At 66.0% G+C, this 57,671-nt stretch carries 41 protein-coding genes, 6 tRNA genes and 2 pseudogenes (2 of these 49 cut by a window edge); 21 read left to right on the top strand and 28 right to left on the bottom strand.

Features of this window, described 5'->3' with window-relative positions; genetic code table 11:
* The 9 genes from purF to BMY53_RS12020 form a co-directional block, all read left to right on the top strand.
* Positions 1–325, top strand: partial view of an amidophosphoribosyltransferase gene (gene purF, locus BMY53_RS12060; protein WP_092946719.1) — the end only. Its footprint begins 1,187 nt before the window's first position; the window shows 325 of its 1,512 coding nt (coding positions 1,188–1,512); its start codon lies beyond the left edge, outside the window; it ends in the stop codon at positions 323–325.
* Positions 322–1,575, top strand: coding sequence for an O-succinylhomoserine sulfhydrylase (locus BMY53_RS12055; RefSeq protein ID WP_404947872.1), 1,254 nt, complete (start codon positions 322–324; stop codon positions 1,573–1,575). The genes purF and BMY53_RS12055 overlap by 4 nt, the downstream gene beginning before the upstream one ends.
* The gene (gltX, locus tag BMY53_RS12050) at positions 1,572–2,999 is read left to right on the top strand and encodes a glutamate--tRNA ligase (protein WP_092946718.1); all 1,428 of its coding nucleotides are present in this window, start codon (positions 1,572–1,574) and stop codon (positions 2,997–2,999) included. Before BMY53_RS12055 ends, gltX begins: the two co-directional genes overlap by 4 nt.
* A gap of 145 nt (positions 3,000–3,144) precedes the next feature.
* A tRNA-Ala gene (locus BMY53_RS12045) sits at positions 3,145–3,220 on the top strand.
* 38 nt (positions 3,221–3,258) lie between these two features.
* A tRNA-Glu gene (locus BMY53_RS12040) sits at positions 3,259–3,334 on the top strand.
* Positions 3,335–3,501: 167 nt separating this feature from the next.
* A tRNA-Asp gene (locus tag BMY53_RS12035) sits at positions 3,502–3,578 on the top strand.
* A gap of 77 nt (positions 3,579–3,655) precedes the next feature.
* A tRNA-Ala gene (locus tag BMY53_RS12030) sits at positions 3,656–3,731 on the top strand.
* Between the two features lie 47 nt (positions 3,732–3,778).
* Positions 3,779–3,854 (top strand) — tRNA-Glu (locus BMY53_RS12025).
* A gap of 113 nt (positions 3,855–3,967) precedes the next feature.
* Positions 3,968–4,044 (top strand) — tRNA-Asp (locus tag BMY53_RS12020).
* 596 nt (positions 4,045–4,640) lie between these two features.
* On the opposite strand, the gene lexA is transcribed toward BMY53_RS12020, so the two are convergent.
* Positions 4,641–5,318, bottom strand: a complete 678-nt coding sequence (gene lexA / locus BMY53_RS12015) for a transcriptional repressor LexA (protein WP_092946717.1) — start codon at positions 5,316–5,318, stop codon at positions 4,641–4,643.
* A 54-nt stretch (positions 5,319–5,372) separates the two neighbouring features.
* Here lexA and BMY53_RS12010 point away from each other — a divergent pair, with 54 nt between their 5' ends.
* Positions 5,373–6,311: an asparaginase gene (locus BMY53_RS12010; protein WP_092946716.1), complete on the top strand. Its 939-nt coding sequence runs from the start codon at positions 5,373–5,375 to the stop codon at positions 6,309–6,311.
* Between the two features lie 201 nt (positions 6,312–6,512).
* Here BMY53_RS12010 and BMY53_RS12005 read toward each other — a convergent pair whose 3' ends face one another.
* The 3 genes and pseudogenes from BMY53_RS12005 to BMY53_RS11995 all read right to left on the bottom strand — a co-directional run.
* Positions 6,513–6,947 (bottom strand): organic hydroperoxide resistance protein, encoded by a 435-nt coding sequence (locus BMY53_RS12005; RefSeq protein WP_092946715.1) that lies wholly within the window; start codon positions 6,945–6,947, stop codon positions 6,513–6,515.
* 55 nt (positions 6,948–7,002) lie between these two features.
* Positions 7,003–7,518: a MarR family winged helix-turn-helix transcriptional regulator gene (locus BMY53_RS12000; RefSeq protein ID WP_092946714.1), complete on the bottom strand. Its 516-nt coding sequence runs from the start codon at positions 7,516–7,518 to the stop codon at positions 7,003–7,005.
* 631 nt (positions 7,519–8,149) lie between these two features.
* Positions 8,150–8,284: pseudogene (locus BMY53_RS11995) on the bottom strand (transposase domain-containing protein); the annotation flags it as partial.
* Between the two features lie 215 nt (positions 8,285–8,499).
* On the opposite strand from BMY53_RS11995, the pseudogene BMY53_RS11990 reads away from it, so the two are divergent.
* A pseudogene (locus tag BMY53_RS11990) lies at positions 8,500–9,078 on the top strand (transposase); the annotation flags it as partial.
* Between the two features lie 85 nt (positions 9,079–9,163).
* Complete coding sequence (locus BMY53_RS11985; RefSeq protein WP_092946712.1) at positions 9,164–9,712, top strand: hypothetical protein; 549 nt, start codon at positions 9,164–9,166, stop codon at positions 9,710–9,712.
* 118 nt (positions 9,713–9,830) lie between these two features.
* On the opposite strand, the gene BMY53_RS11980 is transcribed toward BMY53_RS11985, so the two are convergent.
* The 6 genes from BMY53_RS11980 to dapC form a co-directional block, all read right to left on the bottom strand.
* On the bottom strand, positions 9,831–11,846 hold the full coding sequence (locus BMY53_RS11980) for an ABC-F family ATP-binding cassette domain-containing protein (RefSeq protein WP_092946711.1): 2,016 nt from the start codon (positions 11,844–11,846) through the stop codon (positions 9,831–9,833).
* Positions 11,843–12,721: a 50S ribosomal protein L3 N(5)-glutamine methyltransferase gene (gene prmB / locus BMY53_RS11975; RefSeq protein ID WP_092946710.1), complete on the bottom strand. Its 879-nt coding sequence runs from the start codon at positions 12,719–12,721 to the stop codon at positions 11,843–11,845. The genes BMY53_RS11980 and prmB overlap by 4 nt, the downstream gene beginning before the upstream one ends.
* Complete coding sequence (gene dapE / locus BMY53_RS11970) at positions 12,718–13,926, bottom strand: succinyl-diaminopimelate desuccinylase (protein ID WP_092946709.1); 1,209 nt, start codon at positions 13,924–13,926, stop codon at positions 12,718–12,720. Before dapE ends, prmB begins: the two co-directional genes overlap by 4 nt.
* Before the next feature lie 26 nt (positions 13,927–13,952).
* Entirely contained in the window at positions 13,953–15,113 is a 1,161-nt protein-coding gene (locus BMY53_RS11965) for a PilT/PilU family type 4a pilus ATPase (protein ID WP_092946708.1), read from the bottom strand.
* A 90-nt stretch (positions 15,114–15,203) separates the two neighbouring features.
* On the bottom strand, positions 15,204–16,025 hold the full coding sequence (gene dapD / locus BMY53_RS11960) for a 2,3,4,5-tetrahydropyridine-2,6-dicarboxylate N-succinyltransferase (RefSeq protein WP_092946707.1): 822 nt from the start codon (positions 16,023–16,025) through the stop codon (positions 15,204–15,206).
* 129 nt (positions 16,026–16,154) lie between these two features.
* A complete protein-coding gene (gene dapC, locus BMY53_RS11955; protein ID WP_092946706.1) occupies positions 16,155–17,420 on the bottom strand; it encodes a succinyldiaminopimelate transaminase in 1,266 nt (421 codons plus the stop codon).
* 272 nt (positions 17,421–17,692) lie between these two features.
* On the opposite strand from dapC, the gene BMY53_RS11950 reads away from it, so the two are divergent.
* Positions 17,693–20,419 carry an ImpA family metalloprotease gene (locus BMY53_RS11950; protein WP_092946705.1) on the top strand — a complete coding sequence of 909 codons (2,727 nt, stop codon included), beginning with the start codon at positions 17,693–17,695 and terminating at the stop codon, positions 20,417–20,419.
* 79 nt (positions 20,420–20,498) lie between these two features.
* Here the strand turns inward: BMY53_RS11950 and BMY53_RS11945 are convergent, their stop codons facing one another.
* Positions 20,499–20,924: an SET domain-containing protein gene (locus BMY53_RS11945; protein ID WP_092946704.1), complete on the bottom strand. Its 426-nt coding sequence runs from the start codon at positions 20,922–20,924 to the stop codon at positions 20,499–20,501.
* A gap of 22 nt (positions 20,925–20,946) precedes the next feature.
* Positions 20,947–21,378: a preQ(1) synthase gene (gene queF / locus BMY53_RS11940; RefSeq protein WP_092946900.1), complete on the bottom strand. Its 432-nt coding sequence runs from the start codon at positions 21,376–21,378 to the stop codon at positions 20,947–20,949.
* Between the two features lie 337 nt (positions 21,379–21,715).
* Here queF and smc point away from each other — a divergent pair, with 337 nt between their 5' ends.
* Together smc and BMY53_RS11930 are read left to right on the top strand one after the other, a co-directional pair.
* Positions 21,716–25,228, top strand: coding sequence for a chromosome segregation protein SMC (gene smc / locus BMY53_RS11935; RefSeq protein ID WP_092946703.1), 3,513 nt, complete (start codon positions 21,716–21,718; stop codon positions 25,226–25,228).
* A 48-nt stretch (positions 25,229–25,276) separates the two neighbouring features.
* Positions 25,277–26,362, top strand: a complete 1,086-nt coding sequence (locus BMY53_RS11930; RefSeq protein ID WP_092946702.1) for a cell division protein FtsZ — start codon at positions 25,277–25,279, stop codon at positions 26,360–26,362.
* Positions 26,363–26,456: 94 nt separating this feature from the next.
* Here BMY53_RS11930 and BMY53_RS11925 read toward each other — a convergent pair whose 3' ends face one another.
* Together BMY53_RS11925 and BMY53_RS11920 are read right to left on the bottom strand one after the other, a co-directional pair.
* Entirely contained in the window at positions 26,457–27,533 is a 1,077-nt protein-coding gene (locus tag BMY53_RS11925; RefSeq protein ID WP_092946701.1) for a hypothetical protein, read from the bottom strand.
* A gap of 116 nt (positions 27,534–27,649) precedes the next feature.
* Positions 27,650–28,525, bottom strand: coding sequence for a pectate lyase (locus BMY53_RS11920; RefSeq protein WP_092946700.1), 876 nt, complete (start codon positions 28,523–28,525; stop codon positions 27,650–27,652).
* A 402-nt stretch (positions 28,526–28,927) separates the two neighbouring features.
* On the opposite strand from BMY53_RS11920, the gene BMY53_RS11915 reads away from it, so the two are divergent.
* The gene (locus tag BMY53_RS11915; protein ID WP_092946699.1) at positions 28,928–29,860 is read left to right on the top strand and encodes a non-homologous end joining protein Ku; all 933 of its coding nucleotides are present in this window, start codon (positions 28,928–28,930) and stop codon (positions 29,858–29,860) included.
* Positions 29,861–29,881: 21 nt separating this feature from the next.
* Positions 29,882–32,866: a DNA ligase D gene (gene ligD / locus BMY53_RS11910; RefSeq protein WP_092946698.1), complete on the top strand. Its 2,985-nt coding sequence runs from the start codon at positions 29,882–29,884 to the stop codon at positions 32,864–32,866.
* Here the strand turns inward: ligD and BMY53_RS11905 are convergent.
* Positions 32,847–36,842: an ATP-binding protein gene (locus BMY53_RS11905; protein WP_255370159.1), complete on the bottom strand. Its 3,996-nt coding sequence runs from the start codon at positions 36,840–36,842 to the stop codon at positions 32,847–32,849. The two genes, ligD and BMY53_RS11905, sit on opposite strands and share 20 nt — an antisense overlap.
* 145 nt (positions 36,843–36,987) lie before the next feature.
* Between BMY53_RS11905 and BMY53_RS11900 the strand changes: the two genes are divergently transcribed.
* Positions 36,988–38,304, top strand: a complete 1,317-nt coding sequence (locus BMY53_RS11900; RefSeq protein ID WP_310732112.1) for a polyamine export protein PaeA — start codon at positions 36,988–36,990, stop codon at positions 38,302–38,304.
* Here the strand turns inward: BMY53_RS11900 and BMY53_RS11895 are convergent.
* The 9 genes from BMY53_RS11895 to BMY53_RS11855 form a co-directional block, all read right to left on the bottom strand.
* Positions 38,287–40,239 (bottom strand): helicase HerA domain-containing protein, encoded by a 1,953-nt coding sequence (locus tag BMY53_RS11895; protein WP_092946696.1) that lies wholly within the window; start codon positions 40,237–40,239, stop codon positions 38,287–38,289. The genes BMY53_RS11900 and BMY53_RS11895 overlap by 18 nt on opposite strands.
* A gap of 16 nt (positions 40,240–40,255) precedes the next feature.
* The gene (locus BMY53_RS11890; RefSeq protein WP_092946898.1) at positions 40,256–40,948 is read right to left on the bottom strand and encodes a lytic transglycosylase domain-containing protein; all 693 of its coding nucleotides are present in this window, start codon (positions 40,946–40,948) and stop codon (positions 40,256–40,258) included.
* Between the two features lie 146 nt (positions 40,949–41,094).
* On the bottom strand, positions 41,095–42,189 hold the full coding sequence (locus BMY53_RS11885; RefSeq protein ID WP_092946695.1) for a type II secretion system F family protein: 1,095 nt from the start codon (positions 42,187–42,189) through the stop codon (positions 41,095–41,097).
* An 8-nt stretch (positions 42,190–42,197) separates the two neighbouring features.
* Entirely contained in the window at positions 42,198–43,928 is a 1,731-nt protein-coding gene (locus BMY53_RS11880; RefSeq protein ID WP_218151225.1) for a GspE/PulE family protein, read from the bottom strand.
* Positions 43,929–43,980: 52 nt separating this feature from the next.
* Complete coding sequence (locus tag BMY53_RS11875; RefSeq protein WP_143074040.1) at positions 43,981–44,661, bottom strand: hypothetical protein; 681 nt, start codon at positions 44,659–44,661, stop codon at positions 43,981–43,983.
* A complete protein-coding gene (locus BMY53_RS11870) occupies positions 44,639–46,060 on the bottom strand; it encodes a type 4b pilus protein PilO2 (protein ID WP_092946692.1) in 1,422 nt (473 codons plus the stop codon). Before BMY53_RS11870 ends, BMY53_RS11875 begins: the two co-directional genes overlap by 23 nt.
* Before the next feature lie 10 nt (positions 46,061–46,070).
* Positions 46,071–47,795, bottom strand: a complete 1,725-nt coding sequence (locus BMY53_RS11865) for a secretin N-terminal domain-containing protein (RefSeq protein ID WP_177200841.1) — start codon at positions 47,793–47,795, stop codon at positions 46,071–46,073.
* Positions 47,796–47,821: 26 nt separating this feature from the next.
* On the bottom strand, positions 47,822–48,331 hold the full coding sequence (locus BMY53_RS11860; protein ID WP_092946690.1) for a toxin co-regulated pilus biosynthesis Q family protein: 510 nt from the start codon (positions 48,329–48,331) through the stop codon (positions 47,822–47,824).
* A 51-nt stretch (positions 48,332–48,382) separates the two neighbouring features.
* On the bottom strand, positions 48,383–49,042 hold the full coding sequence (locus BMY53_RS11855; RefSeq protein WP_092946689.1) for a prepilin-type N-terminal cleavage/methylation domain-containing protein: 660 nt from the start codon (positions 49,040–49,042) through the stop codon (positions 48,383–48,385).
* A gap of 291 nt (positions 49,043–49,333) precedes the next feature.
* Between BMY53_RS11855 and ligA the strand changes: the two genes are divergently transcribed.
* On the top strand, positions 49,334–51,529 hold the full coding sequence (gene ligA, locus BMY53_RS11850; protein WP_092946897.1) for an NAD-dependent DNA ligase LigA: 2,196 nt from the start codon (positions 49,334–49,336) through the stop codon (positions 51,527–51,529).
* On the opposite strand, the gene BMY53_RS11845 is transcribed toward ligA, so the two are convergent.
* The gene (locus tag BMY53_RS11845; RefSeq protein WP_092946688.1) at positions 51,526–52,998 is read right to left on the bottom strand and encodes an MFS transporter; all 1,473 of its coding nucleotides are present in this window, start codon (positions 52,996–52,998) and stop codon (positions 51,526–51,528) included. The genes ligA and BMY53_RS11845 overlap by 4 nt on opposite strands.
* A 193-nt stretch (positions 52,999–53,191) precedes the next feature.
* Between BMY53_RS11845 and BMY53_RS11840 the strand changes: the two genes are divergently transcribed.
* Entirely contained in the window at positions 53,192–53,815 is a 624-nt protein-coding gene (locus BMY53_RS11840; protein ID WP_092946687.1) for a TetR/AcrR family transcriptional regulator, read from the top strand.
* Between the two features lie 10 nt (positions 53,816–53,825).
* Here the strand turns inward: BMY53_RS11840 and BMY53_RS11835 are convergent, their stop codons facing one another.
* Genes BMY53_RS11835 through BMY53_RS11825 form a run of 3 tightly spaced genes read right to left on the bottom strand, consistent with a single transcriptional unit; the run spans position 53,826 to position 56,939 of the window.
* Entirely contained in the window at positions 53,826–54,719 is an 894-nt protein-coding gene (locus BMY53_RS11835) for a DMT family transporter (protein WP_092946686.1), read from the bottom strand.
* The gene (locus tag BMY53_RS11830; protein WP_092946685.1) at positions 54,716–55,381 is read right to left on the bottom strand and encodes a methylated-DNA--[protein]-cysteine S-methyltransferase; all 666 of its coding nucleotides are present in this window, start codon (positions 55,379–55,381) and stop codon (positions 54,716–54,718) included. The genes BMY53_RS11835 and BMY53_RS11830 overlap by 4 nt, the downstream gene beginning before the upstream one ends.
* Positions 55,368–56,939 carry an Ada metal-binding domain-containing protein gene (locus BMY53_RS11825; RefSeq protein ID WP_092946684.1) on the bottom strand — a complete coding sequence of 524 codons (1,572 nt, stop codon included), beginning with the start codon at positions 56,937–56,939 and terminating at the stop codon, positions 55,368–55,370. The genes BMY53_RS11830 and BMY53_RS11825 overlap by 14 nt, the downstream gene beginning before the upstream one ends.
* 250 nt (positions 56,940–57,189) lie before the next feature.
* On the opposite strand from BMY53_RS11825, the gene BMY53_RS11820 reads away from it, so the two are divergent.
* Positions 57,190–57,671, top strand: the 5' portion of a protein-coding gene (locus BMY53_RS11820; protein ID WP_092946683.1) for a phosphomannomutase/phosphoglucomutase. It continues 907 nt past the right edge of the window; 482 of the gene's 1,389 nt are visible here — the first part of the coding sequence; its start codon is at positions 57,190–57,192; the stop codon falls past the right edge of the window.

Genomic DNA, 57,671 nt, shown 5'->3' with positions numbered 1-57,671 from the left:
CGTGCGTTTCCCCAACGTCTACGGCATCGACATGCCGACCAGCGAGGAACTCATTGCCCACGGCCGCACCATCGAGGAAATCCGCCAGTTCATCGGCGCGGACGCGCTGATCTACCAGGACGTGGACGCGATGAAGCGCGTGGTGGCCCAGCTGCGCCCGGGCCTCAACGGTTTCGAGGCGTCGTGCTTTGACGGCACCTACATCACCGGTGATGTGTCGGCACAAGACTTCGAAACCATGAAGGCCCAGCGAAAGTCCCAGCCGGAGGAAGAGGATCTGCCGGCCCGCAGCCGGCTGGCCTTGCAGAGCGGAGACGATCAGTGAGCACGGATTCCAAGGACCTGAGGAAGGGTGGCATCCCCCGTGTGGCGTTGCCGGCCGATGCGCGCCTGGACACGCTGGCGGTGCGCGAAGGCCTGCCCCCCACGGCCTGGGGTGAGAACTCCGAGGCCCTGTTCCTGACCAGCTCGTTTGTGCACCCGGATGCCGCCACTGCGGCCCGCCGCTTTGCCAACGAGGAAGAGGCTTTTGTCTACAGCCGATTCTCCAACCCGACCGTCATGATGATGGAGCGCCGCCTGGCGGCGCTGGAGGGGACACAGGCCTGCATCGGCACCTCGTCCGGCATGTCGGCCATCATGCTGCTGGTCATGGGGCTGCTGAAGGCAGGCGACCATGTGGTGTGCTCCCGCTCGGTCTTTGGTTCCACCATCAAGCTGCTGCAAGGTGAGTTTGGCAAGTTCGGGGTGCAGACCACCTTTGTGTCGCAGACCGACCTGGCCGAGTGGCAGGCGGCGCTGCAGCCCAACACCAAGCTGCTGTTTGCCGAGACCCCGACCAACCCGCTGACCGAGGTCTGCGACGTGGCGGCGTTGGCTCAACTGGCCCATGACCATGGCGCCTTGCTGGCGGTGGACAACTGCTTTGCCTCGCCGGCCCTGCAGCAGCCGGCGCGCATGGGGGCAGATTTCATCATCCACTCCGGCACCAAGTACCTGGACGGGCAGGGGCGCGTCATTGCTGGCGCCATCTGCGCCAGCGCGCACTACGTGGACAACGTGTTCACGCCGGTGATGCGCAGCGTGGGGATGTCGCTGTCGCCGTTCAACGCCTGGGTGGTGCTCAAGGGCATGGAGACACTCTCCGTGCGCATGAAGGCGCAGACCGCCAGCGCGTCTGTGTTGGCCGCCTGGCTGGAGGCTCACCCGGCCATCGAGCGGGTGTATTACCCGGGCCTGAAGTCGCATCCGCAACACGAGCTGGCCATGCGCCAGCAAGGCGGGCAGGGCGGGGCTGTGGTGGCATTTGTGGTCAAGAGCCGTGCCGGTGCGGATGACGGCGGCCGTGCTGCCGCCTTTCACGTCATCGACCACACCCGCATCTGCTCCATCACCGCCAACCTGGGTGACACCAAGACCACCATCACCCATCCCGCCAGCACCTCGCACGGGCGCCTCACCGAGGCGCAGCGCCAGGCTGCCGGCATCACCCAGGGCCTGATCCGCGTGGCGGTCGGCCTGGAAGACATTGAAGACCTGAAGGCCGACCTGGCCCGAGGCCTGAACTCCCTATGACATCCACTGTAATCCGCACCCGCATCGCGCCCTCGCCGACGGGTTTCCTGCATCTGGGCACCGCCCGTACTGCGCTGTTCTCCTGGGCCTATGCGCGCCATTACGGTGGGCAGTTCGTGCTGCGTATTGAAGACACCGATGTGGCCCGTTCCACCCAGGACTCGGTCGAGCAGATCCTGGCTTCCATGCAGTGGCTGGGCCTGGGCTACGACGAAGGCCCCATCTATCAGATGCAGCGCCTGGAGCGCTACCACGCGGTGGCGCAGCAGATGATCGAGGCGGGCTCCGCCTACTACTGCTACTGCACGCCCGAGGAACTGGACGTCATGCGCGAAGGCCAGAAGGCCCGCGGCGAGAAGACCCGCTATGACGGCCGCTGGCGTCCCGAGCCGGGCAAGACGCTGCCGGCGGTGCCTGCGGGGGTGAAGCCGGTGGTGCGTTTCAAGAACCCGCTGGAAGGTGATGTGACCTGGAGCGACCTGGTGAAGGGCGCCATCACCATCAACAACCGCGAGATTGATGACCTCATCATCATGCGGCCCGCCGATGCGCAAGCGGGGGAGGGCGCCCTGGGCGTGCCGACCTACAACTTCGCCGTGGTGGTGGACGACTGGGACATGGCCATCACGCATGTCTTCCGTGGTGATGAGCACATCAACAACACGCCGTGGCAGATCAATATTTTCCGCGCCCTGGGTGCGGACCTGCCGCAGTTCGGCCATATCCCGGTGATCCTGGGTGACGATGGCCTGAAGCTCTCCAAGCGTCGTGGCGCCGTGAGCGTCACCGCCTACGAAGAGAACGGCTACTTGCCGGAGGCCATGCTGAACTACCTGGCGCGCCTGGGCTGGAGCCATGGCGACGACGAACTCTTCACACGCGACCAACTCGTGGAATGGTTTGACGGTGCCCACATTTCCAGGAGCCCGGCCCAATGGGACCCGGCCAAGCTGGAATGGGTCAATGCCCATTACATCAAGCAAGCGGACGATGAACGCCTGGCCGGCCTGGTGACGGCCCAACTGGCCAAACGCGGCCTGCCGGCGCCCGCTCGCCTGACCGCGATGTGCGCGCTGTTCAAGGACCGCTGCAGCACCACCGTGGCGCTGGCCGATTGGCTCGCGATGTATGTCGCCCCGGTCAGCCCGTCTGCCGACGATCAGGCTGCCCATCTGACCGATGCGGTCAAACCTGTGATCCACGCGCTCGCGGACAAGCTGGCTGCGCTTGGCGAGGGTGATTGGACCAAGGTGGCGATCAATGCTGCCATCAAGGAAACCATCACTGCGCACGGGCTCAAGATGCCGCAACTGGCCATTCCGGTGCGAGTGCTGGTGTGTGGTCGTGCACAGACTCCGTCGGTCGATGCGGTGTTGGAACTCTTCGACAAAGAAATTTTGATCAACCGCTTGCGCTCCGTTTAAAACCCGGTCTATACTCTCGTTCTCGCTTGAACAGCGCGAAACGAAATCAAAGCGAATTGATCTAAATCAGGGTCAGATCGCAACGATGGAGTTAGCCGAGTTTGGGGTTTGATTGAATGGCAGTGCCGTTCAGTTGAATTCAAAAGGGGGTATAGCTCAGCTGGGAGAGCGCTTGCATGGCATGCAAGAGGTCAGCGGTTCGATCCCGCTTACCTCCACCAAAATCAAGGTGGCGCGCAGTTCAAGAGAAGAAGGTTTAGTCCCCTTCGTCTAGAGGCCTAGGACACGACCCTTTCACGGTTGTAACAGGGGTTCGAATCCCCTAGGGGACGCCAAGTTTACGTACTTGGTTACTGACCGAAGATTTTGTTGATAAGTTCGATAAGTCGAAAGAATCACTAAAATTCTCTGGTATAGTAACGAAAACGTCGCAAGACATCGCGAAAGTGATGAAAGCGATTGATGCAGTGATGATCAGTGAAAACAAGTCATCAGCGTATCTGGAGTGGTAGTTCAGTTGGTTAGAATACCGGCCTGTCACGCCGGGGGTCGCGGGTTCGAGTCCCGTCCACTCCGCCAACAATTCATCTTTGCTACTGGACTCGAGTTGGTCCACTGATGCAAAAGCAGTGTGAAAACGCTGTGATCAAGCATTCGGGGGTATAGCTCAGCTGGGAGAGCGCTTGCATGGCATGCAAGAGGTCAGCGGTTCGATCCCGCTTACCTCCACCAAGTTTTCTTGGTGGCTGACGCGAGAGCGGTGGCACGGAAAGAGTTAAGTCCCCTTCGTCTAGAGGCCTAGGACACGACCCTTTCACGGTTGTAACAGGGGTTCGAATCCCCTAGGGGACGCCAAGTTTGACAAGGCTTGGCTCGTGAAACGAAGACAGTCAAATGTCATCGAAATTCGCGGCAAACTTGTCCGAAAGATTGAGGCAATATAACAGTTCATAACTGGCCTTGAATCTGGAGTGGTAGTTCAGTTGGTTAGAATACCGGCCTGTCACGCCGGGGGTCGCGGGTTCGAGTCCCGTCCACTCCGCCAAATTTCAAACCCCGCTAGCGCAAGTTAGCGGGGTTTTGTTTTTTCCGATTCGAATTTTGAATTTTTCCACAGATTCTCTTACTGGCACACGCGATCGATAAAGTTTCGTGGGAACGTCTACCAATATGGCTGTGGCGACTCAGTTGGTTTGACCTTGCACTACTTAATTTCGGTCTCGCTGCCCGCAGCATCTTGAGTGTGTCACGGTCGGCGAATCATCGGTAAGTCAACGGCCGCAACGCTGAGTATGTGCCGCGCCGTCAATCCATCCCGACGGCGGCGCCTGCAACAGAAACGATGAAGAGCGGAAACTCGCTCCCGACGGGGAATATCGCGCACTGATATCGTGGACCGATATCCCGAACCGATCAGTTGGGACCGGCGCAGCAATCAAAAACGCCCACAGGAATGCTGTGGGCGATATTCGCTCGAATGAGTTTTGCCTGAGGCCTGGCCGCGGGTTCGTGATTGCATGAAAGCGCCAGAAAGTGCTTGGCGTCGCTGCCCGCTGTGGTGGTGGGTTCGGTGGGGTGTGGTGGCGGCGCAGTGGTGGGTGCGTGATGGTCACGCCCCCACCGCGCGTGCCTCCCAGCTACTCAGCTGAACTGCGCGCGGATCAAGCCTACCGCCAGTCCTTCCAGGGCGAAGGATTCGTCTCCCGCCTCCACCTCGATGGGCTGGAAGTCGGTGTTTTCCGGCAGCAGCCGGACGCCGCCTGCATGGCGCTGGAAACGCTTCACTGTGACCTCGTCGCCCAGCCGGGCCACCACGATCTGACCATTGCGTGCTTCGCTGGCTTTCTGGACCGCGAGCAGGTCGCCGTCCATGATGCCGATGTCCTTCATGCTCATGCCACGCACGCGCAGCAGGTAGTCGGGCACGCGGGCGAAGGTGGAAGGGTCGACGCTATAGTGCTGCTCGACATGTTCCTCGGCGAGGATGGGCGCCCCTGCAGCGACCCGCCCCACCAGGGGCAAGGTGAGCTGCGACAGGTTGGGCAGCGGCAGCGCAAACTGGCTGTGCTCACGCGCCTGATTCACCTGCTTCAGCGCCGGCGAGGGCAGGCGGATGCCGCGGGCCGTGCCTCCCACCAATTCGATCACACCCTTGCGGGCCAAGGCCTGCAGATGCTCTTCGGCCGCGTTGGCGGAGCGGAAGCCCAGCTGCTGCGCGATCTCTGCGCGGGTGGGCGGCGAGCCGGTGCGTTCAATGCTGCGCCGGACCAGGTCAAAGATCTGCTGCTGGCGAGCGGTGAGTTTTGGTGGTGTGTTCACATTCGGCCTGAGTATCCATCCAGTAATCTGTATTTTTATCCAGGAGAAGCCAAATTGCAAAGCCGCGTTGAGCAAATCGTCATCATCGGCACCGGCGGCACCATTGCCGGGGCCGCTGGCAGTGCCACGGACAACGTGGGCTACAAGGCCGGCCAGCTCTCGGTAGCCTCCCTGGTGGCGGCCATTCCGGCACTGCAGGCGGAGCCGCTGGAGGCCGAGCAACTGGCGCAGCTGGACAGCAAGGACATGGACCACCCCACCTGGGCCCGCCTGGCGCGGCGGGTGCAAGAGCACCTGGATCGCCCTGAGGTGCGCGGCATTGTGATCACCCACGGCACGGACACACTGGAGGAAACGGCTTACCTGCTGCAGCGCGTGCTGGCCCCGCGCAAGCCGGTGGTGCTTACCGCCGCCATGCGCCCGGCCACCGCCATCCAGGCGGACGGCCCGCAGAACCTGCTGGATGCAGTGGCGGTGGTCAAGGCCGATGGTGCCCAAGGGGTGGTTGCCGTGGTGGCGGGCCAGGTCTTGCACGGGCTGGAACTGCGCAAGACACACAGCTACCGGCTCGATGCCTTTGATGCCGGGCCCGATGGTGGCCTGCTGGGGGTGGTGGAGGAGGGCGTCCTGCGACGTTTTCGCGAATGGCCGCGAGGTGAGGCGCTGGGCGCTTCACTCTTGCCGGAGGATGCGGCGCGGTGGCCATGGGTGGAGGTGCTGGCCAGCCATGCGGGTGCGCAGGCGCGCGCACTGCAAGCCTGGCACACGGCGGGCGTGCAGGGCGTGGTGCTGGCTTGCACCGGCAACGGCACCGTGCATGAGGCGCTGTCCGCACCGATTCAGGCGCTGCGGGACGCAGGCGTGCCGGTCTGGCGCACCACCCGCTGTGCACAAGGTCGCATCGTTGGGGCACCAGAAGAAAAAGCGGCTGCCCTGTCACCTTGGGCGGCTCGCATTGAACTGACGCTGGAACTGCTCAAGCGCACACACTGATGCGTGCTGGTCTGGCGCCAGGGATCATCCATCCCCGCTGAAACGATCAGCGGCGGAGCCTGCTCCCGCAGGTCCGCCGCCGAGTCTGGCGCATGGTCAGAACTCCTCACCGAGCTCGTGACCGAGCTTGTGGCCGAGTTGGTGACCGAGCGCTTCGTCTGAGCTTGTTGCGGGGCTCGCCGCTTCGCGAACCCCTGCCTCTCAGACCACCGTCAGCGTGACGTCGATGTTGCCGCGCGTGGCATTGGAGTAGGGGCAGACCTCGTGAGCGGTCGCCACCAGGGTCTCCAGTTCGGCGCGGTCCAGGCCCGGCACCGAGATCTTCATCGCCACGGCGATGCCGAAGGCACCCGGCTTGTTGGCGTGCGGGCCGATGGAGACATCGCTCGTGATCGAGACTTCCGCCGGCAGGGTCAGCTTCTGGCGGGCCGCCACGGCCTTCATCGCGCCGATGAAGCAGGCCGAATAGCCCGCAGCAAACAGCTGTTCCGGGTTGGTGCCGTTGCCGCCCGCGCCGCCGAGTTCCTTGGGCGTGGACAGGTCGACCTTCAGGGCGCCGTCAGACGACTGGGCCGTGCCGGCGCGGCCTCCGGTGGCGGTGGCGGTAGCGGTGTAGAGGGCTTTCTCGATGGCCATGAAGTGCTCCTTGAATGAAGTGGTTGGGTGTGAAATCGGTGGATCGGGTCCGGGCTCAGCCCGGGGCGGAAGTGCGGTCGGTCGGGTCCAGATGATTCAGGACACTGGACCGCAAGTTTTGCAGCTGGCGGGTCAGCGTCTGTAGCTCATCCAGGCTGCACGCGCTGGCACAGGCCAGTTGTTCGGGAATGCTGAGCGCCCGGGCTCGCAGGCCGCGCCCCTCATCCGTCAGGAAGATGTCCACACGGCGTTCGTCCTTGGTGCTGCGGCGGCGCTCGATCAGTGCCAGCGCCTCCAGCCGCTTGAGCAGGGGCGTCAGCGTGCCGGAGTCCAGGCCCAGCCGCTGGCCTAGCGCCGATACGGCCAAGCCCTCAGCCTCCCACAACACCAGCATCACCAGGTACTGCGGATAGGTCAGGCCCAGCGGTGCCAGAAGTGGCTTGTACAGCTTGGTCATGGCCAGCGAGCTGGCATAGAGCGCAAAACACAGTTGATGGTCGAGATGCAACCAGTCCACGGGCGCGGCCTCGGGGGCAGCTGCCTGTGTCTGGTGGGGGTTTGCGTTCGACATGGGTGTTAATGTAGCGAGCAATTCAATTGCGCACAATCAATGTGGTCTTTCCGCTGGCCTGCCGAGTGGTGGCAGCGCGTGCACTGACATGCACGTCTATGGAACGTAAGCGGCTGGCCATATCCTTGACACGGGAGGTACTGGCTCATCTCGTTTGAGCCAAGAACGGTACGACGGCGGAGCCTACCGGCGCAAGGCGTGACACCTGTCGTAGGTCATGCAGAAGTTGACCAGCGGTAGCGCACGAAGAAGCTCGGCCCACAGACGACCAAGTGAACCGCGTCCCAGGAGTCATCCCGGATCACATGTGTCGCCCAATCGCAATGCGATGGCACATCGATGTTGGCGTATCGCTTTAGGTAATCGCTCACCGTGCCATTCCCCGATATCCGATAGAACGGCTGTGGCGCCGCAATTGAGGCTGCGGCATCAGCACCAACAGTTGAACCAACGAACGAACGGACATCTGGATGCGGAAATGTGGACTGTCGCGACCAGTCAATCTCTAGAGCCTCCTCACTTCCGGAATCCGAGAACTCGAACTGATCAACACGAAGAGAACGCATGGGTAAAAGGTTGCTTGAACCGACTCTGAAGACTGATGGAGGCAGGCGGTCGAGTCAGTATGCCGTCATCGGGGCGGGCGCGGGACCCAGCGGTGTGGCAGCAACTCCTCGATTCGTTTGGCTGGTTGAGTGGGCAGCCGCTCCAGCACGTCACGCATGTATGCGTATGGGTCGTGGCCGCTGAGCTTCGCCGTCTGGACGCACTCGTGCTGGGCCTGCCCTGGCAACGTATCGGCGAAGCCGGCGTCATCCGGGTCCTGTAGCAGCGCAATCCGAGAATGCGCCGATGGGCAGTGGCCTGTCGGCCCGGCACGATCACGTTCCGTGATCGCCTCGCAATCCCTGGACGGCCTCGATCCGCAGCAGATGCGCGAAGCACTGCTGACGTTGATGGCGCAGGTCGCCGCCAAGGACGAGCAGCTTCGAGCGCGGCGTGACCGGCGTTGGATGCGTCGCGCACGCCAGGCGGAAGTTCCACGAGTTGTGGGCCAATCACGGCAGCCCGGTCGGCGAGCAGGCTCTGCGCTACTTCCAGCTGCTCTTCCGAATCGAAGACGAGGTCGCCGCGTGCACCGCCGATGAGCGACGACGAATACGCCAACGCAAGTCGCGCCGGGTTGCCGCCGCCTTGCACCGATGGCTGCTCGCTCAGCGGCGCCAGGTGCCGGAGGGCTCGGCCACCGCGAAGGCCATCGCCTACAGCCTTGCTCGCTGGGATGCGCTCACGCGCTTCGGCGATCTGCCGATCTCGAACAACTGCGTCGAGAATCAAATCCGCCCGATTGCCCTTGGAAGAGCGAACTGGCTCTTCGCCGGCTGCCTGCGCGCCGGCAAGCGGGCCTCAGCGGTCATGAGCCTCGTGCACTCTGCCCGCATCAACGGTCACGATCCCTACCTTTATCTTCGCGACGTTCTGATGCGGCTGCCGACGCAGCCCGCCAGCCGGATCGGAGAACTGCTGCCGCATCTATGGGAGCGGAGCGGCACAGCATGAAGTAGCATCGCTCCCTGCGCGGAGCATTTTGCCCGCAGTCAGGCGCAACGTCGGCGACCGATGAAGCTCAAATCTGGCTGCACTGATGACTTACCAACCGATCTTCCCCGCTTCGCTGCAACCCGCTGCACTGGCGTTGCTACGTGTGCTTCCCGTCGCAGAGCTTGTACCGGCGCGGCAGGGCTTCCAAGTCTCTGTGCAGGGAGAGTCGCTCTCTGCGCCCGGTCGGGTCTACTATTCCCCCAAGAGTCTTCATTCGGTGATCGCAACGTCGACGGGTGACCCTCGGACACTCGCGCTCTGCCTCGGGACGAGGCACTGCGATGGCCACATTCGCGAGGAATGCCTGAGACAGATCGTGGCCGTTGACCGAGCATGGGTTGTTCCGTTCATCGTGCAGCTCGTCGGCGAATACGTCCTTGAGATAGTGGAACTGATTGCCGCGGCCGTCCCGCGCATGAACCCCGAACACCTCTCAGAGTTCGCAGCGGCGAACCCTCAGTTCATGGCAACAACAAGGCGACGGGCTACGAGTTACTGGGACTGCTACCACCGCAGCCGCTTTAAACGGCTGCAAACGTATCCCGGAATCGTCGCGCTCGATTCCATCGAGCAACCGGCCCGGTCCTCCTAGTCACGACCGCAAGGTGGGTTCACCGTACGCATACGGCGCAACACCCGAAGGAAGGGCCGCAGGAACAGCGCGGCGGGCGTATCGCCCAAGAAAGAGGTCCGGGTTGAGGGCCAGGCCCTCAGCTCGCTGTCTGCAGCGCGTCCACCTGCTCGCTCAGTTCCAGCCAGCGCAGTTCCTTCTCTTCCGCCTCGTCGCTGATCGCCTTCAGGCGCTTGCCCGCGTCGACGATCTGCGCTGGCGGGAGCGTCCCGGTGGCGAGTTCGGCCTCCAGCTTGTCGCGCTCCGCATGCAAGGCCTTGAGGCGGGCATCGATCTGCTCCATCTCCTTGCGCAGCGGTCGGGTCTGTTCCGCCACACGCTGACGCGCCTGGCCGGAAGCCTTGCGGTCTTCGCGCTTCACGGGCGCCGAAGCCGGCGCGGGTGCCACCGGAGCCGCCACGGGCGTCGGGGCGGCCGCCACTGACTTGCCACCGGCCGCAGCGGCAGCGTCACGCTTGGCCTGTTCCCGGGCCAGCTTGGCCGCTTCCTTGGATTGTTCCAACAGCCAGCGCTGGTAGTCGTCCAGGTCCCCGTCGAACGGCGCGACCTTGCCCTCGGCCACCAGCCAGAATTCGTCGCAGACCTCGCGCAGCAGGGCCCGGTCGTGGCTCACCAGCATCACGGTGCCTTCGAACTCGTTCAACGCCATGGAGAGCGCTTCGCGGGTCTGCAGGTCCAGATGGTTGGTCGGTTCATCCAGCAGCAGCAGGTTGGGGCGCTGCCACACCAGCATGGCCAGCACCAGCCGGGCCTTTTCGCCGCCGGAGAGGCTGCCCACCGCCTGGTTGACCATCTCGCCCACAAAGCGGAACTGGCCGAGGAAATCCCGCAGCTCCTGCTCACGCGCGGAGGGGCTGACTTCCTTGGCCAGCCGCACCATGTGCTCCAGCGGGCCTTCATCGGGCCGCAGCACGTCCATTTCCTGCTGCGCGAAGTAGCCGATGGAGAGGCCCTTGCCTTCGGTGATGGTGCCGCCCAGCGAGGGCTGCATGCGGGCGATCGTCTTCACCAGCGTGGACTTGCCCTGCCCGTTGGCGCCCAGGATGCCAAAGCGCTGACCGGCCAGCACGGAGCGGTCGATGCCCCGCACGATGACCTTCTGGTCGCCTTCCGGCGCATCCGGCGTGAGATAACCGACGGCCACCTCATCGAACATCAGCATCGGATTGGGCAGGTTCAGCGGCTCACGGAACGAGAAGCTGAAATCTGCCGACGTCAACACCGGCGCGAGTCGTTCCATCCGCTCCAGCGCCTTCACCCGGCTCTGAGCCTGCTTGGCCTTGCTGGCCTTGGCCTTGAAACGGTCGATGAACTTCTGCAGGTGGGCCATACGGTCCTGCTGCTTATCGAACGCAGCCTGCTGCAACACCATGCGCTCGGCGCGCATGGCTTCGAAGGCGGTGTAGTTGCCGCCATAACGGTGCAGCTTGGCCTCGTCCAGATGCAGCGTGACCTTGGTGATCGCGTCCAGGAATTCGCGGTCATGGCTGATGATGATCAGCGTGCCTTCATAACGCTGCAACCAGGCTTCCAGCCAGACCAGGGCGTCCAGGTCCAAGTGGTTGGTGGGCTCGTCCAGCAGCATCAGGTCGGCCGGGCACATCAGCGCGCGGGCCAGTTGCAGGCGCATGCGCCAGCCGCCGGAGAAGCTGTTGACGGGGGCATCCACCTGCGCCCCCTTGAAGCCCAGGCCCATCAGCAGGGCCTGCGCACGGGCAGGGGCGTCGAAGGCACCAGCGTCCATCAGCAGGCCGTGGGCCTCGGCGATGGCGTGGCCGTCGTCTTCGTCCTCGGCCTTTTGCAATGCCGCACGGGCGGCCATCAGGCGGGTGTCGCCCTCCAGCACGAATTCGGTGGCCGGAATCTCGGTTTCCGGCATGTTCTGGGCCACTTCGCCCACAGCCCACTGGCGCGGGATCTCGACATCACCCTTGTCGCTGTGCAGCCGGTCGGTCAGCAAGGCAAACAGGCTGGACTTGCCGGCGCCGTTACGGCCCACCAGGCCGACCTTTTCGCCGGGTTGCAGGGTGACGCTGGCATCGTCCAGCACCACCTTCGTGCCACGCCGCAGCGTGATGTTTCGTAATGTGATCATCGTGCGGCCACCAGTGCCATCAAAGCGCTACGGGTCAGCAGCAGGACCTGGTCCTCGCCGGCTGACGTTTCCAACCAGGCGGCCTCCAGGCGCGGGAACGCGGCCTCGAAGAACGCCCGTTCATTGCCGATCTCCAGCACCAGCACGCCGTGCTCGGTGAGGTGATCCGGCGCCCGGGCCAGCAACTGGCGGATGAAGTCCATGCCATCCTCGCCACCGGCCAGGGCCAGTTCGGGCTCGGCGCGGTATTCCAGCGGCAGCACCCCCATGGAGGCGCTGTTCACATAGGGCGGGTTGCACAGGATCAGGTCATAAGCGCCATCGGCCGGTGCCAGGCCATCGCCCTGGAGCAAGCGGATGCGTGCGGCCAGCGCATGACGGTCCACATTGATGCGGGCCACGGCCAGTGCGTCCGTGCTCAGGTCGATGGCGTCCACCGAGACCTCCGGCCAGGCCATGGCCGCCAGCACAGCCAGGCTGCCATTGCCGGTGCACAGGTCCAGCACGCGGGTGGTCTCGTCGGAGAGCCAGGCGTCAATGGTGGCATCGGCGATCAGCTCCGCAATGAAGCTGCGCGGCACGATGCTGCGCTCATCCACATAGAACGGCACGCCCTGCAACCAGGCTTCCCCCGTGAGGTAGGCCGCCGGCTTGCGGCTCACGATGCGCTCCTGCACCAGCGCCTGGGCCTCATCCGCCGCAGCGGCGGGCACCTCGTCACTGGCGTGCTCATCCAGGGCTTCCAGCGGGATGCCCAGTTTCCACATCACCAGCCAGGCGGCCTCGTCAAAGGCGTTGGTGGTGCCATGCCCAAATGAAACGCCCGCCTCATGGAGGCGGGCGGCCTGGGCCTCAATCAATTCCAGCAGCGTCACAGCAGCAAATGCTCCAGCGTGCGGCGGTAGATGCGCGCCAAGGGGGCGATCTGGTCCAGCGGCACATATTCGTTGATCTTGTGGATGCTCGCATTGAGCGGTCCGAATTCCACCACCTGCGGGCAGATCTGCGCAATGAAGCGGCCGTCCGAGGTGCCTCCGGTGGTGGAGAGCTCCGTCGTCACGCCGGTTTCCTCGGCGATGGCGGCACTGATGGCCGCCGAGAGCGTGCCCACAGGGGTGAGGAACGGTTGGCCGGAGAGCGTCCAGTCGAGGTGGTATTCCAGGCCGTGCTGCTCCAGCAGCGTCTGCACGCGTTCACGCAGGCTCTGGGGCGTGGACTCGGTGGAGAAGCGGAAGTTGAAGTCCACCACCAGCTCGCCCGGGATCACATTGCCCGCGCCGGTACCGGCCTGGATGTTGGAGATCTGGAAGGTGGTGGGGGGGAAGTACGCGTTGCCGGCATCCCATTGCAGGGCAGCCAGTGCGGCCAGCGCCGGTGCGGCCTGATGCACCGGGTTGCGCGCCAGGTGCGGGTAGGCCACATGGCCCTGGATGCCGATCACGCGCAGCCGGCCGGACAAGGAGCCGCGGCGGCCGTTCTTGACCGTGTCGCCCAGCCGTTCCACCGAGGTGGGTTCACCGACGATGCAGAAGTCCAGCCGTTCGCCGCGCTCCCGCAGGCGGTTCACGCAGACGACGGTCCCGTCCCGCGCCGGGCCTTCTTCGTCGCTGGTCAGCAAGAAGGCAATGCTGCCGGCATGGGCGGGATGGGCGGCGACGAAATCTTCCACCGCCACCACCATGGCCGCCAGCGAGGTCTTCATGTCCGCTGCGCCGCGGCCATACAGATGGCCGTCCCGCACCGTGGGCACAAAGGGGTCGCTGGTCCAGCGCGCCAGTTCACCGGTGGGCACCACGTCGGTGTGGCCGGCAAAGACCAGGCGCGGCGCAGCGGCCGTGCTGCCGTCCTTCACCGCCCAGAGGTTGTGCACGTGGAAATCGGCCGGGCCGCTGTCCATCCGCTCCAGGGTGAAACCCAGCGTGGCCAGTCGGTCGCCGATCAGTGCCAGGCAGCCCGCGTCATTGGGCGTGACCGAGGGGCGAGCGATCAACTGCTCCAGCAGGGCCAGCGTACGGTCCTCCACCTCGGAGGGCAGGGCGCCGGGCACCGAGAGGGGCGGGGAGTGGGGAGCTACGGCCATGCGTTCCTTCAAGACGACCGGGCGCTTCAGCCGGGCTGCACGTCCAGCGTGATGGAGGTGAAGCTGGCTTCGTCCGCCGCCGGCTCTTCCTTCTTGGCGGCGCCTTGCTGCTTGCCGCCGGCCATGTCGTTTTGCAGACGCCACAACAGGTTGGTCGGCGAGTCGGCAAAGGCCAGGCCTTCTTCCCGGGTGATGGCGCCGCTGTTGATGAGTTGGGCGAAGTGTTCCTCGAAGCTTTGCGAGCCTTCGGCGATGGATTTTTCCATCGCTTCCTTCACCCCGGCGAAGTCGCCTTGCTCGATCAGTTCGGAGATCAGCTTGGTGTTGAGCAGGATTTCAATGGCCGGCACCCGGCCGCCCTGGGTGGAGCGAAGCAGACGCTGCGACACCACTGCCTTCAGGCCGGCACCCAGGTCATTCAGCATGGCCGGACGGGATTCCGGCGTGTAGAAGGACATGATCCGGTTGAGCGCGTGGTAGCTGTTGTTGCCGTGCAGCGTGGCCAGCACCAGGTGGCCGGAGAGAGCGTAGGAGATCGCGGCCGTCATGGTGTCGCGGTCCCGGATTTCGCCGATCAGGATGCAATCGGGCGCCTGGCGCAGGGCGTTCTTCAGGGCCACCTGCAGCGTGGCCGTGTCCCGGCCCACTTCCCGCTGGTTGACCAGCGAGCGCTTGTTGGCAAAGAGGTATTCCACCGGGTCCTCGATGGTGAGGATGTGCCCGGTCATGGTCTGGTTGCGGTGCTCCAGCATGGAGGCGAGCGTGGTGCTCTTGCCGGTGCCGGTGGCGCCCACCATCAGGATCAGCCCCCGCTTCTCGGTCACCAGCTTGCCCAGGATGGTGGGCAGGCTGAGGCTGTCGAGCGAGGGGATGACGTGCGGAATGTGGCGGAACACCGCCGCAATCGACCCACGCTGGCGGAAGCCGGACAGCCGGAAGCTGCCGACCTTGGGGATGGAGACCGCCAGGTTGAGCTCGCCCGTCTGTTCCAGCTCGGCCAGATGCTGCGGGTCGATGACTTCGGCGATGAGCTGCTTGGGCTGGGCGGGGGTCAGCAGTTGGTCCGACACCTGGACCATCTGGCCGTTGATGCGGATCAAGACCGGCATGTTGGCCGACAGATAAGTGTCGGACGCTCCCTTTTCCGCCATCAGGCGGAGGATCCGCTCCATGTTTCCCGTGCTCATGTGTCCCTTCCCATCTGGCCAGCGGCCGAATCCGCGATTATCGAATTTGTATCAGCCGCCGCCAGCCCTCGGGATGAAAAAGGAGGTAACTCAGGCGCGCAGCAGGTCGTTGATGCTGGTTTTTGCACGTGTGCCGGCATCCACCTTCTTCACGATGATCGCAGCGTACAGGCTGTACTTGCCATCATTCTTGGGCAGGGAGCCGCTGATGACCACCGAACCGGCCGGAACGCGGCCATAGGTCACGGTATCGGCTTCGCGGTCGTAGATGGGGGTGCTCTGGCCGATGTAGACGCCCATGGAGATCACCGAGTTTTCCTCCACGATCACGCCTTCGACGATCTCCGAGCGGGCACCGATGAAGCAGTTGTCCTCGATGATGGTCGGGTTGGCCTGCAGGGGTTCCAGCACGCCGCCGATGCCCACGCCGCCGCTCAGGTGGACGTTCTTGCCGATCTGGGCGCAGGAGCCCACGGTGGCCCAGGTGTCCACCATGGTGCCTTCATCGACATAGGCGCCGATGTTGACGTAGGAGGGCATCAGGATGACGTTGCGGGCCATGAAGCTGCCGCGACGAGCGACCGCCGGGGGCACCACGCGCACGCCGGTGGCACGCAACTGGTCGGCGCTCAGGCCGCCGAACTTGGTGGGGACCTTGTCGAAGAAGGTCATGTCGCCAGCGCCCATCTGGCGGTTGTCATTCAGGCGGAAGGACAGCAGCACGGCCTTCTTGACCCACTGGTGCACGGTCCATTCGCCCACGCTCTGGCGTTCAGCCACGCGCAGGGTGCCTGCGTCCAGGGCGGCCACGACCTGATCCACGGCCTGGCGAACTTCCGGGGCGTTGGCAGGATTGAGGTTGGCGCGGCCTTCCCAGGCCAGGTCGATGATGGATTGCAGGTCTTGCGTCATGGCAGTTGGTCGATGGAGGGTGGTGGGGAGCGACTCGGCCTCACGGGTGGCCAGACGAAGCGTCGGGCCTGCGCGGAGCCGGGGCGGTGAATGACGAGGTTGAAAATTGAAGCCGGGTCCGGCGCCGCATCAGGCTGCCCGGGTGCCAGCCTGCGGGAACCGGCTGCGGGTATAGGTCACGATGCGCTGCGCGGCTTCCAGGCACTCCGCCTGTTCAGCCACCAGCGCAAGACGGATCCGCCCGGCGCCCGGATTGACGCCATGGGCCTCGCGCGCCAGCAGGCTGCCCGGCAGAACACCCACATTGTATTGAGCCAGCAGGCCTTGGGCGAAACCGACGTCGTCGCCGTCCGGCACCGCGGCCCAGAGATAGAAGCCGGCGTCGGGCAGCGCGACGTCCAGCACCTCGGCCAGCAAAGGCGTCACGGCAGCGAACTTGGCGCGGTATTGGGCGCGGTTGTCCACCACGTGGGCTTCGTCATTCCAGGCGGCGACGCTGGCGGCCTGGACGATGGGGCTCATGGCGCTGCCGTGGTAGGTGCGGTAGAGCAGGAAGCGTTTGATCCAGGCGGCATCGCCGGCCACGAAGCCTGAACGCATGCCGGGCACATTCGAGCGCTTGGAGAGGCTGCTCAGGGCAATGAGGTTGCGGAAGTCCGGCCGGCCCAGCTGGACAGCCGCCTGCAGGCCGGACAGCGGGGCCGCGTCCGGGCCTTCACGGAAGTAGATTTCCGAATAGCACTCGTCCGAGGCGATGACAAAGCCGTAGCGGTCACTGAGCGCGAACAGGGTCTTCCACTCGGACAGCGGCATGACCGCGCCCGTGGGGTTGCCGGGGGAGCAGACATACAGCAGCTGGGTGCGGGCCCAGGTGGCTTCGTCGATCTGCGACCAGTCGGCAGCGAAGTTGCGCTGCGGGTCGGAGTTGGCGAAGGCGGGGGTGGCGCCGGCCAGCAGGGCGGCACCTTCATAGATTTGATAGAACGGGTTGGGGCAGACGACCGTCGCGCCGGGGCGGGTGGGGTCGATGACCACCTGGGCCAGGGAGAAGAGCGCCTCCCGGGAGCCGATGACCGGGAGGATCTGGGTGGCCGCGTCCACGTCCAGGCCGTAGCGGCGCTGGATCCAGCCGGCGATGGACTCGCGCAGGGCGGGGTTTCCGGCGGTGCTGGGGTAGTTGGAGAGCCCCTTGAGGTTGGCGATGAGGGCCTCTTCGACCAGCTTGGGCGCCGGATGGCGAGGCTCGCCCAGGCCGAGCGAAATGTGGCGCAGGTCCGGGTTGGGGACGATGTCTTGCGTCAGGGCGCGCAGGCGTTCGAACGGGTAGGGGTTCAGGAGCGCCAGGCGAGGGTTGACCGGGGTGGTGGTCGACAGTGCGGCTGGGGTGGCAGTCATCCCGGGATCATAAGAGCGGCAGGTGAGTGGCTGGACGGTTGCTGTGATGATGGGCTTACTTGACTCGGCAACGTTGGGTTCACCTTCCGTTTACCGAGCCCTTCGTCGCGCCCCCCCCATCGTGGCCCCAACCGCCCCCCACGCGCCCCCATCCGCCTCCACATCGACCGCCCTCCAACAGCGCCCACCCTAGTTTTCGAGTGAAAACCTGAAACGGTACAGAAACGGTGCGTCCGGACATTCGCGACCTGTCGTTAAAAAACCGGAAAAAAATGAAGCACTTGAGACAAGGTCTGCTGGGAGCCCTGATCCTGGCATTGGCGGGCTGCGGTGGTGGCTCCGGAAGTGGGGGTGGCAACACCAACAGTGGCAATGCCGCAGAGCAGCGGCTGACCACCGCGCTGGCCGCTGGCGACCCCAGTGGCCTCACCAGCGAGGACACGGCCACACTGCTGGAACGCGCCATCGCGGAGGCAACCAGCCTGCGGCAGTCCGAATCCAGTGTGCTGTCCGCCATCTACGGCGACGGCGGTGCGGTGACCGACGTGTCACTGAACCTCACGACCAACAGCGCCACGATCACCCCGCTGAGCTCCACCACGGCCGTGGGCCATATCAAGTCCGACAACGGCGCCGGCATGGCCGCCGTGACGGTCTACGGCAAGGGGCGCGGCATGGCCTACGGGGCTGACGTGCTGCAGTGGATGGCCGGCACCGCCAAGGAGCAGCAGCACTACCCGATGTTCCTGCGCGGCTTCAAATGGCTGATGACCGGCAGCGGCAGTGCCGCTCTGCCCACCACCATCAAATACGCCACCGCCGGCTACACCGCCAGCTACGTCAAGAACTTCATCACACGGACTGGCGCCACCGGTGAGGCGGTCGACTGCGCCGTGGCCGACACCAGCAATACCTGCTGGAACAACGCCGACCTGATCGTGTTTGGCAGTGGCGTGACCGCCAGTGCCGCCCTGACCGCCCAGGTGCAGAGCTACCTTCAGGCTGGCAAGGCCGTGATCTACATGCACCCGGGCTGGGGCCAGTCCGAGGGGGGCTCGCAGGTGCTGGCCGGGCTGGGCATGAAGCTGGGCGGTTACCCGGGCAACTACTTTGCGTCCGCCGCTGGTGTGTCCGTGTCCAGCGGCCGGACGGCCGCCGACGTGCTCGGCGCCAAGACCACCCTCAGCCAATTGCTCGGTTCCCTCAAGCTGCTGCAGGCCAGCACCCTGTCGCTGGACCTGAACACCGACAGCGCTGCACTGACGCCATTCAGCAGCATGCTGGGCGAACTGGGCAACCTGCAAACCAGCAGCGTCAACATCTTCAATGACGACGCCCGCTTCCTGCTCTACCGCCTGCTGGTCCTGTGGGCTGACCAGCAGCGCCCCACCGTGGCCTATGGCCGGTTGAGCCGCAGCGATGCGGTGGCATTCACCAGAACCTATGCCACGGACGCGTTCCAATGGTTCGCGCGCAGCGCTACCAAGGCCGCCACGGCCGGGCAGGGCGACTACATGCCGGCCAGCGCCCAGACACTGAGCCCGAGCACCGCATTCGAGGAGATCCAGCTCACGCTGCCTCAGGCCAGCGGCACCACCCTCATCGGCCGCGGCGCACTGCCGGCACAGGGGGTGCAGATCGAGGTGGTGGAGGCAGCCGGCGCCACGCTGGGCGTGCAGACGAGCTACCTGCGCACCTGGGGCAATCCGCTGACCGAGTCTGGCGACACCTATGCCCGGCCGCTGCGCCCGCATTCCTTCAAAATTCCGCTGAGCACCACCGGCGCCACGGCATTCGTGTCGCCCAACGGCGGCCCGCTGATGCTGACCTACAGCGGCGCCACCGCCAACAGCGTGGTGAAGATCCGCGTGAAGGGCGTGACCCGCTATGCCCACTTCGACTATGCATCGACCATGAGCGATGCCGAGGTCGCGGACGCCGTGGCGGCGCTCAACGCCGGCACCTACGGCTGGCAGACGACCAAGGTGGTGGGGGGCGAGATCCAGCAGATCATGGCCTACGCCAAGAGCACCATCGGCAGCCTGTCTCCCGCCGTCTACGCCAATACGCATATCCGTGACGGGCTCTTCATGAGCAACCACATCACCAACGGCTACAACGACGCGGGCTTGACCACCAAGGTCAGCAGCTTGTGCGGCACGCTCAACTGGACCTGCAACGGCAGCGTGCATGACGCGCCCTCGGTGCAGCACTTCGTGGGCTGGCTCGCCGCATGTGGTTACCTTTGCTCCGGCAACCCGATTGACGGCGCCGCCGGCATCGGCCTGGGCTGGGGCTATTCGCACGAGTTGGGCCACAACACGGTTCAGCGTGTGATGCACATCGTCCCGGACGGCACCACCGGTTGCACCACGGAGTGCGACAACAACATCCTGGCCAGCGCCACCGCCTTGCGTGCCTACGCCTTGCTGGGGATGGACATCAGCAGCGGCCACCCGCTGGACCATGCGGGCCTGTATGCCGCCGTGAAAGCCAACCGCGCCACGGGCCTGAGTGGCGACGCGCTGATTGCGGACCAGACCACCCGCGTCTGGAACAACAGCAGCCAGGACATCATGCGCCCGGTGCACTTCCAACTGGCCTTCCTGTTCACCAAGTACCGCAGCAGCCTGGCCCAACCCACCATGGAAAGCACGCTGGACTACTTCAGCCTGCTCACCAAGGGCGACCGGCTGGTGAGCAAGACCTTCACCACGGCCGCCGCCGCCAACTACGGCATGGGCCGCTACGCCACCAACAGCATCACCAACCAGGACCTGCTGTATGTCCTGAGCTCCAAGATCATCGGGCAGGACCTGCGCAAGGTGTTCTGGATGTACGGCCTGTCGCTGAGCGACGCGGCGCTGGGTTCCATCGCAGACCTGGGTCTTCCTGTGGCGCCGCGCAGCTTCTATGCGTTGCCCGCGGGCAAGCACAACCAGTTGGCAGCCGGCCAGTGGGTGGATGTGGAGAGCAGCCTGCCGGCCTGGCCGTATTGAGCTTGGGGAAACCGATGCATAACGCCCGCGAGGCGTAATGCGGGGGGCGGGGGTTGTGCAGCGTTTGTGCTGGGGCGCCCTAGAGCCAGTGGCGGCAACTTGGGGCGCCGCAGTGGCAGGCGAGGCGCCCATCGTGATGGGTGAGGCCGTAGTCCACGGTCAACTCCTCGCCCGTCGCGATGTCGCGCAGTGCGAGGAAGCTGATCTCGCCGTGCTCCACCTGGATGCGGGCATTGGGCGCACAACTGTGGTTGGTGAAGCGCATGGCGTCCTGCGAGCGGCTGGCGTCAATGGCACGTGCGGGGGAGAGTTCCACCAGCATCAGCCGCCCGCCGGCTTGCGCCCGGCGCCGGGCCTCCGCCACGGTGATGGACTCACCGGTCAGCAGGCCCAGCCGCCGTCCTGACGCGATGGCTTCCCCGGCAAAGACGCCGTAACCATCAATCCGGCTGCGCTTGAGCGCCACGGCAACATCCGTGTGGCTGGGGTCGAAGCGCAGGGCCATCAAGTACCTGACGGGTGCGGGATCAGCGCAGCAGCCCCGACTCAAAGCTGTGCGACGGGATGTCCACCGCCGGCAGCGGCTTCCAACCCTTCTTGCGGTGCTCGGCCACCACGTTCGTGTAGATGCCCCCACGCACGTACCACTTGGCCGTGATGCGGATGTAGCGCGGGTTGGTGACCTTCACGATGTCGTCCAGGATGGTGTTGGTCACCTTCTCATGGAACGCACCCTCGTTGCGGTAGCTCCAGAAATACATCTTCAGGCTCTTCAGCTCCACGCAGTACTTGTCCGCGATCATGTCGATCGTGAAGTGCGCGAAGTCGGGCTGGCCGGTCAGCGGGCAGTGGCAGGTGAACTCGGGCACCTGGAACTGGATCACATAGTCACGTTCGGGCGCCGGGTTGGGGAAGACGTGGATCTCCTTGCTCGGCTTGCTCGGCGGGTTGGGCGGCATGTCGCGCATCTTGGGCTCGGCCGCGGCGGCAGCGGTCGCCTTGCGCGGGGCCTTGGCGGATGCCGTGTTCGGCGACTTGTTCAGGGGCTTGGCGGGTGTGGTCTTGGCCATGGGTATTTGTCAGGGAAAAAGCGGCTCACCGGTCGGCCGGCATGTGCAGGGCGCGATGGTATCATCCGCGGCAAATCAAGCGCCCCTTTCAGGGGCGTTTCCACAATCAAATCAAAGGCTTAGGTCGCACAATGTGGGTTGACACGGTGTGCAGTGACATGTTGCGCGGTGACATGTCGTGCGGTGGCAGGTGCGACCGGGCCGGGGCCACGGTTCGAACGATCCGATGCGACTGAACTCGATCAAGCTCTCGGGCTTCAAGTCCTTTGCCGACCCCACCAACTTCCAGTTGCCCGGCCAACTGGTGGGTGTGGTGGGCCCCAACGGCTGCGGCAAGTCCAACATCATGGACGCCGTGCGGTGGGTGCTGGGAGAAAGCAAGGCCAGTGAGCTGCGTGGCGAGTCCATGCAGGACGTGATCTTCAACGGCTCCGGCAACCGCAAGCCCGCCAGCCGCTCCAGTGTGGAACTGGTGTTCGACAACAGCAGCGCCCGCGCCGGCGGCCAGTGGAACCAGTTCACCGAGATCGCCGTCAAGCGCGTGCTGACCCGTGACGGCACCAGCAGCTACTTCATCAACAACCAGCCGGTGCGCCGCCGCGATGTGCAGGACGTGTTCCTGGGCACCGGCCTGGGCCCGCGCGCCTACGCCATCATCGGCCAGGGCACCATCAGCCGCATCATCGAGTCCAAGCCCGAGGAATTGCGGATGTTCCTGGAGGAGGCCGCCGGGGTCTCGAAGTACAAGGAACGCCGCCGCGAGACCGAAAACCGGCTCAAGGACACCCGCGAGAACCTGACCCGCGTCGACGACATCCTCCGCGAGCTGAACAACAACCTCGAAAAACTGGAACGCCAGGCCGAGGTCGCGGCCAGCTACCGTTCGCTGCAGGACCAGGGCACGCTCAAGCTCCACCAGTTGTGGTTCCTGAAGCACCGGGACGCCTCCGGCGAAGCCACCCGGGTGAAGACCGAACACGCCGAAGCGGTGAACGCGCTCGAGGGCCGCATGGCCGAGCTGCGCCACCTCGAAGCCGAACTCGAAACCATTCGCCAGGCCCATTACGCCTCGGGCGACGAGCTCCATGCCGCCCAGGGCCGCATGGCCGAGGCGCAACTGGAAGTCAGCCGCCTGGAAGAGCGGATCCGCTACGTGGTGGAAGGCCGCCAACGCCTCGAACAACGCCTGGTGGAACTGCAGACGCAGAACCAGCAATGGCAGGAACGCGCCGAGCAGGCCCAGGGCGAGCTCGATGACGTGGCCAGCCAGATTGCCCAGGCGGAGGAACAGAGCGAGATCCTGGCCGCGCAGGCCGAGGATCAGGCCATGAAGCTGCCCGAGGTCGAGGACCAGATGCGTGCCGCCCAGGCCCGTGCCAACGAGCAGCGCGGCCATGTGGCTCAGGTGCAGCAGCAGATCCAGGTGCTGGCCGCCGAAAGCCGCAGCGTGGACGAACAACTGCGCGGCCTGCGCGGCCGCCGCGACCGCCTGGCCCAGGAGCGCCAGGGCCTGGCCGCCCCCCAGCACGAGAAGCTGGAAGAGATCAAGGCACTTTCCGGCGCCGCGGACGAGCAGCAGGCCATTGCTGACGCCCGCCTGGCCGAACTGGCCGAAGCCGTGCCCGTGGCGGACGAGCAGCGCCAGCAAGCCCAGCAGGAAGCCCAGTCCCAGGCGGCCCGCCTGACCGACATCGCCGCCCGCCTGGCCGCCTTGCGTGCCCTCCAGGAGAAGGTCCAGACCGAAGGCAAGCTCAAGCCCTGGCTGGCCCGCCACGGCCTGCAGGACCTGCCCGGCCTGTGGACGCAACTGCACGTCACCCAGGGCTGGGAAAACGCCCTCGAAGCCGCACTGCGTGAGCGCATGGGGGCTCTTTCCGTCGGCCGCCTGGAGACGGTGCAGGCCTTTGTCCAGGACCCACCCCCGGCCCGCCTGGCCTTCTACGCTGCGCCGCAGGGCGAGATCAGCAACACGCACCGTGCGCTGTCACCGCTGACCGACCTGCTCAAGCTGGAGTCCGCCGGCCTGCGGGCGCTGATGAACGACTGGCTGGAAGGCATCTACACCGCCGAGTCCATCGCCCAGGCGCTGGCCGACCGGCCCAAGCTCAGCCATGGCGAGGTCATCATGACCCGCGAAGGCCACGCGGTCAGCCAGTTCGCGGTGAGCTTCTACGCGCCCGACAGCGAAACCGCCGGCCTGCTGGCCCGCGCCCAGGAGATCGAGCAACTGGCGCTGGAGCAACGTGCCCAGACGCTGATCAGCGACGAAGCCCGCGCCCAGGCCATCCGCGCGGAAGCTGCCTACACGGACGCCGCGCAGCGCCTGGCCGTGCTGCGCCGCGAGGCCACCGAGACCCAGTCCCGCGCCCACCAACTGCAGGTGGAGCTGCTGCGCCTGGCCCAGCAGACCGAAGCCGCCGTGGCTCGCCGTGCCCAGCTGGACGAGGAACTGGCCGACATCGATGCCCAGAATGAAGGGCTGATGGAGCGCCGCATGGAAGGTGAGGCCCGGTTCGAGGAACTGGACCAGCAACTCGCCACCACCCAGGAGCGCCACGCCGAGCTGGACGAATCCGTCATCCAGGCCGAACGCAAGCTGAGCGAGGCGCGTGAACACCAGCGTGTGCTGGAGCGCCGCGCCCAGGAGGCAGTGTTCAGCGCCCGCGCGCTGGCGGCCAAGCGCGGTGAGCTGCAGCGCAGCATTGAGACCTCGCGCCAGCAGGTCCAGGTCAATGAGCAGACCATCGAGAACATGGGCCGCGAACGTGCGGAACTGGACGATGCGGCTGCCCAGGCCGGCCTGCAGGACGCCTTGGCGCTGAAGGTGGAGCGCGAAGGCGCCTTGGCCACCGTGCGCGCCGCCTACGACGACCTGAGCCTGCGCCTCAAGCGCGGCGAGGAGCAGCGCCTGGGCATCGAGCGTGCGCTGGAACCGATGCGCGAACGCATCACCCGGCTGCAACTGGATGAACAGGCCGCCGCCCTGGGCGGCCAGCAGTTCATGGAACAGCTGGTGGCCGCGAACGTGGAGCTGGAAGCGCTGGCCAAGACCATCGAGGACGGCAGCGTGAAGCTGTACGGCCTGCAAGGCGAGATCGACCGCATCAACCGCGAGATCGCCGCGCTGGGGGCCGTCAACCTGGCCGCTCTGGACGAGCTGGGCGCGGCCCGTGAACGCAAGACCTTCCTGGATTCCCAATACGCCGACCTCACCGACGCGATCAACACCCTGGAAGACGCCATCCACAAGATCGACCTGGAAACCCGCGATCTGCTGGCCTCGACCTTCGAGCAGGTGAACGACCATTTCGGGCGCATGTTCCCCAGCCTGTTCGGTGGTGGGCAGGCCAAGCTGGTGATGACGGGCGACGAGATCCTGGATGCCGGCGTGCAGGTGATGGCCCAGCCGCCGGGCAAGAAAAACAGCACCATCCACCTGTTGTCCGGTGGCGAGAAGGCCCTCACGGCCATCGCGCTGGTGTTTGCCATCTTCCAGCTCAATCCCGCGCCGTTCTGCCTGCTGGACGAAGTGGATGCCCCGCTGGACGATGCCAACACCGAGCGCTATGCCCGCCTGGTGGCCGAGATGAGCAAGATCACGCAATTCCTGTTCATCTCCCATAACAAGATCGCCATGGAGATGGCCAAGCAACTGATCGGCGTGACGATGCAGGAGCAGGGCGTCTCCCGCATCGTGGCCGTGGACATGGAATCCGCGCTGGCCATGGCGGAGCACTGACACGGATGAATATCGGGGCCGGGAGCGGAACTTGGAGACAATGACGCAATGACGACCGACTGGAGCCTTACCTCCTTGCTGGCCGCCCTGGGGGGCGTGGTGCTGGTGGGTGTGCTCGCCCAGGGCTGGTGGAGCGCCCGCCGCGCCGGCCCGCGCCGTGCGGCACCGCCGCCCGCCCAACCGGACCGGCAGGAACCCAGCCTGGCGAGTGCGGCCGCCGCCGCCGGCAACGGCGCCACCGCGCAGGACCCGCTGCCGGACCTGCGCACGCTGGACGAAACCGTGCCGGCCGTGGCCCGTGCCCGCAAGAATTCATCGCGCATCGATGCGCTGATCGACGCGTTGGCCACCGTCACCCCCGAGGGGCCCATCAGTGGCGAAATGGCCTTGTCCCACCTGCCGGGCAGCCGCCGGGCCGGTACCAAGCCCTTCCATATCGAAGGGCTGAACAGCGCCAACGGCGAGTGGGAGCTTCCGCAGCCCGGCCAGCGCTACAACGAGTTCCAGGCGGGCCTGCAGATGGCCAATCGCAGCGGAGCGCTCAACGAAATCGAATACTCCGAGTTCATCCAGAAGGTACAGGGCTTTGCTGACGGCCTGGGCGCGATGGTGGAGTTTCCCGACATGCTGGACGTGGTGGGCCGCGCGCGTGAACTGGACCAGTTCGCCGCCAGCCACGACGCCCAGCTGGCCATCCAGTTGCGCGCCAGGGGAGCCGCCTGGACGCTGGGCTTTGTGCAGCAGGGCGCCCTGCGCCATGGGTTTGTGCCGGGTTCCATCCCCGGCCGCCTGGTGCTGCCCGCCCCGGACGAGGGGGCCCCACCGGTGCTGGCGCTGCAGTTTGATGCGCAGGCCGCGCTGGCGGATGACCCTCAGACCTCCTCGCTGCGGGAAATCACGCTGGCACTGGACGTGTTGCAGACACCCGAGTCGCTGGAACCCTTTGCGGTGTGGCAGGAATCGGCGCGCCAATTGGCCAAGGACTTCGAAGCCGACATCTGCGACGACCGGGGCCAGGTGCTCAATCTGCATGCCTTCCAGGCCATCGGGCAGGAACTCGCCACGCTGTACAAGGCGCTGGCGTCCCGGGATTTGGCGGCCGGTTCACCGGTGGCGCGGCGGCTGTTCAGTTGAACTGAAGTCGCTGTTGCGGCTGTTCCCGCTGTTGCCCTTGTTGGCGGTGCCGGCAGCGTTGAGGGCTCAGCCTTCAGCCCTCAGCCTTCAGCGCCTAGGGCCGAGGCACGGCGTCACGCCCGTCGTCACGCCCATCACTTGCGCTGAGCGGATTCGTGGCGGCCCGGTCCGGGTCGCTGCCAGCGCCCTGCAAGGCCTGCTGAATCAGTTGCTCCCCCGACGCGTCAATGTCGTGCAGGGTGCGCGCCAGCGCCCATTGCGCCTGGTTGCGCCTTGTCGGGTCGGCGATGCGGTGCACCAGATCGATGGCTTCCTGCGGCGCCTGCCGTGCGAGTTCGTCCTGCGTGGCGTGTGCCGCAATGGCGGCGTCCAGCGCCACGCTGACACCTTGTGCGCGTATCCAGGCACGCGCTGCGGAGCCATCCATGGCGAGCCACCGGCTCAGCGACTCTGTCAGCAAAGCGCGGCCCGTGTCGGTGGTCAGCATGCTGGCAAAGACGGTGGCGGAGCGAGGGTCCTGATGCGCCCAGCGGTCGTTGACCAGGGCCATCAGGTCGGTATTGCCGGCGCCGGAGACCGATGAGGCCGCTGCGCCACCGGCACCCCCCGACCCACCGGCGCCGCCAGCGCCGCCAGCGCCACTGGCCGCCAAGCCCGCGCCCCGATGGGCGGCCCAACTCGCGGCTTGCGCAGGCGCGAACTCGGACCATTTCGTCACCGTGGCGGTGGTCCAGGCGTCTCGCAGCGATGCAGTGAGCGGCGCGTTCTCGAGGCCATTCAGCACCAGCGCAAATTCCCGCCGCTGCCAGAGAGGCTCCAGCAGAGGCTGCACCAGGGCTTGCGCCCAGCCCGGCCGCTGGGAGGCCAACTGCAGCGCATGCTGCCAGGCCGCTGACGGGTCCTGGCGGAGTTCCGCCGCGAGCAGGGCCTGCCACTGCGGCAAAGCGTCTGGAGAAGCGCCCGGCAAGGCGGTGGGATCCAGGCCCGCGCGCTCAAGCCCGGCGGTACCGGAGGCGCTTTCCGCGCTGGCCGAGGCTGGTGAACTCCCCGCAGCGGTGGGTTCGAACAACAGCGGCGCACCCGGGTCTGGCGTCTCGCTATGCAGCATGGTCCATGCCGCGACCGGTGCCAGACCCACCACAGCCCAGAAGGTGTAATGCTTGATGCTCATGGGAAGCTCCTGGGTGTGGCGTTCATGGTGCTTTCAAATCGGCGGCATCATGTGCGCCACCTCATGTCCGCTGCCTCTGTCGGCCGCCTCATGTCGGCTGTCTCATGTCGGCCGTCTCATTTGAAGATGCAACTACGGGCGATATTGCTGGCACTGGTGTCCTTGCCCGGTTCGCTGCCCTTGCCGGTGCCGACATAGGTGTCGCACTTGGTCTTGGAGCCGGAATACACCAGGTCGGTGATGGTGGTCACGTCGTACTGGCCGGCGATGCCGGACTTGCTGTCGTAGCTGCTGTTTACCCCGATCACTGCCGCATTCACCGTCCCCAGGCGCACGCCGGTGATGGTCGATTTGCGAGCGTACTGCGTGGAGCAGTTGCCGCAGGAGCGATAGAGCTTGCCCACGTTGTCGGCGTAGAAATCGGAGATCACCAGGGTGCCGTCGCCGTTGTGCTGGAACACCTTGTCCGCCGCCTTGAAGGCCGCGCCGCCGGAGATGGTCAGCTTGCTGGTGACGCCGCTGAGCTTGATGGCCGTGGCGGCGTCCTCGCCCACATCGGCCCAGTAGACGTTGGTGATGTTGCACACCCCATAACAATGCACGCCATCGGCGCCGCCTGCGGCGAGGTTGGTGCCGGTGCCCAGCGACCCGTCGCCGATGACGACGTTCTTCACTGTGGCCCCGTTGTTCAGCTTGAACATCGGGATCTGGCTTTCGCTCTGGGTGCCCTTCATGTTGGAGGCCGTGCCGACCAGGCAGACCCACTTGCCGTAGACGGCGGTACCGTCCCAGGTGGCCCCGGCGGCGACTTCAATCGTGGCGCTGACGTTGACCTTGGTGCAGCTGGGCACCGACCGCACGCCGGGGGCGGCATGGGCCGGCGCGGGCGCCAACAGCATCCAAAGGGCTGCCAGCGCAACCATGGCGTGCAACACCTGCGCCAGCGCGCTGAACGACATACGTTCCAAAGACCGTTCAATCAATCGGTTCATGTCTATACCTTCCAGGTGGTGATGGGGGAATCACCCGGGGAGTGGTAGCGGGGAAGATGAGTCGCGATTGGCCGTCAGGACCAACCTGCCCGATTGAATGAAGGTCAGGTGCCGCTGCCGCGCCCCGCGCAGGGGGGCCGGGCAGGGATTGACCGGGGGCGGGCCGAGGTCCGGCCCGCCTGCCGTCTTGTCTGCTGTCTGTCTATTTGTCTCCCTGGGCATGGCCATTGTGAGGATGCGGGCGCGGCACGGGCAGCTGTAAGAGCTTGCAGGGTCGGTGTGCATGCCGTGTGCCGGTGCGGGCTGCCGGCGCTTTCCGATCTGGGCGCGTCATTTGCCACCCGTTCCGGGCCGGCGCATCCCCGAAGGTCGGCATTTGTCCCGCGTCCAGGAGCCGCCAGCATGCCGACGTCCCGTTCCGCCCCCTCCGCCAAGGCGTCATCGCCGCGCAAGTCCGGCCGCAAGGCCTCGCCGGCCCCGGCCGATGATGACGCCGCGCCCGGGCCGCGCCGCGCCATCTGGAAGGGGGCGATCAGTTTCGGGCTGGTCCACGTGCCAGTGGCGCTGTACCCGGCGACGCGGGAAGAGGACGTGGACTTCGACTGGCTGGACAAACGCACCCTGGACCCGGTCGGCTACAAGCGCATCAACAAGCGCACGGGCCGCGAGATCGACAAGGACCAGATCGTCAAGGGCGTGCGCCAGGACAACGGCGACTATGTGGTGCTCAGCGACGACGAGATCCGCCAGGCCTACCCAGCCACCACCCAGACCATCGACATCGAGACGTTTGTCCCGGCCGACCAGATTTCCTTCGTCTATCTGGAGCGCCCCTATTACCTGGCGCCACTGGGCAAATCCGCCAAGGTCTATGCGCTGCTGCGCGAGGCCATGGCGGACGCCGCACTCATTGCGGTGGCGCGCATCGTGATTCACAACAAGGAACACCTCGCAGCCTTACTGCCCGCGGGCCCGTCATTGATGATCGGCCTGATGCGCTGGGCGAACGAGATCCGTCCGGCGGACGACCTGTCACTGCCGGCGGCCGGCAAATCGGCGCATGGGTTCAAGCCGGCCGAGCTGAAGATGGCCCGTCAACTGATCGACGAGATGACTGGCGACTGGCGCCCGCATGAGTATCGGGACGAATTCAGTGCGGCGATCCGCACGCTGATTGCGCGCAAGGTCAAGGCGGGTGAGTCGCAGTCGGTGGAACCGCTGGAAGAGGCACCGCCCCAGAGCGAGGGCAATGTGGTGGACCTGACCGAGTTGCTGAAGCGCAGCCTGGGGGGCGGCCGCAGCCAGAAGAAACCGAAGACTGCCCGGCGCGCTTGATCGCCATGGAGACCCCGCATCATGGGAACCACTGCACGTCCAGACTCGCTCCAGCGCTACCGCGAGAAGCGGGATTTCCGCATCACCCCTGAACCGGCGGAGGGCCACGATGAACTGGAGGCGCCGCCTCGTCGCGGACGGGCGACGGCCTCAACGCGTGCCGCGACGGCGGGTAAGGCCGGTGACCGGCAGGCGCGCCACCGCGCGGCTGCTGCGGGCCAGACCTTGTCCTTTGTCATCCAGAAGCACTGGGCCAGCCACCTGCACTACGACTTCCGGCTGGAACTGGACGGCGTGCTGCTGAGCTGGGCCGTGCCCAAGGGGCCTTCGTTGGACCCCCGCCAGCGCCGCATGGCCGTGCATGTGGAGGACCACCCGGTGTCGTATGGGGGCTTTGAAGGCACCATTCCGCCCAAGCAGTACGGCGCCGGGGAGGTGATCGTGTGGGACAACGGCACCTGGGAGCCGGTGGGGAATCCGCAGGCCGGGCTGCGGGAGGGCAAGCTGGTGTTTCGGCTGCATGGCCAGAAGCTGGCGGGCCTGTGGCAACTGATCCGCACCTCGCGCGGGGACGCCAAACGGGAGCAGTGGCTGCTGATCAAGAAACACGATGCCTGGGAGCGTCCCCATGCGGATTACGACGTGACCATGGCGCTCCCGGACAGCGTCGTCGCCAAGCCCCTGGGGATGCGGGAGGAGCGCGAACCCGGACAGGAGGCGAAGCAGGAGCCGAAGCAGCAGCCGACGCAGGAACTGAAACAGGCATCCACGTCCGCAGGGCGCCGCTCGGCGGGCCCAGCCGAAGCTGCCCACGAGCCGTCCAACGAAGCTGCCAACGAACCTGCCAGCCAAGCGTCCAACCAAGCCTCTAGCGAGATGGCCACGCTCGATCTGAGCCAGGCGCGCAAGGCTCGGCTGCCGGCCCAATTGGCGCCCCAACTGGCCACTCTGGTTTCTGCCACGCCCCCGGGGGACTGGATGGCCGAGGCCAAGTTTGACGGCTACCGGCTGCTCACTCGCATCGACAAGGGCAAGGTTCAACTGATCACCCGGGGTGGCAATGACTGGACCCACCGCATGCCCACCCTGGCCAAGGCCTTGCAGGCACTGCCGGTGGACACGGCCTGGCTTGACGGGGAGGTGGTGGTGCTGGGGCCGCACGGGGCGCCGGAGTTCAACCGCCTGCAAAACGCCATCGGTCGCGCCGGACGGGCCGCAGCAGAAGCGGGAGGGAAGGCGGGAGGGAAGGGGGCAGGGAAGGCGGACATCGTCTATTTCCTCTTCGACCTGCCGTTCCTGGAAGGCCACGACCTGCGTGAAGTCCCGTTGGTGGAGCGCCGCCGGGCGCTGCGCATCCTGCTGTCCGGTCAGCCGGACGACCACCTGCGGTTCAGCGAGGCCTTCGAAGCGCCGCCGGAACAAATGTTGGAAGCGGCCTGCCAGATGCGCCTGGAGGGCTTGATCCTGAAGCGGCCGGACAGCCGTTATGTCTCGGCACGCAGCGACACCTGGGTCAAGCTCAAGTGCCAGTTGCGCCAGGAATTCGTGGTGGTGGGTTTCACCCCGCGCAGCGATGCGCCCTCTGGATTGGGCAGCCTCCTGTTGGCTGTCCGTGATGAAGGCGAGGGGAGCCGGGGGGGGAAAGCCAGCCCGACGCGAGGCGCTAACGGTGCCAATGGCGCTAATGGCGCCAATGGCGCTAATGGCGGGAAGGCCCCGAACACCGGCACCCGCCAAGAGCCAGGCCCGGCGTGGCGCTATGCCGGGCGGGTGGGCACGGGTTGGTCCCTGGCGCAAGGCGGAGCGCTGCGCCGTCAACTGGACGCCCTGGCGACGGAACGGCCGCATTTCAGTGCGGAAGACATCAAGCGCAGCCACTGGGCGCGCCGCCCGGGCGGCGACGAACGGTGGGTGAGGCCGGAGATGGTGGTGGAGGTCACCTTCGCGGAATGGACGCCGGACGGCCACATTCGCCATGCCGCCTTCCAGGGCGTGCGGGAAGACAAGCCCGCCACGGAGATCGGCCGTGAAGCGGCCCGGAGCCCGGACAAGGTCACCCAGGCCGATGAACCGTCGGTCAAAAAGCGCGCCAAGGCCTCGACGCATGGCACATCGGCTGCCGCGACCAGGGCCACCCCATCCCGCAGCGTGTTGTCCGCCTCAGGTCCAACGGCCACACCGGGCAAGCTCCGCATCACCCACCCCGAGCGGGTCATCGACGAAGCCTCCGGCGCCACCAAGATCGAACTGGTGCGCTATTACGAAAGCGTGATCGACTGGCTGATGCCCCACCTGGCCCAGCGCCCGGTCGCCCTGGTGCGAGCCCCCGACGGCGTGGGTGGCCAGCTCTTCTTTCAGAAGCATGTGCAGGGCAACGACCTGATCGTGATCCACAACCTCGCCGGGTTGCTGCAATTCACCCAGCTCAATACGGTGGAGCTGCACACCTGGAACAGCCGGACGGACAAGCTGGACAAGCCCGACCGCCTGGTGTTCGACCTGGACCCCGGGGAAGGCGTGACCTGGCCGCAGGTGCGCGAGGGGGCCCAACTGGTGCACGGGCTGCTCCAGGAACTGGGCTTGCAGTCCTGGCTGAAGACCAGCGGCGGCAAGGGCCTGCATGTGGTGGTGCCCTTGGCCCGCCGCGCTGATCCCGATACTTGCAAGGCCTTCAGCCGCGCCGTGGTGGAGCATCTGGCGGCCACGCTGCCCAAGCGCTTTTCCGCCAAGAGCGGCCCGCGCAACCGGGTGGGCAAGATCTATGTGGACTATCTGCGCAATGGGGAGGGCCAGACCACCGCGGCGGCGTTCTCGGTGCGCGCCCGGCCCGGGCTGGGGGTCTCGATGCCGGTCGACTGGGCGCAACTGCCCGAGCTCAAGGGCGGTGACCACTGGAACCTGGGCAACGCCCGGGACCATCTCAGCTTCGTGAAGACCGATCCCTGGAAGGACTTCTGGCGCTGCCCGCAGACATTGACGGTCGGGACTAAGTTGCTGATGGGTTGATCGCCCGCAACAGCGCGTCCGGGTCGGTGGGCTTGACCAGATGGGCGTCGAAGCCGGCCTCGCGGGCCCGTTGCCGGTCGTCCTGTTGCCCGTAGCCCGTGAGCGCAATGAGCCTCAGGGCCGACAACGCGGGTTGAGCGCGGATGCGCTGCGCCAGCTCGTACCCCGTCATGCCCGGCAGGCCGATGTCCAGCAGCGCCACATCCGTCGGGGTCTGTTCCAGATGGCGCAGCGCCTCCGGTCCGCTGTGCGCCTGGGCCACCGTGTGGCCGTCCAGCGTCAGGATCATGGCCAGCGAGGTGGCGGCATCTTCGTTGTCATCCACCACCAGGATGCGGCGCGGCTGGGTGATCGGCCGGGCGGGGGCGGCGGCTCGGGCCATTTCTTCGGTGAGCACGGGCAGGCGCAGCTCGAAGCGCGAACCCCGGCCCGCGCCGTCGCTGAACACGGCCACCGTGCCGCCATGCATCTCCATCAGGCGTCGCACCAGGGACAGGCCGATGCCCAGGCCGCCCTGGGACCGGTCCAGCGTACGGTCACCCTGCACAAAGAGATCAAACATCCGCGCCTGCAGATCGGGCGGGACGCCGATGCCGTCGTCGCTGACATGGATCACGGCTTGCTGGCGCTGCTCGTCCTCACTGAGCACCAGCTGGATGTGCCCCTCCGGATCGGTGTACTTCGCGGCATTGGTCAGCACATTGGCCACGCACTGCACCAGGCGTGCCAGGTCGCCACGCACCCGCAGGGGCCGGCCGCTGGTCTGCGCGAAATGATGCCGGCGCTCCCGCATGAGGGGCTCCACGGTTTCCACCGCCTGGGCGAGCACATCGTTCAGCGCAACCGGGCCGAGCTGCAGTTCCACCCGACCCTGGGTGATGCGGGAAACGTCCAGCAGGTCGTCCACCAGCCGGGTCAGGGTCTCGACCTGGCGCCGGATGATGGCCACCATGCGTTGGCTGCGGATGTCGGGCATGTCCAGCCGGGCCAGCACATCGCCCGCGCTGCGGATGGGGGCGATGGGGTTGCGCAGCTCATGAGCCAGCATGGCCAGGAACTGGTCCTTCTGGCGGTCGGCCGCCTCCAGGTGGTGGCGAGCCTGCACGTGCGAGGAAATCTCGCGGAAGTAGCAGACCACCCCGTGGTTCCCTTCCGGCAGCGGAATGCGGTGGGTCTGCCACTCATAGGCCTCCGGTGCGCCGCGGTCGGACCGCTCGGCGATGAACTCCGGGACGTGGAAGGTTTCACCGGTCTCCAGCGTCGCCCGGAAGCGCGCCACGATCTCTGCGGCCAGCGCCGCGCCCCATTGCCGCCGCACCATGGCGGCGAAATCCCCGCCCACCCTGTCGTCCGGATGGCCGAAGGAGCTGCGCGCCGTGGGATTGGCCTCGCGCAACTGCAGGCGCCCCTGGACCTCATGCACCAGGAAGACGCCCATGGGGGCGGCGTTGAGCAGGGTTTCGAATTGCGCTGTGCGGCGAAGTGAGGCCGCGTCGGCGGCCTGGCGCATGTGGCGCAGCTCCAGCAGGGCGCCCAGGCGGGCCAGCAGCTCGCGGGCGGAGAAGGGTTTGATCAGGTAGTCGTCCGCGCCCGCATCCAGGCCTTCGATACGGGCCTCCTCACCGGCCCGTGCGGAGAGCAGCACCACCGGGGTGCCCTTCAGGCGCGGGTCGGCCCGGACAGCGGCCAGCAGGCCCAGGCCATCCAGCCGCGGCATCATCACGTCGCTGACCACCAGGTCTGGCGGCTGGCGGCGGGCAGCCTCCAGCGCCGCCAGGCCGTCGGCCACGGGCTCGACCTGATAAAAGGGTGCCAGCAGGTCGCGCACGTAGGCCCGCATGTCGGCGTTGTCGTCGGCCAGCACGATGCGCGCGCCAAAGGTGGGGGCAAAGCGGCGGTCGGCGACGACCCATGGCCGATCTGAGCGCTGGTCGGATGGCTGGTCTGAATACGGGTCCGAATGCCGGTGTTCGAGCGACGGCAGTGCAGCGGCGCTGCCGTTGGGCCCGGGGGCGAACGTTCCGGCCCCCCCTCTGGATCCCGGCACCGGGAGTTGCGGGGACTGGGAACGGCGGACAGCCCCCTCCGTTTCGGGCAACCATCTCAGTGCTTCTTCCACGAAGGCCCGGGCCGTCGGGGTGGCGCCTGCCGAGGGGGAGAACAAGGTCACCCGCTGGTCGGCAGGTACGTGGTCCTGCCCAAGGGCAATGGCCGCCCTGAAGACGGTGCCGACCCCTTCCTGGCTGGTGACGGTGATCTCGCCCCCGTGCAGCTTGACCAGTTCCTGCACCAGCGCCAGGCCGATGCCGGAACCCTCATGGGTGCGCCCCTCGACGCCGGCGATGCGGTGAAAGCGCTCGAACACCCGGGGCAGTTCCTGCGGCGCAATGCCCACACCGGTATCGGCGACCTCCAGCCAGGCCTGATGGGCGTCCTGACCCAGACGCAGGCTCACCTGGCCTTTCAGGGTGAACTTGAAGGCGTTGGACAGCAGGTTCAGGACCATCTTCTCCCACATGTCCCGGTCCACGTAGACCGGCTGGTCCAGCTCGGCGCAGGAGACCTCGAAGCGCAGCCCCGCCCGTTCCATGGCAGAGCGGAAGGTGCTGGCAATGTCACGCGTGAGTGCGGCCAGGTCCACCGGCTCGAACCGGGCCTGGGCTCGGCCGGCCTCCAGCCGGGAAAAATCCAGCAGCGCGTTCACCAGCCGTTGCAGGCGCGAGGTGTTGCGCAGCACCAGCGCCAGCCGGTCGCGCTGGTGCTCCGTAAAACCCGGGGCGGTGAGCAGTTCCTCCAAGGGCCCCAGCATCAGGGTCAGAGGGGTGCGGAACTCGTGGCTGACGTTGGAGAAGAAGGCCGTTTTGGCACGGTCCAGTTCGGCCAAGGCCTCGGCGCGGCGGCGTTCCGCCTCGTAGGCTTGCGCATCCGTCAGCGCGGCGGACAACTGGCCCGCCACCAGATGCAGGAAGGAGCGGTACGCCTCATCCACCGGCCGCCGGGTGCTGTAGCCCACCATCATGAAACCCGCCAGTTCATGGCCAGCCCCCCGCAGCGGCAGCAGCAGCGCCTTTTGCACCGGCTCGGGCCAGGGCGCCATCGTCACCTGTAGCGCCAGCGCTTCCAATGAGGGCAGCTCCTGAGGGCTTTGCTGCAGGTAGAGCTCGGCCAGCGGCCAGCCCGCGGGTGGATGCGCCACCGACAGTTCTGCGGGCAGGCGCGCCTCCAGGGCGGGGGCGGTGGCGGCGGCCCTCACAACCCGGTCGCCGCCGGGTGCGGTGAGGTAGAGCGCGGCGAAGGGGGCGTCCAGGGGAAACTCCGCCAATACCTGGCAGGCGGCCCGGCAGCAGTGCTGGCTGTCCTCGGCCCCGGTGGCGCCCGCTGCCAGGTCGCGCAGCACCCGCAAACGGCGTTCGCCAATCACGCGTTCCGTCACTTCGGTGACCACGCACAGCATGCCGGCCACCTGATTGTTGTCGTCATAGACCGGGCTGTAGGAGAAGGTGTGATAACTCTCCTCTTTGAAGCCGTTTCGCTCCAGGTAGAGCAGCAGACCTTCATCCCATGTCGCTTCTCCCTGGGTCAGGACATGCGCAATGCGTGGGCCGATGTCCGGCCAGATTTCCTCCCAGACCTTGTCCGCGCGGGCGCCCAGCACCCAGTCCCGCTTCAGGCCTACGGTCGGCAGGTAGGCGTCATTGCAGAAGAAGGTCATGTCAGATGACCAGAGCATCCACATCGCGTAACGCGAGTCCAGCATCACCCGGACGATGGTCTTGAGCGACTGCGGCCAGCCGTCAGGCTCACCCAGGGGAGAGCGGGCCCAGTCGTGGGCGCGCATGCGTGCACCCATCTCTCCACCACCGCGCAGGAATGGCGGGGTGGGACGCCCCGCTTCAGCCGGCGGCGCACTCAGGGGCGCCAGCGCAAGCGGCGCCGGCAGCCCATGATGGTGGGAGTCTCCTACAGACGAATGCATGCGGTGGGGTTTCGTTTCGGTTCGGTGAGCCGGGACAGTCTACAAGTGCCGCAGGCGTACGGGGAGCCTGTGCGCAGCATGAATGAGGCATGGCACCCCCTGAGGCGCCCGGTACACTGGCAGCGATTCCACTTTGAAAGCCGCCTTGAGTTCCAGCCTGCTATTGGTCTTCCTGCTGATTGCCGTCAGCGCCTTCTTTTCCATGGCGGAGTTGTCCTTGGCCGCTTCGCGCCGGCTCAAGCTGCGCCAGTTGGCGGATGAAGGGGATGCCCGTGCGGGGCAGGTGCTCAAGGTTCAGGAACAGCCCGGTTACTACTTCACGGTGGTACAGATCGGCGTGAACACGCTGGCCATCCTGGCCGGTGTGGTCGGCGAGGGGGCGCTGACCCCCCATTTCGAATCGGTGTTGCGCCCCTGGATGGAAATCGACCTGGCGCAACGGCTGGCATTTGCCCTGTCCTTTGGCAGTGTCACCATCATGTTCGTCGTGCTGGCGGACCTGCTCCCCAAACGGCTGTCCATGAATGAGCCGGAACGGGTGGCCATGGTGCTGGTCGGCCCCATGCTGTTCCTGACATTGGTGCTGCGCCCGCTAGCCTGGGCCCTTAATGCGGTGTCCGATCTGCTGCTGCGCCTGCTCGGCCGGCCGGTTTCGCCGGACAACACCATCACCCATGCGGACATCCTGGCCCTGGCCGAAGCCGGCCACCAGGCCGGTGTGGTGGCGGACGCCGAACAGCAGGTCATTGAAAACATCTTCGAGTTGGACACCCGCACGGTGGAGTCGTCCATGACCTCGCGCGAGCGGATCGTCTACTTCACGCTAGACGACGATGAAGCCCTGGTGCGCACCCGCATTGCGGATTCGCCGCACTCGACCTACCTGGTCTGCGAGCAGGACATTGATCAGGTGGTGGGGTATGTGGATGCCACCGATCTCTTCCAGCGGGTGTTGCTCGGGGAGGTCATCAGCCTGCGGGCGGAGCCGGCGCTGATCAAGAAGGTCCTGATCGTGCCGGACCGGCTCACGCTGGCCGAGGTGCTCACCCAGTTTCGCCAGGCCCATGAAGACTTTGCGGTCATCGTGAATGAATACAGCCTGGTGGTGGGGGTCATTACCCTGAACGACGTGATGTCCACCGTGATGGGGAGCCTGGTCCGTACCGATGAAGAAGAGCAGCAGATCATCCGCCGGGATGACGGCAGCTTCCTCGCTGACGGGATCACCCCCATCCCGGATGTCCAGCGCTCCCTGGGCCTGGACGATTTCCCACATCCGGGCCAGTACGACACCCTGGCGGGCTTCCTCATGGTCATGCTGCGCCGTATTCCAAAACGGACCGACGTGGTGGAGTGGGGTGGCTGGCGCTTCGAGGTGGTGGACGTGGACAGCCACCGGGTCGACCAGGTCATGATCGCCCGGGTGGCGCAGCCCCCCCCGTCGTCAGTCCATCAGGAGTGAGCGTCCGTCATACCGATTGGCTTGCACCGGAATCGGATAGCGGTGCGAGGCTGTCAACGCACGCATGAAGCCTGGCGTCCGGGCACGCATGATGTCTTCCTCCATGCCTTTGAACGCATACTGCACGCTGCTCAGAATGCTGGTTTCCTGCTGACTGGAGAGATGGCCGATGAAGAAATTCTCGGTCTGGGCCAGCAGGTCGGTGTTGATGGTGGAGGGGGATTGCGTCGAATAGACGATGCCGATGTTGAACTTGGCGCCTTCCTTCGCAAACCGGGAATACACGTCGATGACGTTGCCGGCATTGGGCGGGAAGATCATGTGCGCCTCTTCGAAATAGATCTGCACAAACCGGCCGTCCATTTCGTTGCGTACGAACTTGCCTTCCTGCTGCAGGAATACCGCCACTGACAAGGTCTTGGCGAAGTAACGAATGATGCGTTCATTCGCGCTGCCCAGATCCACGATCACCGTGCCGCCCTGGTCGATGGTGCCCAGAATCTCCGTGATGAAGTTGTCCACGTGAGGTGAATGGAAGGGCGTTGCAGGCCGCAGCACGTAGGGCCCCGCGCCTGCCTGCGGATAGAGGAAGCGCGCCATGATTTCTTCGTCAGAATCGAAGATGAAGCTGCCTTGCTTGCGTAACGCGGGGTCGTTGGGGTAGGAGAGGCTGAAACGCAACATCAGCGAAATCTCGGCCACCATCTCGGCGAAGGTCTTGGGCTGCGGAGGCGCGGATGTGCCGTTGACCGCCTGGTAGGCGGACATGCGAAGCGGCTGGTTGAAGCTGGGGGTGAAGGGGAAGGTGTAGCCCAGGGTCGTCAACACCTCCGTCAGGCGCGCTTCGTTCTGTTCAAACCCGGCATGGTGCAGAACGGTCCAGTACACCATCAGCTTGCGCAGGCGGCGCTGCACCAGGTCCGGGGGTTCGTCCTTGGCAAAGCGCAGGGTCGGCAGTCTGCATGAGAGCAGGGGGCGGACGTAGTCCGTGTCCGCGACTTCGGCAGGCAAGAGCTCATGCAGCGTGGCCATGGCGTCCTCGGGGCGCTCATGAAAATTGAAGCGCAGCATCTTGGCGTTGGGCCCGCCGGCCTTTTTCTCGGAGAGGTAATACAGCGTGCAGCGGTCGGCATAAACAGCACCGATGTTGTCGGCACCGTCCTGGGGGTTGCTGTTGGCATATTCGCCATTGACGTCAAAGATGAGCTGGCCCACATCCCGCCGCTCGGCGGTCACGTCCAGCATTCCCTGTACCAGCAGCTTGACCACGTTGGACTTGCCCAGCCGGGTCTTGCCGAACATGGCGGTGCGGCGGCCGCGGATGTCCAGCATGGAGAGGCAGGCGGTGACGCCACCGTCGCGCTGGTACACCTGGGATTCGTCGTGCCGCAGCAGGCCGAAGCGGATGCGATGCTTCGGATTCACCGTGCCGTTGATGAAAAAGTCCTGCATGCGAGGGCTGGGGGCAAAGGCGGCATAGCGGTCTGCATGCTCCAGGTGGCCGGGCTCGCCGGAGAAGGTCAGGGCGGGTCGGTTGCCGATGCTGGAGCCTGGATTGAGCAGATAAGCACCCACCAGCCGATACCGAACGAGCATGAAGTGTGCCTGCGCTCGGCCATCGATAGGGCCGTTCTGCGTCAGGGCCTGGACACGGGCCTCCCTTGCCGTACCGGGCTCGGGCCAGGCGGGATGGTCGACCAGCCTCAACAGGAGCAGACGGTCGGTGTGTACGGCCGATCTGTCGGGCGGGCCGTCGGCCGACGACACCGTGTCGCCACTGAGCGATTCGGTCATGAAGCACATGGCACCACGGCACAGGGCCGGATGCAGGCTCCATTGGTCGCGATGCGCCAGGATCACGACCTGGTCATGGCAGAGTTCGACAACGGGGCCCAGCCACTGGCTGGGGAGCATGTCTTCAGATTGAACGAGCATGGAAGAGGGGAAGCTATCAAGGAGAAGCGGGCGAGAGTCGTGTGCCCGGTTGGGGTGATGTGCTGGCGACTACCAGGGGCAGGCTCGGCGGCGTTGGGGCCTGTGGCCGTTGCTGCTGTTTTTCACGCTGGTCCAGACGGGCCAGGTGTTGAAGCACTTGGCGCGCGTAGCGCTCCCGCTTCACGGGATCCCTCGCGTTGTAGGCGCCCAGGGCCGCCACGGTCGGCCCCATCCGCTTCAGGTTGTCCCCCAGGATCCAGGCGCCCACCATGATGTTGGTGCAGGGTTCCCACAGGTCTTCAGCGCGGACGCCGTACCGTGCCAGCAGCGGGAACCAGCTGGAGTTGATCTGCATGAGGCCGACGTCGGTCGAACCGTTGGTATTGCGGTTGACCGCTCGGGGATTCATGCCCGACTCCTGCTGCGCAACGGCCATGAGGAGCAGGGAGGACATGCCGTAGCGATAGGAAGCGAGCTCAAAGCACTGCACCAGGACCTGCGCGGTCCGGTGTGTGAGCGGGGGACGCGCTTGGGCGACGGCGCGGCGAGTCTGTGTTGGCTTGGGGGCCTGCGTTAACGCCTGAGCTTGCGTGGGTGGCAGGGAGGTGGACGTCACCCCTGGTTGTAACGGTGGGGAGGATGCTGGTGCCGCGGATGAGGTTGGCGTTGGTGAGGATGGCGTGGATGCGGCATGGCCGCTGACCGGCATCAGCACGGCTACACCCATTGACAGCGCCAGAACCAACCGTGGCTGCCATTGCGCGCCGACAGCCGACCGCCGATGTGCATGCCCATGCCCGGCGCTCGGGCGCCGGGTCAGCCGGCTCACATCGATGGCGGTCGTGGCGCGGCTGGTCATGGCGATGGCGCAGTAGAGGTCACCGTGGGAGTCGCCGTGATCCCGCTTTGCATTTCGAAAGCGGTGGCAAAGAACCCGGCCATCATGCCGGCGAGCGTCAGGCCTGCCACACCCATCAGGATGGCGTTCAGGCGGCCCGCCGAGGCCTGGATGGAGCGTTCGATCCGATCAATCGAGCCGATGCCAATCTTCACGAAGGCAGCGATGGGGTCACGGCGCTCGGAGGCATCCTGCACCCGGTCCTCCAGCGCCTTGTTGAGCACGCCGGTGGAGAACGCCTGGCCGAAGTGGGTGGACTGTTCGCTGGAGAGGCGCGACAGGATCTGGCGCAGATGCCAACGCATCCACGGGGAACTGAAACGGGTGGCCCGTTCCAGCGAGGAGCGCAGCGACACGCCCGCACGCATCAACGAGGAGATGGAGACGATCAGCATGGCGCCCGAGAAGTCCCGGTACAGACTGTAGGGCGCGAGTCGATCCAGCCGGCGGCGCACCACACCTTGCCAGCGGGGCAGCGACATGCCAAAGGTGACCAGCAGCCCGACCACACCCAGGGCGAGCAGCAATCCATAGTGGCTTACCAGGTAGGAGACGGCATACAGCACCTTGCCCAGCGGCGGCCAGCGCTCCGGCGGGAGCAGGTCGGCGAGGATGGGAACGGCAAACAGCGAGAAGCCTGTCAGCAGCGCCGCAAACAGCACCATCAGGATCACCGGGTAGACGACTGCCTTGCGCACGGTGCGGAACATCTGGTCGACTTTTTCGACGGTGTCGGAGAGGAAATACAGGCCGCGGGCCAAGCCGTTGTCTCCACCTCCCTGGAGCGCGTCGATCAGGATGAGCTCCGCGTTGGGCACCAGGCCGATCAGGGCCTGCGAGAGCGAGCCCCCCATGGCTTCACGCAGCATGTGCCGGTAGAGCAGGGCGTCCCCGCGCGAACGCACGCGGCCGCGGGCCTCGTACTTGCGCAAGATGGTGAACAGGGGCACCTTGTCTTCCAGGGCGCTGGCCATGTCGTAGTAGAAATCGGCTCGCCGTTGTCTCAGCCGCTGCGCGGCCAGTCGGAACAGGATCCAGTCGATGATCGGCATGGCAATGCTCAGTGTTCTTGAAGCAGCGAATCAGCCAGCAAAGAGGCATGGCCGAAGGCACGTTCGAAATAGAAGGGGTCCACACGGCCTTGGGACAGGTCATACAACACATGGCCCCAGGCCTCCTTGCCGTCCATGTCGGGGTCGGTGAAGGGCGCCGTGCGGCGGCTGCGCCAGTAGCGCTTGGCCTCCAGGTCGCGCCGTTGCAGCAGCAGCTCCAGCAGGCGAAGGTCGGGCACGATCACTTCGGCACCCACCTTCAGGCCCATCGTGCCGTTGCGCACACTTTGGCTGTAATCGATCATGGGTTTGCGGCAGTGCGGGCAACCGGCATCGCTGGCGCAGAAGATGTTCTCCGTTGGAATGCCGAAGCTGTTCTCGTAGAGAGACAGCGCCTCGCTGGTCATGATGCTGCGCGCCGGTACCTTGCAATGCTCGCAGTTCAGGGGGACAAGCACCTGGTACACCAGGGCGGAGATGAACTCAGGGCTGCAAAGGTCTTCACGGTGAAGGCCGACGATGTGGGAGTTCAACCGGTTCACCACGCCCAGTGCGGAGGTGGCATGGACGGTGGAGAGGATCTTGTGCCCGGTCTGAATGGCCACCTGCGCCATGTTGGCGGAGAGGGAGTCCCGTATCTCACCGAACAGCCCGACGTCCGGGTCCATCCGCAGAAAAGACAGCATCGCGCCGTGGAATGGGTTGCTTCCCACATCCGCTTCCAGCGCGCCGCGCTGAACGGAGAGGTGGCTCGCGCCGGAGAGCTCATATTCCACCGGGTCTTCGATGGTGATGAGCTTGCGGGTCCCGTCGCGTGCCAGGTAGGCCAGCATGGTGTTGAGGGTGGTGGTCTTGCCGGAGCCGGTGATGCCCGCCACAAAGATGCCACCCCATGCAGAACTCAAGGCGTCGTGCAGGCGCTCCACCTGCCAGGGGGTGTAGCCCAACCGTTCCAGCGTGAGCTGGGCGGTGCGGGCCGCATGGTTGGAGCGCAGGATGCGCATCACCACATCCATGCCGCCCACGGCGGGGTGGCTCTGGTAGCGCAGGGTCAGTCGCTGGTCGGGCAGGTCCAGCGGAATCATCGCCCCCTGGGGGACCGAGCCGTTGAAGGCCACCTCGCTGCGGGAGTTCTCCTCGGCCAGCACCGTGTAGGCCGCGGAAATGCCATCCATGACGATACGGGCCGGAAAGCTGCCGAGCGACCGCATCAGGCCATCCAGCCGGACGCGTGCCCGGCCAATCTCTCCACGGACCTCCAGGTGGAGGTCGCTGGCGCCAGCAATCAGGCAACGGTGGATGATGCTGCGGAACCACTCCAGGGGGGACGAGTTGGCCACCATGGTTTCGATGGCGCGTGCGCTTTCGCCTTCCGCTTCGCCACCCAGGACACGGTGCTGCGTGCGGTAGGCGATCAGCTCGAAGATCTCCGGTGTGGCCGTGTAGAAACCGGTGAAGTCGAAGCCCAGGCGCTTGCTGGCCTGAACGACGTGATACCAGTCCGGGCTGCGCAGTTCGTCCTCGGTGGACAGCACCAGGAAACGCTGGGCCGGCAAGGCCAGCGCCAGCAGCTTGTGCTCTTTCTCGCGGGAGACGCGGACCTGCCGCTCCTCCTTCCCGGCCATCACGTTGTCCGAGACCACCGACAGCACGTGGTCATAGGGGGGCAACTGGGCATAGTCAGTGATGTGACGGGAGCTTCCGGGAGCCGCAGCGGCGGCCGGGCTGGTGGCGTCCACCGCCGACGGCCCATCCTCTGGCCGATCACCTGATGGCGGGCTGACTGGCATCTCAATACACCCCACCTGGGGCCATGGCGACCGACCCACTCAATGGCAACTGGCTGGCCCGCAGTGCCGAGGGCGGCAACGCGGCCGATTCAGGCCCACCCACGCGGCTGTCCGCCGCCGTATAGAACGGATAGCTGGACAGCGAACTGCCGCGTTCTGGCGGCGGCAGGACAATTGACGAAGGCCAGCGGCTGGCCGCCCGGTGGCCTGCCATCGGCGCGACTGTCACACCGGTGCTGCTGATGGTGCGTACGGTCCAGGGGCCTACGCGCACCGTGCCGCCATCCCCGGCCAGCTTCACGGGATAAATGCGGCCCTGGTAGTACAGCTCGGCTTCCAGGTGTTTGTTCATGCCGGAGATGGACCACACCCTGGGCAGCTCATCGGCCTTCGAATCCTGGACGGGGGGGGGCGGCAGCATCGGTGCGGTCGATGCCGGCGCGCTGGTATCAGTTCCCAGCATCCGCCGTGCGGCGGCTTCCAGTTCCTGGGCCTTCTTGCGCCGGGCCGACTCGATGATCTGCTGCATGGAGGACGAGGCCGCCGACTGATTCGCTTCCTCGCCCTCTTCGCGGGCGATAGCGGTGGAGACGGTCAGGACGAGGCCGCTGCTCAGCGCCAGCAGAGCGGTGCAAACCGTGCGGATTGCGGCGGGGGCCTTAATAGGACTTGCCTTTGGCATAGACGTTTCCGGTAAGTGTGTAAGTGATCTGGGTGGGCGCCAACTGGACGGTGAGGGACTCCGGGACGGCCGACGGCGGCAGGTCGATGGCCGGCAGTGACCACATGCCATCGACGATGCGCCACTCCATGGCCACCACCGGTTGTTGAATAGCCTGCAAGCTGGTGACGCTGGACGGGCCGAACAGGCGGGCCGGTTTCAGCGATGTGACATTGGCCGCGCCGCCTGCTGCAAGCGCCAGATCCTGTAGCCGGCTGCCCCAGGTTTCGGGCACCTCGCCCACCCTGGGCAGGGTGGGGCGGGCGAGCGCCTGGTGATCCGATTGGTGATTCGCTTGCTGATCTGCCACATCCCAGCTGTGGAAGGTGGTCATCGACGCGCCCAGCACATCGTTGTTGTTGGACAGCGTCCCGAACCGGGGCTCCCGCACGCCTACCGGCGGGCGAGTGAGGAAGTCCTGAAAGTTGCCGTAGTTGCGGGTCCAGGTGGCCACGCACTCGCGGGAGGCCTGCGTGCATTCAAATCGCTGAAGGGCCCAGCCTTCGCGGGTGATGGGCAGGCGATTCAGCAGGCCGCGCCATTGGTCCAGCACCACGTTGCCAGGGATGCCCGCCCTGGCCAGCATGGCATTGATGTTGGCCTCGTACTGGCGGTTCGGATCGTTTTCCCGGGCCAGCCGCGCAGCTTCGTCAGCCGCCTTGCGCTGCTGGTGTTGCGACCAGAGAAACGACCCCAGGGCAGCGCTCAGCACCACAGCGGCGGTGCCGCCACCCAGCACGGTTCTGCGCAGCGCGCGGTTGATCAGCGGTCGCACCAGCGACCCGGCTTCGGGCATCTCGAAGACCGTCTGGGTCTGCAAGACTTCGCTGTTCGGGATGGTGTCTCCCAGGTCGGTCGCGACGCGGACATCCTGGTCAATATGGATGTCCCGGAACTCCTTCAGCAGGGCCAGCGCAGCATCGAGGCCACTGAGCAGCCGGTCGAAACCGGGCACCGGGCGACGGTCCATCAGGCCGACGAAGGCGACCCCCCGTTGACCGACCGAGATCAGGACCGCTTCAGCCCCGCCGGAGCAGAAGCGCTCGACCAGCATCACCACCGCCGCATGCGGTTTGCCTGAGCCCGCCTGCACCGCCTTGGCCAGGCCGATCAGGCTCTTGTCGGGCAGCATGGTGGCAAAGTTGTAGCCCAGCTTGCGCGCGCGCTGAAACTCGGCGTCTGGCGCGCTGCGGTTCTGCGTGGGGCTCCATTCCAGCTCGAAGACCAGGCGGGTGCCGGCAATCACGCAGCTTTTGGCGACGGACTCCGTACCGAGCCCCTGCAACCCGCCGTTGTCGAACCCGGAGGCGCCGAACCCGGCGGAACTGCTCAGGGAGGCGGAACCATGATTGGATGACATGGCCGCTCCTTTACCGGTCCGTCAGGCGGGGCGTGATCAGAATCACCGTGCCTTGCTTGGCACGGCCCCCTCGCTTGGAGATGGGCAGCAGGCCACGGACGATGTCCGAGTCATCGGCCTGGGTCTGTTCCCGCTCGTAGCCGACCAGCACCAGCGTCTGCCCCGCCTGAACGCTGATGCGCTGCAGCGAAGAGAAACTCACCGTGTTGGGCAACTGGATGGACTGCGCAGTGGCACCGCTGCCGCTGGTGAAGGCCTTGATCTCTCGCAGTTCACTCACCTGCATGGCGGTTTGCAGCAGCACGCGGTTGGAGTCCAGGATCACCGGCAGGATCATCAGCCCCAGACCGGTGGAGATCGAGCCCGGGGTGAGGGCGCCCGCGGTCGTGATGCCAGTGGAGCCGTTCACCACAGCCGCAGTGGTCTGCCGGACGTAGGACTGGGTCTGCAGCGAGCCCACCGGAACCGGCATGCGGTTGGTGGTGGTGACCACACTGGAATAAGCGGTGGCCACCGTGCCATATTCCTGTAGCGATTCGGCCACCAGCTTGCTGGGGGAGGCGCGCGAGCTCGACGGTGCCAACACGAAAGACAGCGACCCGGGGGTGTTGCCCGACAGTGCGCCCGGGCCTTGCGGGCCAGTCAGCGACCATTGATTCCCGCCGACCTTGCCCATCACGGCCTGCCAGTTGATGCCGTTGCTGTATTGGTCGGTCAGGTTGACCTGCAGCACCTCGACCTCCAGGGAGACCTGTCGCAGCAGGCTGGTGTTGACCTCCTGCAGGAAGGCCTCGACCCGTTCCACATTGTTGAGCGCGTCCGTCACGGTCACCAGGCCGGAGCGAGGGTCGACCTGCAGATGGGCGCGGGCGGAGAGCATGCCTTTGAGCGAGTCTTTGAGACCGGCCCAGTAGTCGCTTTCGGTCGTGAAATCGACGGTCAGGGTGCCGTTGCTGCCGCTGCCACCGCTGCTGCTGTTCCCGCCACTGCCGCCGCCACTGCCGCCGCTCTCGCTGGAACTGTTGCCGCCAAAGACATCGAAGCTGCCGGTGGTCTTGAGGCCGTTGGGCAGCGCCTTGACGAGGATGGAGCGGGTGACCAGACGGCTGAAGACGATCTTGCCCCCGGTGTATTCCCACTGCAGGCCAGCCCGGGTGGCCACCTGGTTGAGCAGCCCAGCCAGCGGGCCGGAATAGTCCAGCTCCATGGTGTTTTGCAGGTCACGTGGCTGGATGGCCAGCGTGCGCGCACCGGCGGCCACCGCCTGCTGGCTGAGGGCGGTGTGGTTGTCGCCAGCCTTGGCGTTGGCGTTGGCGTTCGCGGCCGGGCCTGCGGCTTGGGCATCCGTACCGAGCATGCCGCCAGGCGCGTAATCGCTGGCATTGCCCAGGGCATCCGGCGTCATGAGGACGGGAATGTCGATGAGCCGGGAAATCAGCTCCGCCACGGTCGCCAAGGGATGGCGCCCGGGATAACGCAGGGTCACCTGGCCGATATGGGTGGGCAGCGTGGCCGCGCGCTGCATGGGGATGGAATGCCTTGCGAAGCGGGGCACGGTGTCGGCCTGCACCATGGGCGGCAGGCGCTGCGGCTCACGGGCTTGTGCCTGGAAACCGCCCGTGCGGTCCTTGGCGTCCTGATATTCACGCTGAGCCACCTGGGTGGCTTGTATGGCGCAGCCGCTGGAAAGCACACAGCCCATGAACAGGGCCAGGCGTCGTGGGAGTGCGGACACAGACATATCTTTGTTTTTGATTTGGATCAACGCCGTTCTCCGTCAAGCATGTAGCGCACAACGCGAACGACACGGGTGTCTGGATTGATGCGGGCCTGCACCGGGAAATCGGTGTCCCGCAGGGCCGTCATGGCCTGATCCAGGGCCTGCAGAAAGTTGCCATTCAGGGTGACCTGGGCATCAATGGCGAAATCGCGATCGACTTCCCAGACCAGTTGCCAATTGGCGATTCGTGTCCAGCGCAGCAAGGTCTGGCGGAAACTCTGGTCGGACAACTCCACCGTCCATTCGGTCGGCGCTTCAGCGCGCATGGCCTTCAAGGCGTCGGCCTCAGTGCCGGCCTCAGTGCCGGGGAGGAGGGGTTGTGCACGTGGCGTGCGGATCCATTCCACCTCGCCGTAACCGGGGATCTCTGCCCGGGCTGCCGGCAAGGGCGTGCTGGATGGCGACGAAGACGTCGAAGATGCCGGGGCGGCAGCCTGGGCGCCGGCGGCCAATACCAAGGCGAGTGAGGGAAGAAGCCTGAGTGTGTTCATGACGAGCCGAAGCCCAGGCTTCGCAGCGCGAAACCCAGGCAAGTGGAAAAGTTAGATGGCGATAAATGCGTGCACGACCATCGTGCTAGTGCTGCTTCCATTCGTCGAGCCGCGGCACTGCGTGGACATCGTGCCCAGATTGATCGAAGCGTCCTGGCCAGGACCCTTGATCAGATCTGCGTCCGCAGGTTTGCTTGTTAGGGGGCCACTCGGCACTGTGGTGTTTTGGTCGACCCACAGCGCCTGGGCCAAGGGTGCGAGGCCATTCACGACGGTGGCGCACATGTCCCTGGCCACACCGGTCGCGGTCACGACATAACCACGCGTGACACCGTCAAAGTTGATGGTGTTAGAGAGGCCCTGGATGAAGATGTTGCCGCCGAAAGCGTTCGTCACGGTGGCGGTCTCGCCCTCCCAGCTCACCGCGTTGGGGGAGAACGCACCGAGTGAAGCCGCATTGCTGGTCGTGATTGTGCTGAGCGTATTGGAGTTGGCGTTGGCCGCCGAGCCCACCAATGCCGCGTTGATTCGCGGAATCTCGCTCAGCAGATTGTTAGCACGGTTGTTGGACAGGATGCGTTGCACGCCGACCAGCGAGCCGACGATGATCACGGAGATGATGGCCAGGGCGATCGACAGTTCGATCAGCGTGTAACCCTTCTGCCGCTTGGCGAAGGTCTTGGCGCGGAGTGCGTGGGAGTGGTGGTTCATGAATAAAGGTCCTGGTAAGGGGGCCGTTGAATAGGTTTCGACGCGCCACGCTGACAGCCGGTAAGTGAACTGAGTGGAGCGCCGATGCCGCCGAGTGCGACGACATGGAGCGGAATCCTAGGTTCGTAAGTGATAAAAAGAACTTCCATCAAATGCTAAAAATGACCGCATGGATGAGTTAGGTGCCTCTCTCGATTTGCATGGGAGCGGTGGGGTGGCCCATCCGCGCGGTGACCTTTGGCGCCCCCTTGTGGCGACTTCCAGTTAGTGGCGGTGAGCCACAATCCGGGCATGAATTCCGAACGTTCACTTGATGCCGTTTCTCACGAAACGCCGGCCGTGCCTGCTGGCGTGGCCGCCCGCGCCGCCGAACTGCGCGACCAGCTGCATCACCACGCCCACCTGTATTACGTGCTGGACACCCCGGCGCTGCCCGATGCCGCCTACGACCAGCTGTTCCAGGAGCTGCAGGCGCTGGAAGCCAGCCATCCGGCCCTGCTGACGCCGGATTCCCCCACCCAGCGGGTCGGTGGCCGGGTGCTGGAAGGTTTTATTCCCGTGCGGCACACCGTGCCAATGCTGTCCATTCGTACCGAGACCGACACCCAGGCCACGGGCGCTGAGAATTTCGATGCCCGCGTGCGCCGTGAGCTGGACCTGGAACCGAATGCAGCCCCGGTGGCGTATGCCGCCGAGCTCAAATTCGATGGGCTGGCCATCAATCTGCGGTACGAACACGGCGTGCTGGTGCAGGCGGCCACCCGCGGCAATGGCGAAACCGGGGAAGACGTCACCCAGAACGTGCGCACCATCGGCCAGATCCCGCTGAAGCTCCAGGGGGGCGGGGCCCGGGCCGACGTGCTGGAGGTGCGCGGCGAGGTCTACATGCGCCGTGACGATTTCGAGGCGCTGAACGAGCGACAGCGCCAGGCCCATGAAAAAACCTTCGTCAACCCGCGCAATACTGCAGCCGGGGCCATCCGCCAACTGGACCCCAACCTGGTACGGCAGCGACCGCTGAGCTTCTTTGCCTACGGTCTGGGTGATGTGCAGGGCTGGGACATTCCCCCCACCCACAGCGCCATGCTGGATGCCCTGCAGTCCTTTGGCCTGCCGGTGTGCGCCGACCGCGCCGTGGCACTGGGCGCCGAAGGCCTGGTGCAGTTCCACCAGGCGATGGGAGCCAGGCGCGATGAGTTGCCGTTTGACATCGACGGGGTGGTCTACAAGGTCAACAGCCGAGAGCTGCAGCGGCGCCTGGGATTTGTCTCACGCGAACCGCGTTGGGCGGTGGCCCACAAGTACCCGGCGCAGGAACAGATCACCCGCCTCAATGCCATCGACATCCAGGTCGGCCGCACCGGCAAATTGACACCGGTGGCCAAGCTGGAGCCGGTGTTTGTGGGCGGCACCACGGTCAGCAATGCGACCCTGCACAACGTCTTCGAGTTGCGCCGCAAGGGCGTTCGGGTGGGTGACGAGGTCATCGTGCGCCGTGCGGGCGATGTGATCCCCGAGATCGTCGGCAAGGTGGATACCCAGCGCGCGCAATACGTGCCCAATTTCCACATGCCGCGCCATTGCCCCATCTGCGGCAGTGACGTGGTGCGGGAGCAGGGCGGCATCGACCACCGCTGCAGCGGCGGCATCTTCTGCCCCGCACAGCGCAAGCAGGCCTTGCTGCACTTTGCGGGCCGTCGGGCCATGGACATCGAAGGCCTGGGCGACAAGCTGGTGGACCAACTGGTGGATGGCGGCATCGTCACCAGCCTGCCGGGCCTCTACAAGCTGGGCGTGGCCAAGCTGGCGGCGCTGGAGCGCATGGGGGAGAAGAGCGCCCAGAACCTGTATGACGCCTTGCATAAGAGCAAGACGACCACGCTGGGGCGGTTCCTGTATGCATTGGGCATCCGCCACGTGGGGGAGACCACGGCCAAGGACCTGGCCAAGCACTTCGGCAACATGGATGCGCTGATGGCAGCAACCGAGGAGCAACTGCTGGAGGTCAAGGATGTGGGCCCGGTGGTGGCCAAGAGCATCGCCGCCTTCTTTGCAGAACCCCATAACCGGGAGGTGGTGGAGCAGTTGATGGCTGCCGGTGTGGATTTTCCGAAAACCGACGGCGCGGCCGCACAGCCGCAAGGCCCGCAGCCGCTCCTAGGCAAGACGCTGGTGCTCACCGGCTCGCTGCCCACGCTCTCCCGTGACGAAGCCAAGGCGTTGATTGAGGCGGCGGGGGGCAAGGTGAGCGGCTCGGTGTCCAAGAAGACGAGTTACGTGGTCGCTGGCGAAGAAGCCGGCTCCAAGCTGGACAAGGCCCAGGAACTGGGCATTGCGGTGGTGGACGAAGCGGGCCTGCAGGCGCTGCTCAGCAGCCCGCCCGTTGAGGCGAGCGGCGAGGGCCGTAGCGAAACCGGCGGAGAAACCAGCGGCCAGGTGGGCGGCACGGTGGGCGGCCCGGTGGGCGGCGAGACCAGCGCCGGCTAAGTCGAGGAACAGCCGGCACTCGGCGCGACCCGCGCCGTTGCAGCGTCGGGGCTGGCCACCCGCCGCCGCCGGATGGCCATGGCCATTGCGGCGGCCAGCAGGCAGGCCGCGCCCGCCACGTACAGTGCCGGCGCATAGCTCAGCAACAGGCTGCGGCTCAGGCCGGCGCCGTAGGCGGCCACGGCGGCGCCCATCTGGTGCCCGGCGAAGATCCAGCCAAACACCAGGCCCACCTGGGCGGGCCCAAACCGGTCGGCCGTGAGCCGCACGGTTGGCGGGACGGTGGCGATCCAGTCCAGGCCATAGAACATCGCAAACAGGGACAGCCCGTACAGAGTGAAGTCCGCATGCGGCAGCCACAGCAGCGACAGTCCCCGCAAGCCGTAGTACCAGAACAGCAGCTTGCGGGTGTCGTACCGGTCGCTCAGCCAGCCTGAAGCGATGGTGCCGATGAAATCGAACACCCCCATCATGGCCAGCACTGAAGCGGCCGGCACGGCGGCCAGCCCGTAGTCCCCGCACAACGAGATGAAGTGCGTCTGCACCAGACCGTTGGTGGAGAGGCCGCAGATGAAGAAGGTGCCGAACAGCAGCCAGAACGTGGGCTCGCCCACGGCCTCGCGCAGGGCGATGAAGGGCGTGGCCCAGGTCACCGGCGCCGGCGCGGATGCCGATGCCGATGCCGATGCCGATGCCGATGTGGGAGTTGGTGTTGCTGTTGGTGTTGCTGTTGCTGTTGCTGTTGCTGTTGCTGTTGGTGTTGGTGTTGGTGTTGGTGTTGGTGTTGGTGTTGGTGTTGGTGTTGGTGCCGGTACCGCGACCTCGTCAACCGCAGCCGGCTGGCCGTATGGCGTCAGCCCGAGATCGGACGGTCGGTCCTTCATCAGCATCCACACCAGCACCATCACCACCAGGCACAGCACGGCCATTGGCAGCAGGGGAGCCCGCCAGCCACCGTGCTGGATCAACCAGGCGGCGATCGGCAGGCAGACCAACTGGCCCGTGGCTGCGCTGGCCGTCAGCACGCCCATCACCAGGCCACGGCGTGTTGCAAACCACCGGCTGGAAACCACGGCGCCCAGCACCAGTGCGGTCATGCCGCTGCCCACGCCCAGCACCACACCCCACAGCGCCACCAGTTGCCACAGCTCCCGCACAAAGCCTGCCATCAACATGCCGCCGCCCACCAGTGCCAGCGCGGTGCTGACCACCGCCCTGACGCCAAAGCGTTCCATCAGCACCGCCGCGAAGGGCCCCATCAACCCAAAGAGCGCAAATCGCAGGGCTAGCGCGGATGAAATCTGCCCCGTGGTCCAGCCGAACTCCTGCGACAGGGGCTGCAGCATCGCGCCCGGCAGGCCCAGCGCGGCAGACATGAACAGCATGGTCAGGAAGGTGAGCCCTGCAATGACCCAGCTGAAATGCAGGCCACGCTCACGCAATTGGCGGGACAGGGAGTCGGCAAGCATGCGGCCTCGACTTGTTTTGATGAAAGTCAACATCGTAACGGCGATGGCTAGATTCAATGATGACCATACTCAAAACGGGGCCGCTTGCCGGTTGATCGGTCTGGCCGGGGGGCCTCTTTAGAATGAGTGACCGCCAGAAGGCGTCATCGCCACAGCCAACGCACAGGCGGTTTCCGTGCACCAAGGAGTCTTCATGAAAGTCACCAAGCAACAGTCCGCCGCCAACCGCCAGGCGCTGGTGGATGCCGCTGCGCGGCTGTACCGCGAGCGTGGGGTGGCCGGGGTGGGGTTGGCCGAGATTTCCCGTGAAGCGGGCTTCACGCATGGGGGTTTTTATGGCCGCTTTGACTCCAAGGAGGCCCTGGCGGCGGAGGCCTGTACGGCGGCGATGGACATGGGGCTGGAGCGTCTGACCACCCAGTTGAGCCAGCAGGGGGGGGACTTGCGTCAGCATCTGGAGCGCTATCTGAGCCCGGCCCACCGCGATGCACCGGGTGCCGGATGCGCCATGGCGGCGCTGGCGGTGGATGCGGCCCGGGAGGGCGGGCAGCTCGGGCAGGCGATGAGCGATGGCGTGGCCGCCTATCTGCAGACCCTGGCACGGCATCGGCCCGATGGCACGGTGATGGCCGTGCCCGACGCCGAGGACAAGGCCCGGGCGATCCTCCTGGTGTCCGCGATGGTGGGCGCGCTGACACTGTCGCGTGCCTGTGCGGCCGCAGCGCCAGAGTTGTCAGAAGAAATCCTGACCATCGCCCGAGAGGCGCTCACGGCCGGCTTTGGCCATCAGGCTAGGGCAGGGGTTTCGGCCACCTGACGCAGGGGTGCTACTTTGCCGGCCTTGCTGCCGCCGGCAGGGGCAGCCGGAGCACCCCGATCGCCAGGCCCGTCCCCAGCAGCACCACCAGGCAGCCCAGTGCCATGGAGGCATTGAGTGTCTCGCCCAGGAACAGCCAGCCCCAGAGCAGGGCAAAGACCGGGATGAGGAAGGTCACCGAGATGGTGTTGGTGGGGCCCACCCGCTTCATCAGTCGGAAGAAGAGGATGTAGGCCACGCTGGTGCACAGCAGGGCCAGCAGGCCAATGGCCCACCAGGCGCGCGGCCCGGGCATTTGCGCCGGCCGTTGCAGCCAGGCGGGCAGCGTCAGCAGCAGGGCTGCTGCAAACTGGCTGCCGGTGGCCACGCCCAAAGGTGTGGCCTGGCTCAGGAAGCGCTTGGTCGCATTGGCGGCCACGCCATAACTGAAAGTGGCCAGCAGCACGGCCAGGATGGCGAAGCCGCTGCCACCGGGTTTGAAGGACGCCTTGTCCCAGGCCAGCAGCACCACGCCAGCGAAACCCACGGCCAGGCCCACCAGCCGGGAGCCGTCCATGCGCTGGCTGAACCAGGCCCAGGCGATCAGCGCGCCCCACATGGGCGTGGTCGCGTTCAGGATGCTGGAGAGGCCGGCGTTGATGGAGAGTGCTGCGTAGCTGAACAGCGCAAATGGCAGTGCGCCGTTGAGCAGACCCACCAGGAGCAGGGCCGGCCAGTGCCGGCGCAGGTCCCCGAATCCTTCCCGCATCCCCAGCAGGGGCAGCAACAGCAGCGAGGCCCCGGCCACCCGCACAAAGGCGGTGGCCACCGGGCCGAATTCGGGCGCCGCGATGCGCATGAACAAAAAGGACGCGCCCCAGATGGCCGCCAGGAGGATCAGTTCCCCCAGATCACGTTGCTTCAAGCACTTGCTCCCTGTGGCGCGCGAGGCGCCTGGTTGTTGGCCATGACACCTCTTGCTGGCGCTGCTGACCTGTCTTGTACCGGTTCTGCCAAAGTCGGCGACTGCGCCTCCCGTCTTGCCCCTGGGGCGTCCAGGGCCTCCAAGGCCGCCTCCAGCGCCAATAGCGCCCGCTTGCGGTCCAGCCCGCCGGCATAACCCGTGAGTTGACCGTTGGCGCCGATCACGCGGTGGCAGGGGACCAGAATGGACAGCGGGTTGCGCCCCACGGCGGCGGCAACGGCACGGACCGCTTCAGGACGGCCCACCCGGGCCGCCAGTTGACCATAGGTCCAGGTGGCACCTGCAGGAATATCCAGCAGCCATTGCCAGACCGCCTGCTGGAACGGCGTGCCCTGAGGCGCCAGCGCCGGCAGTTGGAGCGCCTGACCGTCGAAATAGGCGTGCAGGGCTTGTACCGTGCGCGCCAGAAGCGGGTCGTGGTCGTCCCGGGGCACCGCCAGCACGCCGGGGTGGTACTTCTGGCCTTCGAACCACAACCCGGACAGGCCATGGGCGTTGCGGGCGATCAGGATACGGCCCAGGGGCGAGTCCATCTCGGTCTGGCAGATGTGGCAGGGATGGTGGGTGTGGCGGGCATGGCGGGTACGGTCACGGTGTTTCATCACAGCACTCCTTGGCGGGCAGTGGGGGTGGTCTTGATGCCCTGGGCGGCCGGGGCAGGGCAGCGGCCTCGCGCCAGAGTTGCAGCACGGCATAGCTTCGGTAGGGCGCATAACCCACCGCCGCCTCGACCAGCGCTGCCGGCCGCAACGGCGTACCCGCACGGCTCTCCAGACGCTGGCGCAGCACCACATCGCCTGGCAGGAAGGCGTCCGGCCAGCTCCAGCCCCGCATCAGCATGTAGTGGGCGGTCCAGGGGCCGAGGCCGGGCAGGGCGGCGAGTTCGGCGATGGCGTTGTCGACGCTCCCCCGCCCCTGCGCAAAGGCCAGCCCGGGCCATTGGCCGGACAGGTGGATCAGCGCCTGCGCCCGGCGGGCGGGCATGCCCAGGGCGGCGACCTCATCGACGGTGGCCGTGGCCAGCCGCTGCGCCGACGGGAACGCGTGGGTCACCGGGGCCGGCGCCTCCAGTGCCGCCGGCAGTGGTTCCCCGAAACGGGCGATCAGGCGGGTGGCCAAGGTGCGCGCGGCGGCCACCGTCACCTGTTGACCCAGCACCGCACGCACGGCCAGTTCAAAACGGTCCAGGGTGCCCGGCAAACGCAGGCCGAGGGCGGGCGGGCCGAGGGCATCGCCCAGAGCGGTGGCAATGGCCTGGGGGTCGGCGTCCAGGTCCAGCCAGCGGCGCAGGCGCGGCATGAGGCTGGCCACGTGGGGCCAGAGGGAGGCGCTGAGCCGCAGGGTGACGCGGGGCCGCTCGGCCCCGTCCGGCGTGAATTGCACGGCCACCCAACCCAACACATCCGCCTGGCCCGGCAGTGACATCCGGACACTGCGCCGCAGGCTGAGCCCCGCCAGGTCCACGTGTTCCACGCCAGGTACCGCGCGGGCCGCCAGGAACTGGAGCATGGCGGAGGTCTGCAGCGGCGGGCGCAGGTCCAGGCGCAGTTCGTGTTCGGGAGGCTCCGCTTCCGCCAGGCGTGGTGCACGCCCGTTGCGCAGCGCCGTGGGGCTGAGCCGGTAATGGTCGGCAAAGGCCGCATTGAAACGGCGCAGGCTGGAGAACCCGGCAGCCAGCGCCACCTGGGCGACTGGCAGCGTGGTGTCTGTCAACAATTGTTTGGCCAGCAGCAGCCGCCGAGTCTGCAGGTATTGCAGGGGCGCCACGCCATGCACGGCGGTGAACACGCGCCGCACGTGCCGCTCGCTCACGCCCAGATGGGCCGCCAGCGCGGGCAGGGTGGCCTGGTCCGGCGCGCACTCGTCCAGCCAGCGGGCGGCCTCGCGGGCCAGCACCTCGCTGGCGTCCATGGCGCTCCAGGAACGGGCAGCGGGCGCCAGTTCGGGGCGGCACTTCAGGCAGGGGCGAAAGTGCGCGGCCTCCGCCTGGCTGGCGGTGGTGTAGAAGACGCAGTTCTCCTGCTTGGGCGGCCGCACCCGGCAGATCGGGCGGCAATAGATGCCGGTCGTCTTCACGGCGACAAACCACTGGCCGTCGAAACGGGCATCCCGGGCGAGCAGCGCCGGGTAGCAGTGGTGGGGGTCGAGCAGGGGAGCCATGGATGAATGATAGGGACCGCTCCCGCTCAGCGCTGGCCGTTTCCGGACATGTTGCTGACGCCGGATGGCAGTTGCAACCGCCCTGCGTTTCATCGCTGGGCGCCGCCCCTGGTCCGCCAATTGCCCTATTGGGGCCGGGTCAAGTTGAGGGGGATGCCCATCATCACCCCGGGTTACACGGAAGGGGCGTTTCTCCTGCCTACAATCCGCCCCAGTTTTGTTGTCCGACCACCTTTTTACAGGGACGCTCATGCAAGTTCACGCTTCCATTTTCAAGGCCTATGACATTCGCGGTGTTGTGGGTCAGACCCTGAACGAGGAATTGGCCGAGCACCTCGGCCGTGCCTTCGGCACCGAGGCCAAGCTCGCAGGCGAGAAGGCCGTGGCGGTGGGCCGAGATGGCCGGGTGTCCGGCCCGGGCCTGGTGGAAGCGCTGATTCGCGGCCTGACCTCCACCGGTCTGGATGTGGTGGACATTGGTGCGGTGACCACGCCCATGCTCTATTACGTGGCCGCCACCCGAGGCAAGCATGGCTGCCACTCCGGCATCCAGGTCACCGGCAGCCACAACCCGAAGGACTACAACGGTTTCAAAATGGTGCTCAAGGGCGCCGCGGTCTACGGTGAACAGATCCAGGGCCTGAAGTGCCGCATCGAAGCCGAAGACTACGAAGCCGGCAAGGGCCGGGTCGGCAAGATGGACATCGAGGCGGAGTACAGCCACCGCATCGT

Source organism: Roseateles sp. YR242, from assembly GCF_900109745.1.
Taxonomy (GTDB): domain Bacteria; phylum Pseudomonadota; class Gammaproteobacteria; order Burkholderiales; family Burkholderiaceae_C; genus Roseateles.
Note: the sequence above shows the minus strand (reverse complement) of the source record. Positions and strands in the feature narration are given on the sequence as shown.

Excerpts from the sequence above, each read along its gene's own strand:
- BMY53_RS11895 (WP_092946696.1), bottom strand. The coding sequence starts at position 40,239 with ATGCTCGTTCAATCTGAAGACATGCTCCCCAGCCAGTGGCTGGGCCCC.
- BMY53_RS11870 (WP_092946692.1), bottom strand. The coding sequence starts at position 46,060 with ATGTCATCCAATCATGGTTCCGCCTCCCTGAGCAGTTCCGCCGGGTTC.
- BMY53_RS11840 (WP_092946687.1), top strand. The coding sequence starts at position 53,192 with ATGAAAGTCACCAAGCAACAGTCCGCCGCCAACCGCCAGGCGCTGGTG.
- BMY53_RS11965 (WP_092946708.1), bottom strand. The coding sequence starts at position 15,113 with ATGAGCACGGGAAACATGGAGCGGATCCTCCGCCTGATGGCGGAAAAG.
- dapD (WP_092946707.1), bottom strand. The coding sequence starts at position 16,025 with ATGACGCAAGACCTGCAATCCATCATCGACCTGGCCTGGGAAGGCCGC.
- BMY53_RS11855 (WP_092946689.1), bottom strand. The coding sequence starts at position 49,042 with ATGAACCACCACTCCCACGCACTCCGCGCCAAGACCTTCGCCAAGCGG.
- BMY53_RS11905 (WP_255370159.1), bottom strand. The coding sequence starts at position 36,842 with ATGCATTCGTCTGTAGGAGACTCCCACCATCATGGGCTGCCGGCGCCG.
- dapE (WP_092946709.1), bottom strand. The coding sequence starts at position 13,926 with ATGGCCGTAGCTCCCCACTCCCCGCCCCTCTCGGTGCCCGGCGCCCTG.
- smc (WP_092946703.1), top strand. The coding sequence starts at position 21,716 with ATGCGACTGAACTCGATCAAGCTCTCGGGCTTCAAGTCCTTTGCCGAC.
- ligA (WP_092946897.1), top strand. The coding sequence starts at position 49,334 with ATGAATTCCGAACGTTCACTTGATGCCGTTTCTCACGAAACGCCGGCC.
- BMY53_RS11915 (WP_092946699.1), top strand. The coding sequence starts at position 28,928 with ATGCCGACGTCCCGTTCCGCCCCCTCCGCCAAGGCGTCATCGCCGCGC.
- queF (WP_092946900.1), bottom strand. The coding sequence starts at position 21,378 with ATGCCGCCCAACCCGCCGAGCAAGCCGAGCAAGGAGATCCACGTCTTC.
- BMY53_RS11860 (WP_092946690.1), bottom strand. The coding sequence starts at position 48,331 with ATGAACACACTCAGGCTTCTTCCCTCACTCGCCTTGGTATTGGCCGCC.
- BMY53_RS12005 (WP_092946715.1), bottom strand. The coding sequence starts at position 6,947 with ATGGCCATCGAGAAAGCCCTCTACACCGCTACCGCCACCGCCACCGGA.
- BMY53_RS11885 (WP_092946695.1), bottom strand. The coding sequence starts at position 42,189 with ATGCCGATCATCGACTGGATCCTGTTCCGACTGGCCGCGCAGCGGCTG.
- BMY53_RS12000 (WP_092946714.1), bottom strand. The coding sequence starts at position 7,518 with ATGTCGAACGCAAACCCCCACCAGACACAGGCAGCTGCCCCCGAGGCC.
- BMY53_RS11985 (WP_092946712.1), top strand. The coding sequence starts at position 9,164 with ATGACTTACCAACCGATCTTCCCCGCTTCGCTGCAACCCGCTGCACTG.
- ligD (WP_092946698.1), top strand. The coding sequence starts at position 29,882 with ATGGGAACCACTGCACGTCCAGACTCGCTCCAGCGCTACCGCGAGAAG.
- BMY53_RS11945 (WP_092946704.1), bottom strand. The coding sequence starts at position 20,924 with ATGGCCCTGCGCTTCGACCCCAGCCACACGGATGTTGCCGTGGCGCTC.
- BMY53_RS11930 (WP_092946702.1), top strand. The coding sequence starts at position 25,277 with ATGACGACCGACTGGAGCCTTACCTCCTTGCTGGCCGCCCTGGGGGGC.
- BMY53_RS11950 (WP_092946705.1), top strand. The coding sequence starts at position 17,693 with ATGAAGCACTTGAGACAAGGTCTGCTGGGAGCCCTGATCCTGGCATTG.
- BMY53_RS11980 (WP_092946711.1), bottom strand. The coding sequence starts at position 11,846 with ATGATCACATTACGAAACATCACGCTGCGGCGTGGCACGAAGGTGGTG.
- dapC (WP_092946706.1), bottom strand. The coding sequence starts at position 17,420 with ATGACTGCCACCCCAGCCGCACTGTCGACCACCACCCCGGTCAACCCT.
- BMY53_RS11875 (WP_143074040.1), bottom strand. The coding sequence starts at position 44,661 with ATGCCAAAGGCAAGTCCTATTAAGGCCCCCGCCGCAATCCGCACGGTT.
- BMY53_RS11925 (WP_092946701.1), bottom strand. The coding sequence starts at position 27,533 with ATGAGCATCAAGCATTACACCTTCTGGGCTGTGGTGGGTCTGGCACCG.
- BMY53_RS11830 (WP_092946685.1), bottom strand. The coding sequence starts at position 55,381 with ATGAAACACCGTGACCGTACCCGCCATGCCCGCCACACCCACCATCCC.
- BMY53_RS11845 (WP_092946688.1), bottom strand. The coding sequence starts at position 52,998 with ATGCTTGCCGACTCCCTGTCCCGCCAATTGCGTGAGCGTGGCCTGCAT.
- gltX (WP_092946718.1), top strand. The coding sequence starts at position 1,572 with ATGACATCCACTGTAATCCGCACCCGCATCGCGCCCTCGCCGACGGGT.
- BMY53_RS11825 (WP_092946684.1), bottom strand. The coding sequence starts at position 56,939 with ATGGCTCCCCTGCTCGACCCCCACCACTGCTACCCGGCGCTGCTCGCC.
- BMY53_RS11890 (WP_092946898.1), bottom strand. The coding sequence starts at position 40,948 with ATGCCGGTCAGCGGCCATGCCGCATCCACGCCATCCTCACCAACGCCA.
- BMY53_RS11920 (WP_092946700.1), bottom strand. The coding sequence starts at position 28,525 with ATGAACCGATTGATTGAACGGTCTTTGGAACGTATGTCGTTCAGCGCG.